The following is a 56,211-nucleotide window of genomic DNA, read 5'->3' on the forward strand; positions in this document are numbered from 1 at the left end:
GACCGATGCCTCGTCCTTCGACGGCGTGAAGTTCCGCGCCTACAACCCCTCGACCGCGCGTCTGGCCGAACTGCTGGGCGCGGTGCCCGCGACCATCGCCACGGCCGAGATCTCTCAGGCGTTCTCGACCGGGGTGATCGACGGGATGATCACCTCGCCCTCGACCGGGGTGGACAGCCAGGCCTGGGATTTCGTGTCCCATTACTATGACGTGCAGGCCTTCATCCCCAAGAACATGGTGATCGTGAACAAGGGTTCCTTCGACGGCCTGAACGAAGGCGTGCAGGACGCACTGCGCGAGGCGGCCGATCTGGCCGAAACCCGCGGATGGGACATGGCCGAGACCGCGACGACCGAGGCCACGCAGACCATGGCCGACAACGGCATGCAGGTCCTGCCCACGCCGGACGGTCTTGCCGCCGATTTCGAGGAGATCGCCGCCACCATGCGCGCCGAATGGCTGGAGCAGGCGGGCGAGGATGGCCAGACCATCACCGACGCCCTGAACTGATCGCGCGGCCCGGTTCCCCTGGCGGGGGCCGGGCCTTTTCCTGCGGGCCGCCGCCCGCGCGACGGAACACGACACAAGGAACATGCCGCGATGGTCCTCACCCGACATCTGTTCAATTTCTGCGGGGCGCTTGCGGCCCTTTCGCTCGTGGGGATCGCGGTGCTGATCCTTGCCCAGATCGTCCTGCGCCTGATGGGCAGCCAGATCCCCTCGGCCGACGATTTCGCGGCATGGGGGCTTTCGGCATCCATCTTCCTGGCGCTGCCGGCGGCGCTGACCCATGGCGACCACATCCGGGTGACATCGCTGCGCAACCTGATGCCCGCCGGACCGGGGCGCGTCGCCGACATCCTGGCCTCGGGTTTCGCCACGGTCCTGATGGCATGGGCCGCATGGGCGATCTTCGCCTATGTCCATGAAAGCTGGGCCTATGACGACGTCAGCCAGGGGATCGTGGCGGTGCCGCTGTGGATCCCGCAATCGGCCATGGCCTTCGGCGCGATCCTGTTCGCGCTGGCCTTCGCGGAACGCACCCTGCGCCTGATCATGGGTCTGCCGGTCGAACGCGACGATGTCGCCGAACAAGCACGGGGGGAATGAGATGGAGATCCTGTCGCAATCCGCCGTCCTCGTCGTCACGCTTCTGGTGCTGCTGGGTCTGGGCGTCTGGGTGGGCGTGGCCCTTCTGGCATCCGCCGTCGTCATCTTCCTGACCTTCACCTCCAGCCCCGTGGATGCGGTGCTGGCCACCACCATGTGGGCGCATTCCGCCAGCTGGACCCTGACCGCGCTGCCGCTGTTCATCTGGATGGGGGAAATCCTCTATCGCACCCGCCTGGCCGAGGATCTGTTTTCCGGCCTTGCCCCTTGGGTCGGGCGGCTGCCGGGGGGTCTTGCACATGTGAATGTCGTGGGTTGCGGCATCTTCGCCGCCGTTTCGGGATCGTCGGCGGCGACCACGGCGACCGTGGGCCGCATTTCCCTGCCCGAGCTGAAATCGCGCGGCTATGACGACAGGCTGGCGATCGGGTCGCTGGCAGGGTCGGGCACGCTCGGGCTGCTGATCCCGCCATCGGTCGTGATGATCGTCTATGGCGTCGCGGCGCAGGTCTCGATCAACCGGCTGTTCATCGCGGGCGTCGTGCCGGGGCTGATGCTGATGGCGCTGTTCTCGGGCTATATCGCGATCTGGTCACGCCTGAACCCCGCCGCCATGCCCGCCCCCGAAACCCGCATCGGCTGGTCCGAGCGCCTGTTGCGCCTGCGCCTTCTGGTGCCGGTCGTGGGTCTGATCATCGGGGTCATCGGGTCGATCTATGCCGGTTTCGCCACCGCGACCGAGGCCGCGGCCATCGGCGTGGCGGGTGCGCTGCTGATCGCCGCGCTCGGGGGGTCGCTGACGCGCGACAGCTTCACGCAGGCGCTGTTCGGCGCGACGCGCACCTCGGCCATGATCGGGCTGATCCTGCTGGGCGCGGCCTTCCTGACATCCGCCATGAGCTTCTCGGGCCTGCCCGCCGACCTGGCCGAGGTGATCTCGAACAGCGGTCTGGGCAAGGCGGGGCTGATCGCCGTGCTGACGGTGTTCTTCGTGCTGCTGGGCTGTTTCCTCGACGGGATCTCGATCGTGGTGCTGACCACTTCGGTGGTGATGCCCGCCATCGCGGCGGTTGGGATCGACCCGGTCTGGTTCGGGGTCTACCTGATCATCGTGGTCGAGATGGCGCAGATCACGCCCCCCCTTGGCTTCAACCTGTTCGTGATCCAGAACCTGACCGGGCGGGGCATCTTCGAGATCACGCGGATGGTCCTGCCCTATTTCCTGATCCTCGTGCTGGCGGTGATCCTGCTGACGGCATTCCCCGGCATCGCCACATGGCTTGTCCAACAAACGATCTGAGAGCGACCATGACCCAAGACCTGCTGAACGCCGCCCGCGCCCAGGCCACCGCCCCCGACTTCACGCGCGTGTTCGACGATCCGGTGACGACCGAGGGGCCCCTGTCGGGGCTGACGGTCGCGGTCAAGGACCTGTTCGACGTGAAGGGATATCCGACCGGCGCCGGCACCGCGCCGGATCCCTTGCGCGCCCCGGCGCAGGCCGACGCGGTCGCCGTCGCGCGGCTTCGCGCGGCAGGGGCGGGGCTGATCGGGCATGCGAACATGACCGAATACGCCTATAGCGGGCTGGGTCTGAACCCCCATCACGGCACGCCGCTGACGCCGCTGATCCAGGGCGCGATCGCGGGCGGCTCGACCTCGGGGGGGGCATCGGCGGTGGCGCGCGGCGTGGCCGACATCGCGCTTGGGACCGATACGGGCGGGTCGGCGCGCATCCCGGCGGCCTTCTGCGGCATCTTCGGCTTCAAGCCGACGGCCGGCACCATCCCCCGCGACGGCGCCGTGCCGCTGTCCCATTCGCTGGACAGCGTGGGCGTGCTGACGCGCGACTCCGCGCTGCTGCGCCCCACGCTGAACGTGCTGCGCGGCACCACGCTGCAGGCCGCCGACATTCCGGGCAGCGTGATCGTGCCGCAGAATTTCGGGCTGGACGGTGCCGACCCCCAGGTGATCGACGCCTTCGAGGACGCGCTGGAGACCCTGGCCGAGGGCGGGATCACCATCCGCCGCCTTTCGATGCAGGTCTTCGAGGATTACCGCGCCCTGCCCGTCTGGCAGTTCAGCGCGGTCGAATCCCGCTGCCATCACGGCGCGGTCTTTGCCGATCACCGCGACCGACTGGACCCGCGCGTCGCCTCGCGCATGGCGCGGGCCGGGGAAACGGACGCCCCCGGCTATGCCCGCACGCTGGTCGCACGGGCGGCGCTGGCGGATCAGGCCGCACGCATCTTCGCCGAGACGCCGATCCTGCTGCCCACCGTCGCGATCATGCCGCCGAAGCTGGCGGATCTGGCAGACGATGCGACCTATGACCGGGTGAACCTTCTGGCGCTGCGCAACACGAGCCTTGCCAACGTGATCGACGGCTGCTCGGTCAGCATCCCGCTGAGCGGGCTTCCGGGCGCCGGGCTGATGCTGACGGCGCCCCGCGGCTGCGATGCCATGGTTCTGGGCATGGCCGAAGTACTGGCATCCGAGCTGTGATCGCGTCCCGCCCGCAGGCCTTCGTCGCGTTGGGCGATCAGCGCTATGCGGTCGGTCATGTCGGTGGACCCCGGTTCGCGGGCATTACCGATCTGGCCGTGGCGGGCGGGCGCATCGCGATCCTGCGCAGGCAGGCCCCCGAACTGCGTTTTCTGTCGTTCGACGGCGGACCGGGCGGCTATGACGTCAACCTGCCGCAATTCACCTGCGGTCACGGTCTGCGCAGGCTGACGCCCGACCTGATGGCGGCGCTGGACATGGACGGGCACAAGCTGGTGTTGCTGGACCCCACGGGCCGGGAATGCGGGCGCATCCATTGCGACGAACGCCCAGGCCTGGGGCGGCCGTTCAACCATCCGACCGATTGCGCGCAGGGTGCGGATGGGCGGATCTATGTCACCGACGGATACGGCAACAGCATGGTCCATGTCTTCGGCCCGGATCACGCCCATCTGTTCAGCTTCGGCGGACCGGGGCGGGCTGCGGGCGAATTCTCGACCCCGCACAGCGTGGTGATCGACGCCGAAGGTCGCGTCTGCGTGGCCGACCGCGAGAACGACCGCATCCAGCGCTTCGATGCGGATGGCCGGGTGATCGACCTGATCGAGGGGTTGCACCGCCCCATGGCGCTGGCGCTGCGGGCGGACGGCGTGCTGCTGGTGACGGACCAGACCCCGCGCCTGTCGGCCTATGCCCCGGACGGACGCCTGGTCGGACGCTGCCGCACCTTCGCGACCTATGCCCACGGAATGGACGTGGCCCCCGACGGCACCATCGCCCTGGCCGAGATGGCTCCGGATCGCGTCACGCTGCTTCGGCCCGTGCCGAACTGATCTTGCGCAAGCGTGAAGCTTGCATTTGCCGCATGCATCGGTATACCGCGGCATACCTCTAGCTTTCCCGGTGCGGCTGCACACCTGCCTTCGGGACAAGTGCCACTCGAAACGCAGACCTCCGGGGCATCGCCATGAGCTTGTATACCGACTATCTCGACGAAATCGAAACGCGCAAGGCGCAGGGGCTGGGCCCCAAGCCGGTCGACGGCGCGGATCTTGCGGGCGAGATCATCGCGCAGATCAAGGACAAGGGCCACGAGCACCGGTCGGATTCGCTGCAGTTCCTGATCTACAACACGCTGCCCGGCACCACGAGCGCCGCACGCGAGAAGGCCTTCTTCCTCAAGGAGATCATCCTGGGGCAGGTCGAGGTCCCCGAGATCACGCCCGCCTTCGCATTCGAGCTGCTGTCCCACATGAAGGGCGGCCCCTCGGTCGAGGTGCTGCTGGACCTGGCACTGGGCGATGACGCGGCCATCGCCAAGGATGCGGGCGACGTGCTGAAGACGCAGGTCTTCCTCTACGAGGCCGATACCGAACGCCTGGCCGCCGCCTTCAAGGCGGGCAACCCGGTCGCGAAGGACATCCTCGAGAGCTATTCCGACGCCGAGTTCTTCACCAAGCTTCCCGAGATCGACGAGCAGATCAAGGTCGTCACCTATATCGCCGCGGAAGGCGACATCTCGACCGACCTGCTGTCGCCGGGCAACCAGGCGCATTCGCGTTCGGACCGCGAACTGCACGGCAAGTGCATGATCTCGGAACAGGCGCAGAAGGAAATCGAGGCGCTGAAGCTGCAGCACCCCGACAAGCGCGTGATGCTGATCGCCGAAAAGGGCACGATGGGCGTCGGCTCGTCGCGGATGTCGGGCGTGAACAACGTCGCGCTCTGGACCGGCAAGAAGGCCAGCCCCTATGTGCCCTATGTCAACTTCGCCCCGATCGTCGCGGGCACGAACGGCATCTCGCCCATCTTCCTGACCACCGTGGGCGTCACCGGCGGCATCGGCATCGACCTGAAGAACTGGGTGCGCAAGACCGGCCCGGACGGCAAGCCGATCCTGAACAACGACGGCAACCCGATCCTCGAACAGAAATACTCGGTCGAGACCGGCACCGTGCTGACCATCGACACCAAGACCCACAAGCTGCTGAACGAGGATGGCAGCGAAGAGCTGACCGATCTGGCCGCGTCCTTCACCCCCCAGAAGGTCGAGTTCATGAAGGCCGGCAGCTCCTATGCCATCGTCTTCGGCAAGCAGCTGCAGACCTTCGCCTGCGAAACCCTGGGCATCCCGCTGAAATCGGCCTTCGCGCCCTCCAAGGAAGTGTCGCACGAAGGCCAGGGCCTGACCGCGGTCGAGAAGATCTTCAACGCCAATGCCGTGGGCAGCACGCCCGGCAAGGTGCTGCATGCCGGGTCCGACGTGCGGGTGCAGGTCAATATCGTGGGGTCGCAGGACACCACCGGCCTGATGACCTCGCAAGAGCTGGAGGCGATGGCCGCCACGGTCATCTCGCCCAAGGTCGACGGCGCCTATCAGTCGGGCTGCCACACGGCATCGGTCTGGGACCTGAAGGCGCAGGCCAACACGCCGCGCCTGATGAAGTTCATGCATGATTTCGGCCTGATCACCGCGCGCGACCCCAAGGGCGTCTATCACTCGATGACCGATGTGATCCACAAGGTGCTGAACGACATCACCGTGGACGACTGGGCGATCATCATTGGCGGCGACAGCCACACCCGCATGTCCAAGGGCGTGGCCTTCGGCGCGGATTCGGGCACCGTCGCGCTGGCGCTGGCCACGGGCGAGGCGACCATGCCGATCCCGGAATCGGTCAAGGTCACGTTCAAGGGCAAGATGGCCCCGCATATGGACTTCCGCGACGTGGTCCATGCGACGCAGGCGCAGATGCTGGAACAGTGTGGCGACAACGTCTTCCAGGGCCGCATCATCGAAGTTCACATCGGGACGCTGCTGGCCGACCAGGCCTTCACCTTCACCGACTGGACGGCCGAGATGAAGGCGAAGGCGTCGATCTGCATCTCGGAGGACGAGACCCTGATCAAGTCGCTGGAGATCGCCAAGAGCCGCATCCAGATCATGATCGACAAGGGCATGGACAACGACGCGCAGGTCCTGGCAGGCCTGATCGCCAAGGCCGACGCGCGCATCGCCCAGATCCGCTCGGGCGAGAAGCCCGCGCTGAAGCCCGACGACAACGCGAAATATTTCGCCGAGGTCGTGGTCGATCTGGACGCCATCAACGAGCCGATGATCGCGGATCCCGACGTCTCGAACTCGGACGTGTCCAAGCGCTATACCCATGACACGATCCGCCCGATTTCGTATTACGGTGCCGAAAAGAAGGTCGATCTGGGCTTCGTGGGGTCGTGCATGGTCCACAAGGGCGACGTCAAGATCGTGGCGCAGATGCTGCGGAACCTTGAAAAGGAACAGGGCCGCGTGACCTTCAAGGCACCGCTGGTCGTGGCCGCGCCGACCTACAACATCATCGACGAGCTGAAGGCCGAAGGCGACTGGGAAGTGCTGCAGAAATATTCGGGCTTCGAGTTCGACGACAGCGCCCCTAAGCAGACCGCGCGCACCGAATACGAGAACATCCTGTACCTGGAGCGTCCGGGCTGCAACCTGTGCATGGGCAACCAGGAAAAGGCCGGCAAGGGCGATACCGTGCTTGCGACCTCGACCCGTCTGTTCAAGGGCCGCGTGGTCGAGGATTCCGGCGAGAAGCTGGGTGAATCGCTGCTGGCCTCGACCCCCGTCGTCGTGCTGTCGGCCATCCTGGGGCGCACGCCGAATATCGACGAATACAAGACCGCCGTCGAAGGCATCGACCTGACCAAGTTCGCGCCGCCCAAGGCGACCCCTCTGGACAGCCTGTCTGTCCATTTCTGATCCGGGCGGACCCGGCCCATCGAACCGGCCCCCGGCATCGCAGGATGCCGGGGGCCTTTTCCTGAAGGGGCTTGCCGAAGTTTAGGCATTTCCCCGTTTCACCGCCGCACGCGGGGTGGCATGACAGGGACTGACATCCCCGTTGCCGAAGATGGCTTCGATCCCGCCCATAGCCTTGCAGGCCGCCATGCCCCTTCGTTTCATCCACAGCTCGGACCTGCATATCGGCAGGAAATTCGCCAGCATCCCCCAGCCCGCCGACGGCAATATCCGCGGCAGGCTGATGGAGGCCCGCCACGGTGCGATCGCGCGGCTGGCGCAGGTCGCGCGGGACAAGGGCGCCGCCCATATCCTGCTGGCGGGCGACATCTTCGACACGCCGACCCCCTCGCCCGGCATCGCGCATCAGGCGGCGGCGGCGATGGCCGAGGCCGGGCACGTCACATGGTGGCTGCTGCCGGGGAACCACGACAACCTGCGCGATGCCGAACCGCTCTGGGACATGATCCGGGGGCTGGCGGTGCCGAACATCCGCGTCCTGTCCGAAGCAGTCCCGGTCGTCATGCAGGATGGCGCGACCTTGCTGCCCTGCCCCGTCCGCTATCGCGCGGGGGCCACAGACCCGTCGGCGCCGATGGTCGCCATGGCAAGCGGCGAAGGCGATCTGCGGATCGGGCTGGCCCATGGCGGCGTCACCGACTTCACCGAGAGCGGCGACGTCATCGCGCCCGATCGCGACCGCAGCGCGCGGCTCGATTACCTGGCCCTTGGCGATTGGCACGGGCGGATGCGGGTTTCGGCGCGCGTGCATTATTCTGGCAGCCCCGAACAGGATCGCTTCAAGCACGGGACGCGGGGCACATGCCTTTGCGTGACGCTGGACGGTCCCGGCGCCGAACCGCAGGTCGAAGAGATCGAGACCGGGCATTTCCACTGGCTGCCGCTGGATCTGCCCCTGCATCCGGGACAGGACGCCGCCGCCGCGTTGCTGGATGCACTGCCCCGGGGCGGACGTCGCGACATCCTGATCCGCGTGGCGCTGTCTGGCTGGGCCCGGCTTGGCGATCGCGCGGCCCTGATCGAGGCTGCGGAACGCGTGGGCCCGGAATTCGCGCATTTCGAGATGCGGCTCGACGCGCTCGGGACGGAATACGATCAGGCTGATCTGGACCGGATCGACCGCAAGGGCGGCGCGCTGCGCATCGCCGCCGAGGATCTGGCGACCGAGGCCGAAAGCGACGCCCCCGCCCCGCAGCGAGAGGCCGCGAAGGATGCGCTGGCCCGGCTCTATGCCTATGTGAGGGAGAGTGCGGAATGAAACTGCGTGCCATCGCACTGACCAATATTCGCCAGTTCACGGCGACCATGCGGATCGACGGGATCGGCGACGGGTTGAACGTGCTGAGCGAGCCGAACGAGTTCGGCAAATCGACCATCTTCGATGCGCTGCAGGCAGTGTTCTTCAAGCCGCATGGCAGCGGCGACAAGGAGATCAAGGCCCTGCGTCCCCATTCCGGCGGCGCCCCCGAGATCACGGTCGAGGTCGAGACTGCGGATGGCCGCTTCACCATCACCAAACGCTGGCTGCAAAAGCCCACGGCCAGCGTCAGCCGGGACGGGCGTCCCATTGCGCAATCGGATCAGGCCGAGGACTGGATCGCACGCGCCCTGGGCCAGGACGGGGGCGGACCGGCCGGGCTGATCTGGGTCAGGCAGGGCATGACCTCGTTGACCGATGGCAGCAACAAGGAAAAGGCGGCGGCGCTGGATGCGCGGCGCGACCTGCTTTCGTCCGTGGGCGAAGAGGTCGAGGCGATGACCGGCGGGCGGCGCATGGACGCGGCCCTGCAGCGCTGCCGCGACGAACTGGGCGTGCTTGCGACGGCAACCGGGCGCCCGAAGATGGGCGGTCCATGGAAGGCCGCGCAGGACCAGGTGGCGGCCCTGACCGCCGAACGCGACGATCTGCAGCGCCTGACACAAGAGCTGCATGCCGCGCTGGATGCGCGACGCAAGGCGCGACGCACATCGGCGGAACTGACCGATGCCGACGAGGTCGCCCTGCGCAACAGGCGGCTTGAGACGGCAAGGGCCGAACATGCCACCGCCGAGCGCCACGGCGCCGAGGTCGAGCGCCTTGCCCGCGAGGTCGAGACCCGCCGCCTTCGGGCCACTGCCGCGCAGGCCCGGCTGGACGAGATGCGCAAGGTTTTGGGCGAGCAGGCCGAATGCGACGACCTGATCGCGCGGGCCGAGGGCGAGGCAGGGGATGCACGTGCGGCGCATGGCGCGGCGCTCGATGCGCTGTCCCTGGCGCAGAAGGACCAGATCGACGCGGCCGCGCGGCTTGAAGGGGCCGAAACCGAACGCGCACGGGTCGAAAGGGCGCAGGCTGCACGCGACAATGCCGACCGGCGCCGCGACCTCGAGCGCCGGATCGCCCAGGCCGAGGAGGCTCGTCAGGCGATGGAGGCCGCGAAGGCGCGCATCCACGGCCTGACCCGCGATGCACTGTCCCGGATCGAGACGCTTGCCGCCGATCTTGCCGCAGCGACCGCCGCCCGCAATGCCGCGGCCACGCAGATCACCGCACGTTACGACGCCGCGGCGCGGCTGACGCTGAATGGCGACCCGCTGCCCGACGGATCGCCCGTGCCGCTTGCCGGCTTGGCCATGCTGGACCTTCCCGGGATCGGCACGCTTGAAATCCGCCCCGCCGAGGCCGCCGCCGACGATCATCACGGCAAGGCCCAAGCGACCCTGCGCGATGCGCTGGACATGGCGGGCGTCCGCGACCTTGCAGAGGCCCGTCATTCCGCGACCCTGCGGGCCAATGCCGAACGCGATCACGCCGAAGCCCGCGCGCTGCTCAGCGGCATCGCCCCCGAGGGGATGGAGGTGCTGCGCGCGCAGCTGGCCCGCCTGCCCGTGGCCGAGGATGCCGCGGATGACACGGACCCGTCGGCAGCCATCGCCGCGCACGAAAAGGCCCGCGAGGTCGAGAAGACCGCGCGGGATGCGCTGGCCCTCTGCGCCGAGGCTGCCAACGAAGCGCGCGTCCGGATGGTTCGCGCCGACGCCATGCTGGATCAGGCCCGGGATCGGCATGCCCGCGCGACGCAGGCCCTTGCGGGTTTCGATGGCGACATTCCGACCCTTTCGACCGCTGCCGACGATACCCGCGACGCGCTGAAGCTGGCAGAGGCGGAACATGACGCGGCCTTGAAATCCGCGCCCGATCTGGCCGCAGCCGCGGCCGCGCTGCGCCGCGCGCAATCCATCGACGAGGGTGCGCGAACGCAGATTGGCGATCTGAGGCAGCAGCTTGCCGCGCTCGAGGAACGTATCCGCCGCGCGGCGGGCGACGCGGTCGAGGAACGGCTGGCTGCCGCGTCCGAGACCCTGGCCGCAGCCACCCGCGACCTGGATCGCCTGAACCACGAGGTTGCCGTGCTGACCCGGCTTGAATCGGCGCTGGTCTCGGCGCGCAGCGCGGCGCGGGACCGGTATTTCGAACCGGTCGCCCGCGAACTGCGCCCGCTTCTGGGGCTTCTGTGGCCGGATGCCGAACTGACCTGGGCCGAGGATTCGCTGCTGCCCGACTGCCTGATCCGCGACGGCATGACCGAGCCGTTGGACATCCTGTCGGGCGGGACGCAGGAGCAGATCGCCCTGCTGGTCAGGCTGGCCTTCGCGCGGATGCTGGGGGCCGCGGGCCGCACCGCCCCCGTCATCCTCGATGACGCGCTGGTCTTTACCGACGATGCCCGGATCGAACGGATGTTCGACGCGCTGCACCGTCAGGCCGCCGACCTGCAGATCATCGTGCTGACCTGTCGCCAGCGGGCCTTCCGCGATCTTGGCGGGCATGCCCTGCGATTGACGGCGGCCTGAGGTGCCGGCCCCTCAGCGGGCCAGCCAGCCCCCGTCCACGTTCAGCACGGCGCCGTTCACGTAATCCGAGGCCGGGGCCGCAAGGAATACCGCAGTCTGCGCGATATCCTCGGGGCGGCCCCACCGCCCGGCCGGAATCCGGTCGAGAATGGCCTTGGACCTCTCGGGATCGGCACGCAGCGCCTCGGTGTTGTTCGTCTCGATATAGCCCGGCGCGATCGCGTTCACGTTCAGGCCCCGGGCGGCCCATTCATTGGCCATCAGCTTGGTCAGGCCTGCCACGCCATGCTTGCTGGCGGTATAGGACGGCACGCGGATACCGCCCTGGAACGACAGAAGGCTTGCGATGTTAACGATCTTGCCCGCGCCGCGCGGCAGGGCCGCCCTTGCGAAGGCCTGGCATGTGAAGAACAGCGCCTTCTGGTTGATGTCGATCACATCGTCCCAATCGGCTTCGGAAAAATCGACCGCGTCGTCGCGACGGATGATCCCCGCATTGTTCACCAGGATATCGATCCGCTCGGCGGCGAAGACGTCCCGCGCTGCCATGGGGTTGCTGAAATCCAGCCGCATCTGGCGACCTCGGCCCATCATCTCCAGCGTCTCGTCGCAGTCGCGACGGCCCGAGGCGATGACTTCGGCCCCGGCACCCGCCATCGCCACCGCGATCGCCTGTCCGATGCCCGTATTCGCGCCGGTCACCAACGCGGTCTTTCCCTGCAGCGAAAAGGCGTTCAACGCATATCCTCCGGCTGGATGAAGTCCATGTCGGTGTAGTCGACATTGTCCCCCGCCATCGCCCAGATGAAAGTGTATTCACCGATCCCCGCCCCGGAATGGATCGACCATGGGGGCGACAGGACCGCCTGTTCGTTCGCAACGAACAGGTGCCGCGTTTCCTGCGGTTCGCCCATCAGATGAAGCACCCGCGCCTCGGGTGCCATCCCGTGATAGAGATAGGCCTCCATCCGGCGATCGTGCACATGGCTGGGGATGGTGTTCCAGACGGATCCCTCCTCGAGCGAGGTATAGCCCATGACGAGCTGGCAGCTCTCCATCACCAGGGGGTGGATGAACTGCCGGATCGTGCGCTTGTTCGAGGTCTCGGACGCGCCCATCTGGACCTCTTTCGCCTGATCCACGGTAATCAGGCGGCAAGGCAGCGCGCGATGCGCAGGCGCCGAGGTGATATAGAACCGCCCCGCCCCGCCGAAGGTGACGGCACCCGATCCCATCCCCAGATACAGCACGTCCCCGCGCGCCATCTGCCATTCCTGTCCGGCGGCCGCGATGGTGCCGGTATCGCCGATATTGACGATGCCCATCTCGCGCCGTTCGAGGAAGGTCGCGGTGCGGGTCTCGGCGATGGCATCAAGGACCAGTTCCTTGCCCGCAGGCACGGCACCGCCGACGACGAAACGGTCGTAATGGCTGTAGGTCAGGCGGATCTGATCATCCTGGAACAGCCCTTCGACCAGGAAATTCCGGCGCAGGGCCGCGGTATCCATCGTCCTGGCATGATCGGGGTGGATCGCGTGGCGCGTCTCGACATGGGTCATCTTCGGTCCCTCCTCCAAGGCATCGCGGGCCTGCCGGGTCTCACGGCATTGCCCTCATTCCAGCATACTAATATGCTAGCCGATCAGCAGGGTCAAACGGAGTTCGTGAATGGCGCAGATGAACGAAGCGGCGGAACCGGTCATCCCCCTGCTGCAACCCGGTTCGACACGTTCGGTCACCGATCAGGTCTTCGACGCCCTGCATGAACGGATCGTCGATCTGGGACTGCCCCCCGGCACCCGGATCTCCGAGGCCGAGGTCGCGTCGCGCATGGGCGTGTCGCGCCAGCCGGTGCGGGACGCCTTCTTTCGGCTGTCGCAGATCGGGTTCGTCCTGATCCGCCCGCAACGTTCGACCACCGTCACGCCCATCTCGGCCACGGCCATCCGCGAGGCCTGCTTCATCCGCAACGCCTTGGAGGTTGCCTGCATGAGGGTGGCTGCGGGCGTGCTTTCGACGCCGCATCATGACGAACTGCAAGCGATCCTTGACGACCAGAAGGACGCCGTGGAACAGGATGATCGGCGTCGGTTCCACATGCTGGACGACCGCTTCCACCAGCGGATCTGCGATCTGTCGGGGCATGGATTCGTCTGGGAGCTGGTCCGCGAGAACAAGGGCCATATGGACAGGCTGCGCTGGTTGTCGCTGTCCTACAATGCGGGGAACGCGCTGTCGGAACATGGCGACATCCTGCAGGCGTTGCGCGCCCGTGATGCGGATGCCGCAGCCGGGGCGCTGACCGGGCATCTGGGCCGGATCGACCGGATGCTGGATCAGCTGCGCCGCGAACGCCCCGACATGGTCGGCGACTGATCGCGCTCAGCCCTGTGGCGTCATCGCCCGCCGTTGCCGCGTCCGCTGCAGCCCCAGCCTGCGTTCGCGCCAGATGATCAGCAGCCCCGCAAGGATGACAAGCGACGTGCCCAGAAGCACCACGGCGGTCGGGGCCTCGCCGAAGGCGAACCAGCCGATGACGATCGCCAGCACCATCGAAGTATAGTCGAACGGCGCGATGAGCGAGGCGTCGGCAAAGCGATAGGCCGAGGTCAGAAGGATCTGACCCAACCCGCCCAGAAGTCCCATCGACACCAGCAGCGCCAGCGACGTGGCATCGGGCATCACCCATCCGAAGGGCAGCGTCGTCAGGCTGAGAACCGTCGAGGTGATCGAGAACCAGAAGACAATTGCCGAGGTCCGCTCCTCCTCGACCAGCTTGCGGACGAAAATCTGCGCCAGCGCCGCGCAGCTTGCCCCGCCAAGCGTGACCACCGCCCCGAGCGTCCGCGCGGTGTCGGGATTGCCGATCCGCAGCTGCGGCGACAGGACGATCATCACCCCCGCCAGACCCAGCCCGACCATGCCGAGCCGGAAGAGCCGCACCTCCTCGTTCAGGAACATGGCCGCGAAGATCACGACCAGAAGCGGCGCGGCATAACCGATGGCCGTCACCTCGGGGAAGGTCAGCAGCGACAGCGCCCAGAAGTTCAGCCCCATCGCCATGGTGCCGACCACGCCACGATAGAAATGCCCCATCGGACGGAAGGTCCGCAGACCTATCGACAATTCGCCCCGCGCGATCAGCCAGCCCAAAATGACGGGAATGGCAAAGAAGGACCGGAAGAAGACCTGCTCGCCGGCGGGGACGGACATGTTCCCCTGCGATGTCGCCTTCACCAGCGCGGCCATGCAGGTGAAGACCGAGACGCTGAGACATTTCAACGCGATGCCGCGGAGGGGATAATCACTAGGGGGCATGGTGCCTGATGGCTGGATGCGGGTTCCGACAGGACTAGCGCAGTTGTCCGGCATGGGAAAGCGCCATCGCCGCCATTGCCCGGAAGATCGGCAGCGCGCCGACATGTGGCGCCGAACCCGGTGGCCTGCCCCGCCCGATACGGCCCGGGGTCAGCCCTGCCGAAGACAGGCCCCGAGCGATTTCGCCGCCTTCAACGCGTAAGCACCGTGCAGCGACCAGGATTGGGTCAGCCCCTCGACGATCAGCGTCAGGGCGATTTCATGCCCGACCAGGCCCGTGGCGGCGGCGGCACGTTCCGCCAGCTCCGCCTTGTGGCGCGTCAACAGATCGTGCAGCGCCGGATCGTCCGGGGCGGCGGCCACGGCGGCATGGAACAGGCAGCCATGCGACGCCTCGTCCCGCATCCAGCCGGCAACGCGGTCCAGCAGCACATCCAGCGCAGCCGCCCCCTCGGGCAGGTCGTCCAGCACGCGCGCCATGTATCGCCGGTGACGATTCTCCATCGCGGCATGCACCATGTCCCGGCGCGAGGGGGTGTACTTGTAGAGCGTGCGCAGGCTGACCTCGGCAGCCGCGCGCAGATCCTCGACGCTTGGTTCGGCAAAGCCGCGCGCGGCAAAGCAACGCTCCAGCCCCGCCGCAATTCTGATCATCGTCTCGTTCATCCTTGACCATGTAGAACGAACGCTCTACCCACGCAAGTAGAACGAACACTCTACCGAAGGGGAACGACATGACCAGGACGATGAAGGGCATGGTGCTGACGGGGCATGGCGGGCCCGAACGCATGGAATGGCACGAGGATCTGGCGGTCCCGCAGCCCGCGGCGGGCGAGGTGCAGGTCCGGGTGCTGGCGGCCGCCGTAAACAATACCGACATCAACACCCGGATCGGCTGGTATTCGAAGGCCGTGCGGGGCGACACCGCCCAAGGCGCGGCCTCGGGCTATGACGGGCAGGCCGACGCGGATGGCGGCTGGGACGGTGCGCTGCAATTCCCGCGCATTCAGGGCGCGGATTGCTGCGGGATCGTCACCGCCGTGGGCGAGGGCGTTTCCCCAGACCGCATCGGTGAACGCGTCCTGCTGCGCCCGATGTTCGCACCCGCGGGCGATACGAGCGACCTGCCCCTGGCAACGCTTGGATCCGAACGCGACGGCGCATTCGCGGAATACACCACCGCCGAGGCGCGGCACGCGATCAGGGTCACCTCGGATCTGAGCGATGTGGAGCTGGCAAGCTTTCCCTGCGCCTTCTCGACCGCCGAGGGGATGATCCAGCGCGGCGGGCTGGGCGCCGAACGGGTGCTGATCACCGGCGCCTCGGGCGGGGTCGGGTCCGCGGCGATCCAGCTGGCCAGGCGGCGGGGCGCGCATGTCACGGCGCTGAGCAGCCCGTCCAAGGCCGATGCGCTGCGCGAACTGGGCGCGAACGAGGTTCTGGACCGCGACGCCCCCCTGCCCGACGCGGCGTTCGACGTGGTGCTGGACCTGGTCGGCGGTCCGCGATGGGGCGATGTCCTGGCAGCGCTGCGCAAGGGCGGACGCTATGTCACCTCGGGCGCGATCGCGGGGCCCATCGTCGAGCTGGACCTGCGCACGCTGTATCTGCGCGACCTGACGCTGATCGGAAGCACGTTCCAGCCGGACAGCGTCTTCACCGATCTCGTCGGCTATATCGAGGCGGGCGAGATCCGTCCGACCCTGGCGCGGACCTTCCCCCTGCGCGAACTGCATGCCGCGCAGGAGATGTTCCTGGACAAGCGCCATGTCGGCAAGATCGGCATCACCGTCGCCGAATGACGCGGGTCCCGGTCAGTTGCGGGGGATCGCCCCGTGATGGCCGATCACCTGCCCCGAGGTGCTGATGGCGGCGCGCGCCGCGGCCTCGGGGTCGGTGCCCGACAGGCGTTCGGCCAGGTATCGGCCGTTGAAGCTGTCGCCTGCCCCCGTCGCATCGACCACCGATGTGACGGGCGGCACCTCGACCAGGACGTCGCGACCCTCGGCCCGGACATGCGCGGGCTTCGGGCCGTCCTTGACGACGATCTCGGCGGCGGGGTTGGCCGCTGCATAGCGTGCGACGGTCGCCTGCGGATCGGCATCGCCGAAATGCACGGCCTCGTCGTCGAAGCTGGGCAGCACGATGTCGGACAGGGCGGCGGCGCGCATGATCACGTCGCGCATCACCTCGGGGCTTTCCCACAGGACGGGTCGGATATTGGGGTCGAAGGCCACGCGCACGTCGCGCAGCGCATCCAGCAGCCGGTCGCGCGCATCGGGCGACAGGATCGCCAGCGTGATCCCCGACAGATAGACGAGATCGCGCCCCTGCACGACGCGGCGCAGGTGATCGGCATCCTCGGCCAGCAACCGTGCCGCCGAATTCTCGCGCCAATAGGTGAAGTGGCGATCCCCGTCGCGCTGCTCGATCATGTAGAGACCGGGGCGGCGATCTGCGATCCGGCGCACGTCCGACGTGTCGATATCGGCGGATCCAAAGAAATCCAGCATCCGGTCGGACATGCGATCCGTGCCGACGGCGGTGTAGTAGGCGACCGGGATTCCCGCCAGATGGGCGCGCGCATGCCAGGCCGTGTTCAGCGTGTCACCCGCAAAGCCCCCCCGATAGAGATCGTCCTGACCGCCCGACAGTTCGATCATGCATTCGCCGATACACAGAAGTCCGCTCAAATTACCGCTCCAATCTTCCGGGGGCCGGCGAACTGGCCGCCACGCCCGGTTTCCCTCGATGCGGATTTCTGCCCCGAAGCGGTGGCCGGAAGCAAGGCGAAGATCGGCAGCATGCGCAATGAGGACCGCCCGCCGCCCCGGAATCGCGGGGGCCGCGGGCGGTCCGGTCGCATCACCCGCCCGCGTGGGCGCGGTTGTGACGGACCGAGGCCCAGAGCGACAGGCCGATCAGCGCGGCACCGCCAAGCCCGGTGATCACCTCGGGGATATGCACCAGCGCCTGCGCATACATGATGAAGGACAGCGCGATGATCGCCCAGAACGCCCCATGTTCGAGATAGCGGTATTCGGCCAGAGTTCCCTTCTCGACCAGCATGATGGTCATGGACCGCACATACATCGCCCCGATCCCCAGCCCGATCGCGATGATGAACAGGTTCTGCGACAGGGCGAAGGCCCCGATCACGCCGTCGAAGCTGAAGGAGGCGTCCAGCACCTCGAGATAGAGGAACGCGCCGACGCCGCCCTGCGCCCCGGCCTTGAGGGTTTCCTGGCTGCGGTCCAGCAGCCCGCCCAAAACCTCGACCAGAAGGAAGGTCAGAAGACCCCAGATCGCGGAATGCAGGAAGACCTCGCGCTGGATCGGGTCCAGAAGCCGCGAGAAGCCCAGCATCACGACCAAGACGAAGGCCACCTCGACCCCGCGAACGGTGGCGTATTCCTGCATGCGGCGTTCCAGCCAGCTGACCCAGTGGACGTCCTTTTCATGGTCGAAGAAGAAGCTGAGCCCGACCATCATCAGGAAGGTGCCGCCGAAGGCCGCGATGGGCAGATGGGCGTCATGCATGATGCGCGCATATTCGGCGGGCTGCGATGCCGCCATCACCAGCGCCTGCCACGGCCCAATGCCTGCCGCGATCACCACGATCAGCAGCGGAAAGACGATCCGCATCCCGAAGACCGCGATCAGGATGCCCCAGGTCAGGAAGCGCCGCTGCCAGACCGGGGTCATGGTCTTCAGCTTGTTCGCGTTGACGATCGCGTTGTCGAAGGACAGCGATATCTCCAGCACGGCAAGGACCGCGCAGATGAAGAAGATGCCCGCCATGCCGCCGATCGTGCCGGTCATCTGCCAGCCCAGCACGGCGCCCATGACCAGCCCGATCGCGGTGACGATGAATGCCCATCTGAAATATCCGGCCATGGACCGGCCGGGGGCGTCGATTGTTCCCTGTGTCATTTTCGGAATATGTCCGTGCGGCGTGTCTCGTATCGGTGCCGACATCACGAATGCGCCGCCACATCCGCCAGAGGGGCCCGGTCACCCAAGATCGGTCGCGGGGGACACCGCGACGTGGGGCCACTATGCCCGCGGTCGCGCCCGCGGACAAGATGTCGCATCAGGTCACGATCCCGCCCCGCTTCAGGCTGTCGATCTCGACCTGGACCTCGGCGGCGAAGGCCTGGGCCGCGATGCCGGGCGGGCGGTTACGGGGGGCGAATTCCGCGATCTCCCAGGTGATGGCGGGGATCAGGCGATGGCAGGTGACCTTGGCCGGATCGATCAGCTTCTGCGCGACCGGATCGACGATGGCCACGCCCACGCCGCGTTCGACCAGGCTGACGATGCCGTGCAGGGTGCGAAGTTCGGCCGCGATGTCGCGATGGACGTCGATGGTCTGCATCATGTTGTCGATGCGCTGGCGCAGCGGACTGCCCTGGGCCAGATCGATGAAGCGTTCATGCCGCAATCGCGGCAGCGGGATTTCCTGCTGGTCGCCCTGTGGATGCCCGACGGGCAGGATGCACCTCGCCTCGCAATTGGCCAGCGCGCGGGACGTGCCGCCGAAGGCCTCGGCATTCAGCGTGATCCCGAAGGCCAGGTCGCAGCGTCCCTCGCTGATCATGCGCAGCAGCTCGGCCATCCCGACATCGACGATCTGGACGGTCACCTCGGGATGGGTCAGACGGAATCGCCCAAGCGCATCAAGAAGGAAGGTGTCGCAGAAGATCGGCTGCGCGGCGATGACCAGATGGCCGATCTGGCCGCTGGCGATGGCCGACGCCTCCTGCTGCATCGATCGCATCCCCGCAAGGTGACGCGCCACCGTCGGGTGAAATCGGAACGCCTCGGGGGTGGGGGACAGCCGGTTGCGCTTGCGCAGGAACAGCTCGAACCCAAGGTTTTCCTCCAGCGATATCAGAAGCCTGCTGATCATGGGCTGGCTGGCGCCCAGATGTTCGGCGGCCAGCTTGACCCCGCCAAGCCGCATGAAGGCATCGAAGGCTTCCAGTTCGCGGATCTTCATGGCGTTCCCTCGGTATGCTGGTTTTGCATACTGATGCCACGTTCTTGCCTTGCTTGGAATACTGTGAATGGTGGCCCCGTCCAACAAGATCGAAAACGGATCAACACGAAGGCGAGGTCACCCCATGAAGAAACTGCTCGGAACCGTCACGCTGGCCGCACTGGCCGCAGCCAGCCCCGCATTCGCCGAAGGCTATCCCGATCAGGCGGTCACGCTGGTCGTGCCCTACGGTCCGGGCGGCGCATCGGATCTGGCGGGCCGCGCCCTGGCCGAGGTCGCGCCCGAATATCTGGGTGAGCCCGTCACGGTGATGAACCGTCCGGGCGCGGGCGGCATGAACGGCGCGCGTTCGGTGACCGAGGCAGATGCCGACGGCTATACCCTGCTGCTGGCCCGTGTGGGCATGGCGCTGTCGCCCGCAGTCACGCCGGGCAACGCGGTGCCGCATGACGCCTATACCTTCCTGGGCGCGCTGGAGGCGACGCCGATGATCCTGGCGGTGCGCGCGGACGCGCCCTATGACAGCGCCGAGGATCTGATCGCCGCTATCCGCGACAGCCAGGGCGCGATGACCTATGCGGCATCGGGTGCGACGGCCATCGACGGCTTCACCACGCAGGCGCTTCTGTCCGACAGCGATCTCGATCCGCTGACGGCCGCCACGCTGGTGCCCTACAAGGGCGGCGGCGCGCTGGCGACCGCGCTTCTGGGCGGGCATGTCGATTTCGTGGCGATGGCGGCCGGGTCGCTGATGCCCCATATCGCCAGCGGCGACCTGAAGGCCCTGATGGTCTTCGCGCCGCAGCGGATGGAGGCCCTGCCCGACGTCGCCACCGCCGCGGAACTGGGCTTCGAGAAGGCGGGTCAGATCGCGGGCTGGAGCGCGCTTTACGGTCCCAAGGACCTGCCGGCCGAGGTGGTCGAGAAATGGGACGGCGTTCTGGGGCAGGTCGCCCAGAACGACCAATGGCTGGAACTTGCCAGCCGCCGCGGGTCGATCTCGACCATCGGCAGCGTGGACATGGCCGAATATGCGCAGTCGCAATACGACCTGTTCCACGGCATGGCCGTCGATTTCGGCTATCTTCCCCAGTAACGGCAGGCGCGCGGCCACCCATGGCCGCGCCCCACCGCACCCCCGAGGCACCCCATGACCAAGCCCGTCCTGCGGGGGCTGGTGATTACCGCCTTCTTTGCGGTCGTCGCAGCCCTGCTGATCCCCGTCTTTGTTCCGCGCCCGGCCTTCATTCCGGGCTTCGCGCCGCCCCCCGACATGTGGCCCCGCACCGTGGCGATCGCGGGCACCGCGCTTGGCGTTCTGGCGCTGATCGCCGCACGCCTGCGCCCCGAGCCGCCCGAACCCGTCGAACATGACGGCAGCAGCCCCACGCGCATGACCCTGCGCTTTGCGGGCGTCGTCGCGGCATTCGCGGCCTTCCTGGCCCTCGTCCCGGTTCTGGGTTTCCTGGTGGCGGGCATGGCCCTGACCGCGGTCATGGTCCTGATGACCGGCGAACGCGACCGCCGGTTCTGGATCGTGGCGCTGTCCATCGGGGGGCCGGTGCTGCTGCTGGTGTTCTTCCACTCGGCGCTCGGCACGCAATTCCCGCGCGGCATCTTCAAGCCCTTCGGCTTCTGACAAAGGTATCCCATGCTGAACGACATCCTGACGGCGATCCAGGCCGTCGCCACCATCCAGAACCTGCTGATCATGGCGGCGGGCATCTGGGGCGGCGTCATCGTGGGGGCCATTCCGGGCATGACCGGAACCATGGCCGTGACGCTGGCCCTGCCCTTCACCTTCTACATGGACCCGGTGCCGTCGATCCTGCTGCTCGTCGCGCTCTACAAGGGGTCCACCTATGGCGGGTCGGTCTCGGCCATCCTGATCAAGACGCCCGGCACTGCATCGGCCGCCTGCACGGCGCTGGACGGATACCCGCTGGCGCGTCAGGGCAAGGCCGGCAAGGCGCTGAACATGGCGCTCTATTCCTCGGTCATCGGGGATTTCATCTCGAACCTGTCGCTGATCTTCTTCGCGGCGCCGCTGGCCATGCTGGCGCTGAAGATCGGCCCCCCCGAATTCTTCATGCTGATGCTGTTCGCGCTGACCACGGTGGCGGGGGTTTCGGGCAATTCGCTGCTGCTGGGCCTCGTCTCGGCCGCGCTCGGCCTGCTGCTGGCCACGGTGGGCGAGGACATGTACGGATCCTTCCGCTTCGCCTTCACGCCGGACATGCAGGCGGGGCTGGCCATCGCGCCCGTGCTGATCGGCCTTTTCGCGCTGCCCGAACTGATCAAGCTGATCGTGCTGCGGGCCGACAACCGCGAGGAAGCCGCGGCGCTTGGCGCGCAGCATGTCACCCGGGCCGAGTTCATGGGCTCGCTCCGTTCGATCCTGAAGGGGTCGGCCATCGGTTCGGTGCTGGGTGCCATTCCGGGCATCGGCCCGTCGGCCGCGGCCTTCTTCTCCTATGGCGAGGCGCAGCGCAGCAGCCGCAACGGCGCGAATTTCGGCAAGGGCGAGCTGGAAGGCATCGCCGCATCGGAATCCGCCAATAACGGCGCCTGCGGGGCGACGATGATCCCGCTTCTGGCGCTTGGCGTGCCGGGCGACGTGATCACCGGGGTGATGCTGGGCGCGTTCATGATCCAGGGGCTGACGCCCGGGCCCATGCTGTTCCAGACGAACCTGCACGAGATCTACATGCTGCTGATCGGGATGCTGGTATCGTCGGTCCTGCTGTTCTTCGCGGGCAAGGCCACGATGCGCATGTTCTCGCATGTGTCGCATATCCCGCAGACCCTGCTGACGCCGCTGGTGCTGCTTCTGTGCATCTTCGGGATCTATTCGATCTCGTCCAGCATGTTCGACGTGGCGGTGCTGCTGGTGATGGGTATCGTGGGCTTCGGCATGTTCCTTCTGAACATCCCCACCGCACCCTTCCTGATCGCCTTCATCCTGGGCCCGACGCTGGAGGAGAACATGCGCCGTGCCATCGCCATATCGCGCGGGGACCCGATGGTCCTGATCTCGACCCCGATCACCTGGGGCTTCGCCGCCCTGATCGTCTTCGTGATCGCCGTGACGATCCGCCGTGAAATCCGCAAGAACAACGACAGAAAGGCCCTCGCGTCATGAGCGCCACATCCGACCACCGATCCGAGGATCTGGACCTGACGATCCGCCACCTGGCCGATCTGATCGGCTTCGACACGGTGTCCCGCAACGGCAATCGTGCCCTGATCGACCACATGGCGGCCCATCTTGGCGGCCTGGGCGCACGGATCGTGATCCTCCCCGACGACAGCGGATCCAAGGCCAACCTGATCGCCAGCTTCGGCCCCGAGGATGCGCCCGGCATCGTCTGGTCGGGCCATACCGACGTGGTTCCCGCGAACGAGCCCGAATGGAAGGGCGATCCCTTTTCGGCCCGCGTGGCCGACGGGCGGCTCTATGGCCGCGGCGCCTGCGACATGAAGGGCTTTGCGGCCTGCGCCATGACCGTGGCCCCGCGTCTGGCCCGCGCCGCGCTGACCCGTCCGGTCCATCTGTGCTTCAGCCATGACGAAGAGGTCGGCTGCCTCGGCGCCCCCGCCATCGCGCGGCACCTGGCGGCCCTGCCCTGCCCGCCCGAACTGGCGATCATCGGCGAACCGTCGATGATGCGGCTGATCACGGGGCAGAAGGGCAAGATCGCGATGCGCGCCCGCGTCACGGGAACCTCGGGGCATTCGTCCTTCGCCCCCCAGCATGTGAACGCCATCGAACATGCCGCGCTCGCGATCGACCTGATCGCCGAACACGCCCGTGGATACGCCGCGAACGGCCCCTTCGATCCCGATTTCACCGTGCCCCATGCCACGATGCTGGTCACCATGATCGAGGGCGGCGTCGCCACCAACATCACGCCGGAGGCCTGCAGCTTCACCTTCGAGCTGCGTTCGATCAGCGGAATGGACGCGGAAGGCGACATGGCCGCGCTGCTGACCCGGATCACCGACGAGGTGGGCGGCCCGATGGCCGCCAGGGCCGAGGGCGCCGGCATCGCCTTCGAACGCATCTTCGCCTATCCGCCGATGGGCGAGGCACGCGGCACGCAGGGCTTCGGGCGCTATGCCGATCTGTTCCCGGACTGGGGCGGCAAGGTGTCCTTCGGGTCCGAAGGCGGGGTCTTCGAGACGCTCGGCGGGATCCCGTCGGTGATCGTCGGCCCCGGCTCGATCGAGCAGGCGCACAAGCCGAACGAATACGTGGCGCTTGATCAATTGCAGGAATGCGTCGACTTTCTCGACACGATCATCGACAGGCTGGCCGCGCCCGCCTGAGCGGTTCCGTGATCCCACTCACGGATGGGCCGGCGCCATCGCGGCGCCGGTCCCTTCATTTCCGTGCGACCGCCCGCAGGCAGCGCTCCAGCGCCTCGAGAAATCGCGACCGGTCCGCCTTGGAAAAGCTGCGCCCGCGCCCCTGCATGAACGGATCGGCCGAACGCAGATCGGTCATCAGGTCGCGCATCGCCAGCACGCTGCCGATATTGTTGGGGCCCAATTCCTCGCCATCGTGGCGCAGGACCCGCGCGCCCGCCTCGACGCAGCGGGCGGCCAGGGGGATGTCGGCGGTGATCACCACGTCGCCCGGTCCGGCCTGTTCGGCGATCCACTTGTCGGCCTCGTCCGGGCCGTCGGGCACCACCACCATCCGCATCAGCGGGTTCGGCGACGGCCTGATCCCGCCATTCGACACGATGACCATGTCCACCCGGTGGCGCGTGCCGACACGCTCGACCTCGGATTTGACGGGACAGGCGTCGGCATCGACATAGATGGTCATGGGCAGCGCTTCCTTGGGGTTACTGATCCGCCTTCTGCAACGCGGGACGCTTCGGGGCAAGCATCCGCCTGACCGCCCCGAAGATCGCCAGCCCCCAGATCAGCAGCACCGCCGCCCCGAGGATCGCGGCGATGGGCCGGTCGAAGAAGGCACCCAGATCGCCGCCCGACTTGATCATCGAGGTCATGAACATCCTTTCGAACATGCCGCCCAGCACCAGCCCCAGGATGATGGGCGCGACGGGAAAGCCGTTCTCCTCCAGCACCCAACCAAGCACCCCGAGCGCCAGCATCACCACGATCCCGAAGACCGAGTTGGTCATCGCGAACGCGCCCACGATGCAGAAGCTGAGCACGATCGGCAGCAGCACGCGCGGGGGCACGCGCAGGACCTGACGTGCCGCCTTGACCGCCACCCATCCAAGCGGGACCATCATCAGCGTCGTCAGGATGAAGATCATGAACACGGCATAGATCAGCTGCGGGTTCTGGATGAACACGGTCGGGCCGGGGTTCATCCCCTTCATGTACAGGACGCCGATGACGATGGCCGTGACGCTGTCGCCCGGAATGCCGAAGACCAGCGCCGGGATCCACGCCCCGCCCACCGCCGAATTGTTGGCGGCCGAGGCATCGACCAACCCCTCGACATGGCCGGTTCCATAGGCCTCCGGGGTCTTCGAGAAGCGCTTCGAGACGGCATAGGACATCCAGGCCGCGATATCGGCCCCCGCCCCCGGCAGCGCCCCGATGACCGCGCCCAGCAGCGACCCGCGCACGATATTGCCGGGATGGCGGCGGATCACGCCGCCGACGCCCCGGAACAGCGCGCCATCGCTCTTGGGCATCGCGGGCGGCGGGGTTCCATAGTTCAGGCGGACGACGCCGCGCATCACCTCGGCCAGCGCGAACAAACCGATCATCGCGGGGATGAATTCGACCCCCGCCATCAAGTCCACCTGCCCGAAGGTAAAGCGCGGAACGCCGGTCGTGGGATCCAGCCCCACCGTGGCCATCGCAAGACCGATCAGCAGCGCGATCCCCGCCTTGAGCGGATCGGCCGACGCGATGAAGATCGCGCAGGACAGGCCCAGGGCCGCCAGCCAGAAATATTCGTAGGAGGTGAAGCGCAGGGCGAACTCCGCCAGCATGGGCGCCGCGGCGATCAGCACGAAGACGCCGAACAGCCCGCCGATGCAGCTGACCAGCAGGTTCGTCCCAAGTGCGAGGTTCAGCTGGCCCTTCATCGCCAGCCGGTAGCTGTCCTCGACATAGGCCGCCGATGCGGGCGTGCCCGGGATGCGCAGCAGCGCCCCCGGAATGTCGCCCGCGAAGATCGCCATCCCGCTGGCCGCGACGATGGCCGCAAGGGCGGGGATCGGGTCCATGAAGAAGGTCATCGGCACCAGAAGCGCCGTGGCCATCGTCGCCGTCAGCCCGGGCATGGCCCCCACGAACATCCCGAACGCACCCGCAAGGAAGGCGGTGATCAGGACGCGCGGGTCGGCGACCAGCATCAGCGCCTGCAGAAGAACATCGGTCACGGGCATCTCAGATGATCCCTTCCAGCAGGCCGCGCGGCAGCGGCACGCGCAGCAGCACCGCGAACAGCCACCAGCAAAGCGCCGTCGCCCCGATCGCCAGCAGCGTCGCCTGCCAGACCGGCAGGCGCAGCACCAGGAACAGGACCAGAAGGCCCAGGACCGATACCAGCGGATATCCAAGCTGCGGCCCCAGCAGGATCTGCGCCGCCACGTTGCCCAGCACGGCGGCCATCGCGGCGATCCCCTGGACGCGGCGCAGTTCGGGCGCGAAGATCACGAAGGGGCCGCCCGCATGTCTGCGCGCCATGATATCGCGCAGGACCAGCAGCGCGCCACCGATCACGAAGCCTAGGGCCAGAAGGCGCGGCAGCATCGCCGCGCCATAGGCCGTGCCCGCGAAGCTGGGGAATTGCGCGGACTGCCACAGCATGAACAGACCCAGCAGGATCAGTGCGGCACCCGACAATGCGTCGGTCAGTTTCATGGCGCTCTCCCCCTTTTTCGGGAAGTCTCAGCTGCGGATCAGGCCCGCTGCGGTCATCGCGTCGGCCATCTGCGCATCGGCATCCTTCATCATCTGCGCATGTGCCTCCGGGTCCAGATAGGCGACGTTGAAGCCGCGACTGTCCATGAACTCGGTGAATTCGGGATCCACTGCGATCTCGGCCACGGCGGTGCTGATCATCTGGGCGACGTCCTGCGGCAGATCGCGCGGACCGCCGATCCCGCGCCAGGTGGCCAGGGCGAAATCGCTGGCCCCGCCTTCGGCAAGGGTCGGCAGGTCGGGATGGCTGGCGGCACGTTCGGTGCTCATCAGGGCCAGGTTCACGGCGCGGCCGGCATCGACCATCGCCTTGGTTTCCGCCAACGAGACGGTGATGATATCGACACCACCCGCGATCAGGTCCTGCATGGCAGGGGCCGATCCTTCGGACGGGACCCAGGTGACATGGTTCGCCTCCAGCCCGAGGCTCTTGAGCCAACCGACCAGGGCAAGGTGCCAGATGCCCCCCTGCCCGGTGCCGGACGCCTTGAAGGTGCCGGGCTCGGACGCCTTGATCGCCTCGATCAAGGCACCGATATCGGCATAGCCCGCATTGGCAGAAACGGTGACGGCAGGGCTGTCGGCATTCATCAGGCCAAGCGGGGTGTAATCCTCGGAGGTCAGCTGCGTCAGGCCCATATGGTGCATCATCGCGATCTCGACCGTGACGACGCCCAGGGTATAGCCGTCGGCAGGGGCGGTCGCGATGGCCGAATGGCCGACGACGCCCGCGCCACCGGTCCGGTTCACCACGTTCACGGGTTGGCCCAGCTTGCGTTCCAGCAGCGCCGAGATCATGCGTGCCGTGGCATCGGTGCCGCCACCCGCGCCCCAGGGCACGATCATGGTCAGCGGACGCGAGGGATAATCGGCAGCCCATGCGAAGCCGGGCAGCAGCCCCGCACCGGCAAGTGCTGCCGCGCCCTTCAACAGGCCGCGGCGGCTCGAATTCGCGAAGTCGGTCATCGTTTCCTCCCAGATGATGACGCCCGGTGACGGGCATGATCGAAGGCGGACGGCCTCCGACTCTCCTCTTCCTCGACACTTCTAGACCTGTCGCGCCAGATTGGTCAATAATTGTAAAACCGGCCCGAATGTGCCATGCACTCGCAGCCAGCCGCCGCAGCCGAGGACAGACAGGTGACCGACGCCCCTTCCCTTGCCGATCAGGTCTATGACCGGCTTCTGAATCGGATCGTGAAGGACGAATACCCGCTGAACGGGCGCCTGCCGGCCGAACCGGCGCTGGCGCGGTCCTTCGGCGTGTCGCGCCCGGTCCTGCGCACGGCCCTCGCGCGGCTGCGCGAGGACGGCATCGTCACGGCCCGTCGCGGTTCGGGAAATTACGTCACCCGCCGTCCCGACCGACGCGTGGGCAATCTGGTGCCGCTCGGGTCGATCACGGACATCCAGCGCTGCTATGAATTCCGGGTCGATCTGGAGGGCGCGGCCGCCGGATGGGCCGCGCAGCGCCGCACCGATGCCGACATGGTTGCCATCGACGCGGCCTTCGACCTGCTGGATCACCCCCACGACCAGGGGATGGGCGTGGATGCCGACCTGCTGCTGCATCTGTCCATGGCGCGGGCGACGAAGAACCCATTCTTCGCGTCGGTGCTGGAATCCCTGTCGGTGCAGATCCAGTTCGGCGTTCAGCTGTCACGCTCGCTGACGCTGATGGACGCCCCCGAACGGCGCGCGCTGGTGCAGGCCGAACATCGCGCCATCGTCGAGGCGATCCGCGCACGGGATCAGGGTGCCGCCACCCGCGCCATGCGCCACCACATCACCGCAGCGCGCAACCGCATGTTCGAGGGCCAGCCCTAGCGCGTCGTCACGTCCACCGGCAGGGCGGTGGTGTGGTGCACCCGCTCCAACCCGAAGGTCGAGCTGAAGCCCGCGACCGGAACCGCATCGGTCAGCGCGACATAGAAGGCGTCATAGGCCGCCATGTCCGGCAGTGCCAGGCGCAGCATCCAGTCCTGATCGCCCGCCACGCGCCAGATTTCCATCACCCAGGGCTGCGCGTTCAGATGCGCCAGAAACCGCGCCTTCCATTCGGGCCCGTGATCCGCGGCCTTGATCCCCACGAAGACCGACAGCCCCAGCCCCAGCTTCTGCGGATCGCCAAGCGAGACCCGGCGCGTCAGCACGCCGCTGGCCTCGAGCCGCTGCACGCGCTTCCAGCAGGGCGTCTGCGAAAGGCCGACCTTGTCGGCGATCCGCGCGATGGGCTGCGTCGCGTCCATCATCAGTTCGGCGGCGATCTTGCGATCGATCAGATCCAGCATGTCGTGACCCCTCTCAAGGTATGGCGCGATGATGCCACCATCGGAGTTAAAGTCTAGTGGATTTGTCGTGTATGAACGAGGAATCTCGACCTTGCCTGTCGGGTTTGCACCGCGTAGCGTGGCATGGATGATCACGCAGAAGATGAAATACGCGCTCAAGGCGCTTCTGGTGCTGGGCGATGCCGCCGCGGGCCCCGCGCCCGAACCGCTGACGATCGAAGCCGTGGCCAAGCGGTCGGCCACGCCCAAGCGGTTTCTGGAACAGATCCTGCTGGAACTGCGCAATGCCGGGATGGTGTCGTCCATCCGGGGGCGTTCGGGCGGCTATGTGCTGACCCGCAAACCCGAAGAGGTCCCGATCGCGGCGCTTCTGCGCCTGATCGACGGTCCGATCGCACCGCTGCAATGCCTGTCGCAAGGGGCCTATCAGCGCTGCGAGGACTGCACGGACGAAGCCGCCTGCCGCATCCGCAAGGTCTTTGCCGAAGTCTACTGGTCCTATCTGATCCTGATCGAATCGCTGACACTGGCCGACCTGCTGGCGTCCGACGACGTCGCGCGGCGCGTCACCGCGGACTGACCCCCAAAAGCGCGATTTCTTCCCCGCGGAGAAGATGCTTCCAAAAACACGACCAATTTAGGCGTGTTTTTTCCTTTGCCAATCACGACCAGTCAGGTCGATATTAAACGCATCGGAAGCAAAGGAGCACGACATGACACGACCTCTTCGCGACAGCATGGCGGACCCGATGCGTCAGCCTGCCCTGCCCCGCGTCCCCGGGAACCGCCCGGACCTTGCAGCGCGCCATCGTCGCGATGCCCGCGTGATGCTGGGCCGGGACGAAGCCGCCTGGGAATCCCGCATCGAACTGTTCATGGGGGGAATGTAGGATGACCCGCCGCATCACCATCCTGACCGGCGGTCGCAGCAGCGCACAGGGCGACGTTGCCCATGTCGCCCGCGACGGGCGCGTCACCATCGAAACCGGCCGGGGGCTGCTGACGGGCTGGCCGGTCACCCGGGGCACCCTGACCGCGCTGGCGATGATCGCCGCGATGCTGGGCACGCCCCTGGCCCGGTCCGCCCATGCGGACGAACTGCTGAATGTCAGCTACGATCCGACCCGAGAGCTGTACCGCGACATCAACGCGGCCTTTGCCCGCCACCGCGAGGCCGAAGGCCACACCGCCCCCAGGATCGAGACGAGCCATGGCGGGTCGGGGGCGCAGGCCCGCGCCGTGATCGACGGGCTGGATGCGCAGGTCGTGACCCTGGCGCTGGCCTCGGATATCGACCGGATCGCCCAGGATACGGGCAAGCTGCCGGCCGATTGGCAATCCCGCCTGCCCCATGATTCCAGCCCCTATACCTCGACGATCGTCTTTCTGGTGCGCAAGGGGAACCCCAAGGCGATCGAGGATTGGGACGACCTGACCGCCGAGGGGGTCGAGGTGATCACCCCCAATCCCAAGACCAGCGGCGGCGCGCGCTGGAACTATCTTGCCGCATGGGCCTGGGCCGAACGGGCAGGCCGCGATCCGCGCGCCTACATGACCGAACTCTTTGCCCATGTCCCGGTGCTGGATACGGGTGCACGCGGTGCCACCACCACCTTCACGCAGCGCGGCATCGGCGACGTGCTGCTGGCCTGGGAAAACGAGGCGTTCCTTGCGCTGAACGAGATGGGCACCGACCAGTTCGAGATCGTCGTCCCCTCGGTCAGCATCCGGGCCGAACCCCCGGTGGCGATGGTCGATGGCAACCTGCATGACGATGCGCAGCGCGAACTGGCGCGGGACTATCTCGACTTCCTCTATGCCCCCCAGGCGCAGGCGATCGCCTTCGCGCATTACTTCCGGGCCTGGGACACCTCGGCGGCCGATGCCAGGGACGTCGCGCGCTTTCCCGAACTGGAACTGGTCGACATCGACGATTTCGGCGGCTGGCAGAAGGCGCAGTCGGTCCATTTCGGCGATGGCGGGATCTTCGATCAGCTCTACGGGGGGCTCTAGGTCATGGCTGTCCTGTCGGGCCGCCTGATCCGGCGTTCGGCGATGCCGGGCCTGGGGCTGTCGGGGGGCATCACGCTGGCCATGGTATCCATGGTCGTGCTGCTGCCCATCGGTGCGCTTCTGGCGCGCGGGTGGCAGTTCGGCCCCGCGAATCTATGGGAGGTGATCCACCATCCCCGCGTCTGGGCGGCGCTGTTCCTGTCCTTCCGGCTGGCATTCCTGGCCGGGGTCGCGAACCTGATCTTCGGCGTGCTGCTGGCCTGGGTCCTGGTCCGATACCGGTTCCCGGGACGGCGCATCCTGGATGCGGCGGTCGATCTGCCCTTCGCATTGCCCACGGCGGTGGCGGGGATCGCGCTGACGGCCCTCTATGCGCCCAACGGCGCGATCGGCAGCATCGCGGCGCAGGCAGGGTTGCGCATCGCCTATACCCAGTGGGGCATCCTGATCGCACTGATCTTCGTGGGCCTGCCCTTCGTCACCCGCACCGTCCAACCCGTCATCGAAGAGATCGACCGCGAGGTCGAGGAAGCCAGCGCCACCCTGGGCGCCTCGCGCCTGCAGACCTTGCGCCGGGTCATCCTGCCGATGCTGGCACCTGCCGCGCTGACGGGCTTTGCATTGGCGATGGCCCGCGCGGTGGGCGAATACGGATCGGTCATCTTCATCGCAGGCAACATCCCCATGAAGACCGAGATCGCGCCCCTGCTGATCGTGATCCAGCTGGAACAGTTCAACCACGATGCCGCGGCCTCGATCGGGATCGCCATGCTGGCCATCAGCTTCGCGGCCCTTCTGTCCATCAACCTGATCCAGATCGTCACGCGCGCGAGGATGGGACATGTCTGATATCGCCCTTGCCCCCCGCCGCGCCTGCACGACCGAGGCGCGACCCCTGCGCGCGGCGCTGATCGCGCTGGCCTTCGCGGGCCTCGGGCTTCTGGTCTTCGCGCCGCTCGCCCTCGTCTTCGGTCATGCCCTGTCCGATGGCTGGGCCGCATCGGTCGCGGCCCTGCGCCAGCCCGACGCGCTGTCGGCGATCCGGCTGACCCTGCTGATCACCGCGTTGACCATTCCGCTGAACGCGGGCTTCGGGATCGCGGCGGCCTGGTTCGTCACCCGGTTCGAGTTTCGCGGCAAGGCGCTGCTGATCACGCTGATCGACCTGCCCTTCAGCGTCAGCCCGGTGGTCGCGGGGCTTTGCATCGTGCTGCTGTTCGGAGCGAACAGCGCGATGGGCGGCTGGCTGGTGGCCCATGACATGACCGTGGTCTTCGCGCTGCCGGGCATCCTGCTGGCCACCGTCTTCGTGACCTTCCCCTTCGTCGCCCGCGAACTGATCCCCGTGATGATCGAACAGGGCCGCGCCGAGGAAGAGGCCGCCCTGACCCTGGGCGCCGGCGGATGGCGCGTGTTCCGGACCGTCACCCTGCCCAACATCCGATGGGCGCTGATCTATGGCGTGCTGCTGTGCACCGCCCGGGCGATGGGCGAATTCGGGGCGGTCGCGGTCGTCTCGGGCAAGATCCGCGGCCAGACCGCCACGATGCCGATCACGATCGAGATGCTCTACAACGAATACCTGTCGACGGCGGCCTTCTCGATGGCGGCGCTGCTGACGGTCTTCGCCCTTCTCACCCTTCTCGTGAAGACCCTGCTGGAGATCCGCCATTCGGATCAGCTGGCCGCCATGCGGCGACATTGAGGGAACTGCCATGAATATCGACATCGACGGCATCGCCAAGGAATTCGGCACAACCACGGCGCTGTCGCCCGTATCCCTGCAGATCCCGTCGGGCGCGCTTGTCGCCCTTCTGGGTCCGTCTGGATCGGGCAAGACCACGCTTCTGCGCATCCTGGGGGGCCTCGAATTTCCCGACCGGGGGCGGGTTCTGTTCGATGGCAGCGACGCCACGCATCTGTCGGTGCAGGATCGCCGCGCGGGCTTCGTCTTCCAGAGCTATGCGCTGTTCCGGCACATGACGGTCGCGCAGAACATCGCCTATGGCCTGCAGGCACGTCCGCGCCGGCAGCGCCCGTCCGCGCCGCAGATCGAGGCGCGGGTATCCGACCTGCTGCACATGATCCGGTTGCCGGATATCGGCGGCCGCTATCCCTCGCAGCTGTCGGGGGGGCAGCGACAGCGGGTGGCCCTGGCCCGTGCGCTGGCCATCGATCCGCGGATGCTGCTGCTGGACGAACCCTTCGGCGCGCTGGACGCCAAGGTCCGCAAGGAACTGCGCCAGAACCTGCGCACGATCCACGACGACACCGGCCTGACGACCGTCTTCGTGACCCATGACCAGGACGAGGCGATGGCCCTTGCGGACATGGTGGTCGTGATGTCGATGGGCCGGATCGAGCAGGTCGGGCACCCGCAGGAGATCCGCGCCGCCCCAAGCAGCGATTTCGTCCGCGAATTCATCGCCGTCTGACCCTGGGGCGTTGCGGCACAGGGACCCCTGCGCTTAACCTTCGCCGCGAATGCAAGAAGGGGGAGCATCATGACCCAGACCAACCAGGGCTTCGACACGCTGGCCGTCCATGCGGGGACCGAACCCGATCCGGCCACCGGCGCGCGCCAGGTGCCGATATATCAATCGACATCCTACGTCTTTCGCGATGCCGATCACGCCGCGCGGCTCTTCAACCTCGAAGAGGTCGGCTACATCTACTCTCGGCTGACGAACCCGACGGTCGGCGCGCTGGCGGCGCGCGTCGCGGCGCTGGAAGGTGCGGTGGGCGGGATCGGCTGTTCGTCCGGGCATGCGGCGCAGATCATGGCGCTGTTCCCGCTGATGGGGCCGGGCTGCAACGTCGTCGCGTCGTCGCGGCTCTATGGCGGGACGATCACGCAGTTCAGCCAGACGATCCGCCGCTTCGGCTGGTCGGCCAAGTTCGTCGATACCGACGATCTGGACGCCGTGCGCGCCGCCATCGACGACGATACCCGCGCATTGTTCTGCGAAACCATCGCCAATCCGGGTGGCTATGTCACCGATCTGGACGCGATGGCCCGGATTGCCGAGGATGCGGGCATCCCGCTGATCGTCGACAACACCACGGCGACCCCCTATCTGTGCCGCCCCATCGATCACGGTGCCACGCTGGTGGTGCATTCGGCCACGAAATACCTGACGGGCAACGGCACCGTCACCGGCGGCATCGTGGTGGACAGCGGGAAATTCGACTGGTCGGCCTCGGACAGGTTCCCGTCGCTGTCCCAGCCCGAACCCGCCTATCACGGGCTGAACTTCCACGGGGCCCTGGGGCCGATGGCCTTCACCTTCCATTCGATCGCGGTGGGGCTGCGGGATCTGGGCATGACGATGAACCCGCAGGGCGCGCATTACACCCTGATGGGGATCGAGACGCTTGGCCTGCGGATGGAACGCCATGTGGCCAATGCCAAGGCCGTGGCCGAATGGCTGGAAAAGGACCCGCGCGTCGAGGCTGTGACCTTCGCGGGCCTTCCCTCGTCGCCCTGGGCCGAACGCGCGCAGCGGATCGTTCCGAAAGGCGCGGGCGCATTGTTCACGGTGGCGGTCAAGGGCGGCTATGACGCCTGCGTCAAGCTGGTCGACAGCCTGGAACTGCTGAGCCATGTCGCGAACCTGGGCGATACGCGCAGCCTGATCATCCATCCGGCCTCGACGACCCATCGCCAGCTGGACGAGGCGCAACAGATCGCGGCGGGCGCGGCACCGAACGTGGTCCGCATCTCCATCGGGATCGAGAATGTCGAGGATATCATCGCGGATCTGGACCAGGCCCTGACCAAGGCCACCGCCTGATCCGACAAAGAAAAACGCCCCCGGTCACCTGACCGGGGGCGTTCATGTTCACGCAGCCTTGCCGGGCAGGAAGACCGCCTTGGCATTCACGAATTCATGCATGCCGAAGCCGCCATGTTCGCGGCCATAGCCCGAATTCTTGACGCCGCCGAAGGGCATGTTGGGGTCCGCCGCACCGAAGGAATTGATGCGTACCATGCCGGTGTCGAAATGCTTGCGCGCCAGACGCACGGCCTTTTCCTCGTCGCGCGAGAAGATGCCCCCGCCAAGGCCATAGCGGCTGTCATTGGCGATGCGCATCGCATCCTCGTCGTCCTTGGCGCGGATCACCGCGGCGATGGGGCCGAAGATCTCGTCGTCATAGGCGGGCATGCCGGGCTTCACGTCGCCCAGAACCGTCGCCGGATAGAATGCGCCCGGACCCTCGGGCTTGTCGCCGCCGCAAAGGATCTTCGCGCCGTTCTTCACGCTCTCCTGCAGCTGATCGTGGATCGTGTCGCGCTGCTCGACGCTGCTCAGCGGCCCAAGCTGGGTGTCGTCGTCGCTCGGGTCGCCGACCTTGATCTTGTTCATCTGCTCGACGAATGCCTCGACGAACTGGTCATAGACCTTGTCCGTCACGATGAAACGCTTGGCGTTCACGCAGGTCTGCCCGTTGTTGTAGAGGCGCCCCATGACCGAGGTCTTTACCGCCAGCTCGATATCGGCATCCTCCAGCACGAGGTAGGCGTCGTTCGAACCCAATTCGAGCACGGATTTCTTCAGCGCCGAGGCCGCCTTTTCACCGATATGCTGACCGGCCTTGTCCGAACCGGTCATGGTGACGCCGCGCACCTTGTCATGGGCGATGATCTTGTCGGACACGTCATGGCCGATCAGCACGACGCCGAACAGACCCTTGGGAAGACCTGCTTCCTCGCACAGCTCGCGCAGGCGCAGGCCGCTGCCCGTGCAGATCGAGGCATGCTTCAGGACGCAGCCGTTGCCGGCCATCAATGCCGCCGCCAGAACGCGGACCGGCTGATACAGCGGGAAGTTCCAAGGCTGCACCGAATAGATGACGCCGATCGGCTGATAGGTGACGATGCCGCGCTGCCCCTCGCCATAGGTGCGTTCCTCGTCCGCCAGCGCCTTGGGGCCCTGCTCGGCGGTGTATTCGAAGATCGAGGCGCAGATCTCGACCTCCTGGCGCGCATCGTTCAGCAGCTTGCCGACCTCGGTGGTCATCAGCTGGGCCAGCTCTTCCTTGTTCTCGCGCAGTTTCGCCGCGATGTCCTTCAGGACGGGGGCGCGGTCTTCGTGGGACTTCTGCGACCAGTCCAGGAATGCCTTGTGGCTCGTCTCGACGATATCGAAGGCCTGGGCCTCGGACATCTTGTCATAGGACGTGATTTCCTTGCCGGTGGTCGGATTGACGGTGGTGATCGTAGACATGAATGTCTCCTTTCGTTCTGGGCTTTGAACGGGTGCGGGGCACCCTTCGTTCCTGCCCCGGCTCCGCACGATTTGTTGACGGACCGGCAGGGATCCGAAGGTCGGCCCGCTGCACGACGTGCAAATCCGGCTTTACCGTCGCGGTGTCATGCGTCATTCATGCACCAGTTCTACAGACCACGAGGTTCCCATGACCAAGCAGCGCATTGCCCTGATCCCCGGCGACGGGATCGGCGTTCCCGTCACCGAAGCCGCCATGCGCGTGGTCGCGGCCAGCGGCGCCTCGGTCGAGACGCACAGCTTTCCGTGGTCCTGCGACTACTATCTCGAACATGGGCGGATGATGCCCGAGGACGGGATCGAGACGCTGCGCGGTTTCGATGCAATCTTCCTGGGGGCCGTGGGCTGGCCGCAGCGCGTGCCCGACAGCGTGTCGCTGCACGGGCTGCTGCTGCCGATCCGCAAGGCCTTCGTGCAATATGCCAATATCCGTCCCCATCGCCTGCTGCCCGGCGTCGAGGGCCCCCTGCGCAAGACCGATTTCGACATCCTCTGCATCCGCGAGAATACCGAAGGCGAATATTCCGGTGCAGGCGGGCGCGTCCATCAGGGCACGAATGACGAGGTCGCGGTCGAAACCTCGATCTTCACACGGACCGGGGTGGAACGCATCCTGCGCTTCGCCTTCGAACAGGCAATGACCCGCAACCGCAAGCTGGCATCCGTCACGAAATCGAACGCGCAGCGCCATTCGATGGTCTTCTGGGACGAAATGACCGACAGGCTGTCCGCCGAATATCCCGAGGTCGAGGTCAGCCGCTATCACATCGACGCCATGTGCGCGCGGATGGTGATGGCCCCCGAAAGCCTGGACGTCGTGGTCGCATCGAACCTGTTCGGGGACATCCTGACGGATCTGGGCGCGGCGATCCAGGGCGGCCTGGGCTTTGCCGCATCCGCGAACATCAACCCCGACCGCAGCGCGCCCTCGATGTTCGAACCGGTTCACGGATCGGCCCCCGACATCGCGGATCGCGGCATCGCGAACCCGATGGCCGCCTTCTGGTCGGCCGCGATGATGCTGGATCACCTGGATCAGCCCGAAGCCGCCGCACGCATCATGGCCGCGATGGAGGCAGTCTGTGCCAAGGGCATCGGCGTGGTTCCCGGTCAGGACGGCACCGATGCGATCACCCAAGCGGTCCTGGCCGAGCTGGCGTGATACTGTCGCGGGACCTTCACGGTCCCGCAACCCTCCTGTCATGCGTTGAATTTACGACCTGCGGTCAGATACTTGACCGGAGGTTTCCATGACCCGCACGATCCTGGCCGCATTGCTGGCCACCACCGCAGCCGCCCATGCCGACGCCCCCCGCTTCGAGGCGGTGCTGAAGGGCCACGCGGTCCTGCCCGCCGACACGCTGCTGCCCGCGCCCGAAGATGCGCCCGCCTTCCTGCAAAGCTCGGGCAAGTTCACCGGCGAGGGCAATCGCCGGTCCCTGGCCGAGCCCGGCCCCGGGCCCGAGATGCCGCTGGCAGGACAGCCGCTGCAGGGCTTTTCCGGGATCAAGGCCATGGGCGATGGCAGCTATGTGGTGCTGACCGATAACGGCTTCGGATCGAAGAAGAACTCGCCCGACGCGATGCTGTTTTTCTCGGTCGTGACGCCGGATTTCGATGCGGGCAGCGTGACGGTCGACCGGACGGTGTTTCTCAATGACCCCGACCGCGTGATCCCCTTTCCCATCGTGACCGAGGCCACCGACACGCGTTATCTGACCGGTGCGGATCTGGACCTGGAAGGGTTCCAGCTGGTCGGCGATCACATCGTCATCGGCGAGGAATTCGGCCCCTTCGTCATCGTGGCCGACCGCGAGACCGGCCGCATCGTCGAGTTCCACGAGACCGTGGTGGACGGGCGCACCGTGATGTCCCCCGACAACCCCTTCCTGCAGATGGCCGACCCGGCATCGGAAGCCGCCGAACATGACGCCAAGCGATCGCGCGGCTTCGAGGGGTTCGCAGGCTCGGTCGATGGGCAGACGCTCTATCCGCTGCTCGAAGGTCCGCTGTGGCGCGACGGCGAATGGGAAACGGTCGCGGACGGCCGCACCGCGCTGCGCATCCTGGAGATGAAGGCCCAAAGCCGCGAATGGACCGGCAATTCCTGGCTCTATCCGCTGGAAGGTGCCGACCATGCCATCGGCGATTTCAATATGATCGACGAGACCCGCGGCCTGATCATCGAACGCGATGGCGGTCAGGGCGACGCGGAACTGGCCTGCGAGGGGGACGCGACCGAGGGCTGCTTCGAGAACCCCGCGCGGTTCAAGCGCATCTACCTGATCGACATGGCGGGCGTCGAACCCGGTCAGCCCGTCCACAAGGTCGGCCATATCGACCTGCTGGACATGGCCGATCCGGATGGCATCGCGCGACAGGGAGCACGCGAGGACGGGCGCTTCACCTTCCCCTTCGTCACGATCGAGGACGTGGATATCGTCGATGACAGCCACATCATCGTGGGCAACGACAACAACTATCCCTTCTCGATGGGGCGGAGCGCAGACACGCAGGACGACAACGAACTGATCCTGCTGGAAGTGGGCGAATTCCTGAAGGCCCGCGCCGAGTAGGCTTCGGGGCCGCGGGATCGCCAGGCCCCTGTCGGTTGTCGACGGTGCCCGGCCATGCGGGTATATATGGGAAAGACGAAGGGCCACCGGATCGCCGGTGGCCCTTGCATGAACAGTGCTTCAGACCAGTTCGGACTTCAGCACTTTCTCGATCTGATCGAGAGGGTGGTTCGTCAGGGTCTTGGGAACCTCGCCCACGACCTTGTCCGACACCTCCTTGTGCAGCTGCTCTCGCAGCTCGGCCAGAACCTTGGGCGCGGCGACCAGCACGATGCGGTCGAACTGACCCTTGTGGGCACGCTCGTACAGCAGTTCCGCCAGGTGATCGGCGAAACGCTCCTTGGCCAGCTGGTGCCAGTCCGTATCCTCATAGGCCGAGCGCCCCGATCCCACGCTTTGATGCTGGCGGCCGGGGCGATTGGCGGATTGTTCGTAATCCGACGGATTGTCCTGCTTTTCGGAATCGAAGACGCGCAGGTCCAGCAGATCCTGATCGCCATGGTTCACCAGAAACAGCGCCTTTTCACCATCGGCCACCAGGACCCAGGTCTTGTTGGTCAGCTTCTCGACGGACATCAGCGGTTCTCCTCGCCCAGATTGGACGTGCCGGGCTTGTGTTCATCGGCCTTGCGGGGGCGGGTGGTGCCCGCGGGCTTCTCGCCCGCGCGCTTCATCTCGTCCTCGCTGCCGATGGCACGCGCCAGGCTGCCGCCTTCGCGCCCGCCATGTCCGGGCGTCTCGGGCGTGTCCTTGCCCAGGATCCGGTCGGTATCGCGGCTGCCGTCCTTCGACTGAATTCGCTCTGCCATGATGTCCTCCGCTTATGGTCTTGCAGGGGATCAACACGTCGCTTCGAATGACAGTTCCGTAGGCAATCAGGACAAGTAGTTGCGAGCGACCGCGATCGCCACCGCCTGGGTCCGCGTCTTGGCCCCCAGTTTGGCGCAGGCCTTCAGCGCCCGCTGCTTGACCGTCGATTCCGCGATACCCAGGTTTTCGGCAGTGTCCGATTGGCCAAGCCCGTCGCGGAAACAGCGCAGGACCTGCAGCTCTCCGTCGGTCAGCGCCGCCCGGTTCGTCACCAGATCGGTCCAGAGCTGGAACCGCGTCTGGGCAAGCGAGATCTCGTCATCGGTGAATTCGCGCTCGGGGTGCGACAGGGTCAGGAAGGACCGCTTGCCCGACACCTTGCGCGAGATCGCGACCCCGTAGTTCAGCCGATAGGCCCGCGCCGCATTCATCACGCCGCGCAGGTCGGGAATCCGCACCGCCGACCAGCGCGCCGCGCCGTCATGGGTCATCGTCCACATCGCGATCGGATCGCCGAAGAAGTAGTTGCGGTCCTCGTAGATGCGCCGCCACGCATCGGGATAGGCGTTGAACAGATGCTCGGGGCCCCGATAGGTCAGGTTGAAGCCCATGATCCAGCCCGTCGGCGCAAGCTCGTGCATGCGGGCGATCTCTTCGTCGAAATTCGGAATCAGGTCGTGGAGCATCTGGCCTCTCGCATGGTCGGGGCGATCATATGTCTTTTCGGACATACTGAAAAGGCAGCCTATTCGGTTTTCACGCGACATTCACGACTGGTGCTACCATCGTTCCCGGACCTTCCATCCAATCAAGGAGACATCGAATGGATACCGGAACCCGTGAACCCAAGCTGGCGACGGCCGAGTTCAGTCGAGACATGGTCGAGACCATGCTCACCTATTTCGACGCCTATGCCGAAGAAGGCGTGCTGAAGATCGAAGTGACGTCCTGGGGGCTGTGGCTGCCCAACAAGGTAACCGGCGGACGCCAGTTCCTGGGCCTGGCCAAGCTGCCCGATTGCATCAAGCAGTAAAGGAGGGAAAACCCATGCAAGACGCACCCATCACCGTCGAACTGATCTGCCTGCCCCGCGACATGCACCGTTTCGACCTGGTCACCAGCTTCTTCAAGCTGCGCAAGCAGATCTTCGTGGACCGCATGTCCTGGCCCCTGCACCATGCCGAGGGGATCGAGTTCGAGCAGTACGACACCTTCGACACGGTCTATGTCATCGCCCATCGCAACGGTCAGGCCGTGGGCGGGGCGCGGCTGAAACGGACCGATTGCAGCTTCGGCGGCGGTCGGGTCGTCTATTCCTACATGATCCGCGACGCGCATCTGGGACTGCTTCCGGGGATGCCCACCAATCTGTGCCACGAGGAACCGCCGGTCGATGCGCAGGCATGGGAACTGACGCGCTTTGCCGCGCTGCCGGTCCCGGGGTTGGCCGAACGCATCCTCGACGCATCGAACGACTATCTGCACGGGATCGGGGCCAGCGACTGCCTGTTCCTCGGGCCGCCGGCCTTCCTGCGGATGGCCAAGCGCCTTGGCTGGACGCCGCAGCCGCTCGGGGACCTGGTGTCGAACGACGACGGCAAGTTCCTCGCCTTCTCCTGTGCCGTCCGTCAGCCGATCGAACAGCAGATGGCGGCCTAGCAGTTCGCCGCCGTCCGCGAAGGGGCCTCGCCCACCGTCAGCCTGCCCGCGCCCAACCGCGCGCGCAGGCTGCGCGACGTTCGGTCGATCAGAACCGTCACCAGCGCCGTCGCGATCAGGATCACGACGGCGCGGTCCATGCGCAGTTCCGCGATGGCATCGTCCAGATAGAACCCGAGCGTGGCGATCCCCAGTATCCCCATGATCGCGGATTCGCGGATGATGATCTCCCACCGATACAGGCACAGCGCCACGAAGCTGCCGAACAGGCGGGGGGCGATTTCCCAGCCCCACAGCGTCAGGCCGCGTGGCGCATCGGCCCGCAGGGTCAGGCCCTGCGCCTGCCGTCCCAGAAGATGCGCGATGATCGCCCCGTTATGCAGCGCCAGCGCCAGGATGGCGGGCAGCATGGACGGACCCCAGATCTGCAGGAACAGGAAGGCCAGCATGTATTCGGGAAAGGACCGCAGCACGACAAGGATCAGGTTGCCGATCCACGCGCCGATACGGCCGGCCACGCGCGGGATGACCAGTGCCTGGCCCGCAAAGGCCACGATCCCGGTCAGGACCAGCGCGATCTGCGCGACGATCATCGTCGCGGCCAGCCCCGGCAGGATCGCGCCCGTCAGCATGTCCCACAGCCAGGGCCACAGGCCCGCGGGGACGCCCTGCCGCAGGGGTGCGGGCACGATGTCGCTGGTCAGGAACCGCCAGAACGCGCCCTGCCCCATCGGCGGCGCGTCGATCCGGGTCAGCAGCACCATCGCCGCCGCGATCCAGAAGATCAGCAGCCGGGGCCGCATCCACCACCTGACCGTGCCGATCAGCGCGATATAGATGATCATCACGGCACCCGCCGCACCGTAATGCCCCTGCCGGAAGAAGGTATCCAGCTGGAACCCAAGGGTCGGCAGGCCCACGAAGCCCAGCACCGCCGATGACCGCAGCCCGCATTCCAGACGATAGAGCGCGTAGCTGGCCATCTCGGCCCGCGCGAGGGGCACCCGCGCCCACAGGAACCGGCTGAGCGGATCGACCTTGGGCCCCAACCAGTCCGAGGGGCGGCGGTCGGCCTCGTCCAAAATCTCGGACATGACCTTGGCGAAGATCCCCGCATAGGGCAGCGCGATGGCCAGGACGCCCGTCCAGGCACCGATCCCCAGCACCTGCAGCAGCAGCAGCGCCCAGAACAGCTCGTGCACGGATCGCAGGGCGATCGCTGTCCAGCGCACGGGACGCATCCCGTAGAAGGGCGACATCAGCAGCCCGGTCACCCCGCCAAGCGCGACGCCCGCGATGGCAAAGCCCACGGTCAGCGCGACGGCCCAGAGGATCTGTTCGATCCCGCCGAAATCGGGCGACAGGAACCCCCGTGCCATGCGCGACAGCGCGGCCCAGGGGTCGTGACCCGCCACGGTCAGGTCGGCAAAGGGCAGCAGGATCGCGGCCAGCGCCGCGAAACCCGCCACCACCGACAGGCGCGAGATCCTAGCGGGCATAGAGTTCCTCGACCGTGGCGGCGTCCAGATCCGCGATGGGCGCGTCGATCAGGATGCGCCCGTGGCGCAGTCCGATCACGCGGGTCGCGAAGGCGTGCGCCAGACCCACATCGTGCAGCGCAAGGATCGCGGTGGGAAAGGCCGCGCGGATCTCCTGCGCCAACACCTCGGCCTGGATGGGATCCACGGCGGACATCGGCTCGTCGCCCAGGATGATCTCGCCCCCGCGAAAGATGGCGCGGGCCAGGCCCACCCGCTGCTGCTGACCGCCCGACAGCCCCTCGACCGCGCGATCGGCCTCGGGGGTCAGGCCGACGCGGGCCAGAACCGCCAGCGCGGCGTCGCGGTCGGCACGGCGCGGACGGATCAGCGTGGCAAGGTTGCGGATCGCCCCGTGATCGTCCAGCCGCCCCATCAGCACGTTGCGCAGCGCGCTCAGCTGCGGGACCAGCGCGGTATCCTGCGGCACCAGCGCCACGCGACGGTCGCCCATCGCGCGGTGAAGCGCCCCCAGCAGGGTCGATTTCCCAGATCCGCTGCGACCCAGCAGGGCCACGCGTTCGCCGGGGCGGACGGACAGGCGGACATCCGACAGCACCGGCGCGCCGCCATGACCGATATCCTGACCGTCCAGCTTCAGCATCAGTCCAGCAGCTCCAGCTGACGGGCCACGTCCTCGATCGGGGCATAGTCGTCATTGGTGGCCGGGATGAAGCCCGTGCGCGGGAAGGCCGCCAGCAGATCCTCGTCCTCCATCCCGATCAGCGCGGCCTGCACGCGATCGGCGAAACCTTCGCCCCAACGCGCATCGACATCGCCGCGGATCGTCCAGTTGTAGTCGGGATAGGGCGGCGTCTTCCAGATGATCTTGGCGGTCTCGATCTCGGGGGCGTTGTCGGCCACGGCCTGATCATAGACGGCGAAGTTCAGCGCGCCGACGTCCCACGCACCCGAGGCGACAAGCCGCAGGGTCTGGCTGTGATCGCCCGAGAAGCCGACGCGCCCGAAGAATTCCTCGGGCGCCTGGCCCGTCGCCTCGCGGATATGGTAATCCGGCATCAGCCGCCCCGAGGTCGAGGTCTTGGCGCCGAAGGTGAAGGACATGCCCTTCGCGGCTTCGGGGAATTCCTCGGATTCGGTCAGGCCGGTTTCGGTATTCGCGATGAAATAGGTGACGAATTCCGCATCCTCGGCCCCTTGGGCGATGGCGCGGGCATCCTCGACCAGCAGGCGGGCCTGCACGCCCGACAACCCGCCGAACCACGCCAGCTGCACCTGGTCGTTGCGGAAGGCCGTGACGGCCGCCGGATAGGATTTGACCGGCACGAACTGGACCGGAACGCCCAGTTCCCCGGTCAGGTATTCGGCCACGGCGTCGAAACGCTCGGCCAGGCGGGTCTCGTCCTCGTCGGGGATGGCCGAGAAATAGAGCGTGTCCTGCGCCTGGGCGGCACCGGCAAGCAGCATGAGAAGGGCAGTGATGCGGGCGATCATCCGGGGAACCTTTCGCTGAATGTCATGGCCCCCATTACCAACCACCGCCCCCGCCCGCTAGAGCGTCGCGCCGTTTTCCTCGACCACCGCCTCCATCGCGACATGGCTGGACGTTCCCAGCACGAATGGCAGGGTCGAGATGCGTTCGGCCATGATCTGGCGGTAATGGGCCATGTCGCGCGACCGGACCTTGATCAGGTAATCGAACCCCCCCGCGATCATGTAGCATTCCTCGACCTCGGGGATGGCACGCACCGCCTCGTTGAAGGCATCGAGCGCCTTCTGCCGCGTGTCGCTGACGCGCACCTCGACATAGGTGACATGGGTCAGGCCCAGCCGCACGGGCGACAGGATGGCGCGGTATCCGGTGATCAGGCCCGCATCCTCCAGCTGCTTGATGCGGATCGCGACGGGGGTCTTCGACAGCCCCACCTTGCGCGCCAGTTCCGTCACGGGGATGCGCGCATTGGCGGTCAGTTCCGTCAGGATGCGCCTGTTGATCGGGTCAAGGATGTCTGTCATGGCTGAAAAATGGCCCTTTTTCGGTCGGAACGACCATCGCATGGCGCATCATTGGTCACAATGCCCATCGGCGCCGGTGTATCCTGCTCCAAAGTTCAAGGATTGCGCCATGAGTTTCGATTCCGCCGCCAAGTTCCAGCCCGAAGCCCCCCTTCTGGCCCGCCTGATCGCCGAGGCCGATCTGGACGCGCCCATGCGCGCGCGCATCTCGGACCGCGCGGCCGACCTGGTCCGCGCCATCCGCGCGCAGTCGCGCCCCACCATGATGGAGGCGATGCTGGCCGAATACGGGCTGTCCACCGGCGAGGGGATCGCCCTGATGTGCCTGGCCGAGGCGATGCTGCGCGTCCCCGACCGCGCCACCATCGACGCGCTGATCGAGGACAAGATCGCGCCCTCCGACTGGGGCCGCCACCTGGGCGAAAGCTCGTCCAGCATGGTCAATGCCTCGACCTGGGCGCTGATGCTGACGGGCCGCGTCCTGGCCGAGGAAAGCCCCGGCCTTGCGGGCACGCTGCGCGGGGCGATCCGTCGCGTGGGCGAACCCGTCATCCGCACCGCCGTCACCCGCGTCATGCGCGAGATGGGCCGCCAGTTCGTGCTGGGCCAGACCATCGAGGACGCGCTGGACCGCGCCCGTGCCCAGCAGGCCAAGGGATACACCTACAGCTACGACATGCTGGGCGAGGCCGCGATGACCGCCGAGGATGCCGCCCGCTATGCCGCCGAATACCGCGCGGCCATCGCGGCCATCGCGAAATCCTGCGACAAGGGCTCGGTCGCGAAGAACCCCGGCATCTCGATCAAGCTGTCCGCGCTGCATCCCCGCTACGAGGTCGCGCAGGAGGCCCGCGTGATGGCGGAACTGGTCCCCGTGGTGCGCGACCTGGCCCGCCAGGCCCGCGCCGCGAACATGGGCCTGAACATCGACGCCGAGGAACAGGACCGGCTGGCCCTGTCGCTGAAGGTGATCGAGGCCGTGCTGCCCGATCCCGAACTGGCGGGCTGGGACGGTTTCGGCGTCGTGGTCCAGGCCTATGGCAAGCGCGCGGGCGCGGCCATCGACAGGCTCTATGCGCTGGCCCAGGCATCCGACCGACGCATCATGCTGCGCCTGGTCAAGGGCGCGTATTGGGATACCGAGATGAAGCGCGCCCAGGTCGAGGGGTTGCAGGACTTCCCGCTGTTCACCGCCAAGACCGCGACCGACGTGTCCTATGTCGCGCTGGCGCGCAAGCTTCTGGGCATGACCGACCGCATCTATCCGCAATTCGCGACGCATAACGCCCATTCGGTCGCCGCTGTGTTGGAAATGGCCGACGGCCAGCCCTTCGAGTTCCAGCGCCTGCACGGCATGGGCGAACGCCTGCACGACATCGTGCTGAAGAACGAGGGCACCGCCTGCCGCATCTATGCCCCCGTGGGCAAGCACCAGGACCTGCTGGCCTATCTGGTGCGCCGCCTGCTGGAGAACGGCGCGAATTCCAGCTTCGTGAACCAGATCGTCGACGAAGAGGTCACCCCCGAGGAGATCGCCCAGGATCCCTTCGACGCGCTGGAAACCGCGCAGGCGCCCGCATCGCTGGTCGCGCCCGACGCGATCTATGGCGAGGGGCGCGTGAACTCGATGGGGTTCGACCTGACCGCGGACGACGTACTGGCCCGGATCGATCAGGCCCGCCGCGTCGACTTTGCGGATGCCGGCCCGATCACCGTTTGCGAGGCCGGCGGCCCGCAGGTGCAGGTGCTGAACCCCGCGACCGGTGCGCGCGTCGCGATGGCCGGTCATGCCGATGCCGCGACCGTCGACGCGGCCATCGCAGCCGCCACGCCCTGGGATGCCGCGCCCGCCGAACGCGCCCGCATCCTGCGCCATGCCGCCGATCTCTACGAGGCCGATTTCGGGCCGATCTTCGCCCTGCTGGCCGCCGAGGCCGGCAAGACGTTGAACGACGCCGTGGCCGAGCTGCGCGAGGCGGTCGATTTCCTCCGCTACTATGCCGCGCAGGGCGAGGGGCGCACGGATGCCCCGCGCGGGCGCATCGCCGCGATCAGCCCCTGGAACTTTCCGCTGGCGATCTTCACCGGCCAGGTCACGGCCGCGCTGATGGCCGGGAACGCGGTGCTGGCCAAACCCGCCGAGCAGACGACCCTGATCGCCGCCCATGCCGTGCGCCTGCTGCACAAGGCGGGCGTCCCCGCGACCGCGCTGCAGCTGCTGCCGGGCGACGGTGGCGTGGCGGGCGCCGCCCTGACCGCCGATCCGCGCATCGACGGCGTGGTCTTTACCGGCGGCACCGACACCGCGCAGCTGATCGCGCGCAGCGTGGCCCGCAACATGGCCCCCGGCACGCCCATGGTCGCCGAAACAGGCGGCCTGAACGCCATGATCGTGGACAGCACCGCACTGCCGGAACAGGCCGTGCGCGACATCGTGGCCTCCAGCTTCCGCAGCGCGGGCCAGCGCTGTTCGGCGCTGCGCTGCCTTTACGTGCAGGAAGACGTGGCCCCGCACCTGATCCGCATGATCAAGGGCGCGATGGACGAACTGCGCCTGGGCGATCCATGGCACATCTCGACCGATGTGGGCCCGGTGATCGACGACGAGGCACGCCAGGGCATCGCGGATTACCTTGACGCCCATCGCGACCGCATCCTGCATTCGATCCCCGTGCCGCAGGGCGGGCATTTCATCGCGCCGACGCTGATCCGGGTGGACGGCATCCAGCAGATGGAGCGCGAGATCTTCGGCCCCGTCCTGCATGTCGCGACCTACAAGGCCCGCGATCTGGACCGCGTGATCGAGGCGATCAACGCGCGCGGCTATGGCCTGACCTTCGGCCTGCACACCCGCATCGACACCCGCGTGCAGGAGGTGACGGACGCGGTGCATGCGGGCAACCTCTATGTGAACCGCAACCAGGTCGGCGCGACGGTGGGCAGCCAGCCCTTCGGCGGCGAGGGGCTGTCGGGCACCGGTCCCAAGGCGGGGGGGCCGAGCTATCTGCCGCGCTTCTATGCCCCCGAACCCGGCCAGCCCGGCACCGCATGGGACCGCGCCGACGTCCCCGCGCGCGTCGCCCGCGCCCTGCGCGACGCCCCCGCAGGCGCCCCGCGCGACGAGACGCTGATGCCCGGCCCCACCGGCGAACTGAACCGCCTGGCATCCCTGCCCCGCGGTCCGGTGCTGTGCATCGGTCCGGGAACCGCTGCCGTCGCCGCGCAGATCGAAGCGGTCGCATCGCTTGGCGGCCAGCCGGTCGGGGCGCAGGGCAGCCTCGATCCGCAGGCCCTGCGCGACCTGCCCGATCTGGCGGCGGTGCTGTGGTGGGGCGACGAGGCCACGGGCCGCAGGATGGCGCAGGCGCTGGCTGACCGCGACGGCGCGCTGGTGCCCCTGATCACGGCCAGGCCCGACCGCGCGCATCTGCGCCACGAACGGCATCTGTGCGTGGACACGACCGCAGCGGGCGGGAATGCCACGCTGCTGGCGGGCTAGGACGGTTTCCGCTGTATTTCCCCCCATCCCGATCGGCATGGGGAAATGCGCGCAGGGGGGCGCGGCATCACGGCCCCCTGCGCGCCGGAATGCGACGGATGCTTGACCTGCGCCGCATTTCGTTCCACCCTGCCCGGACGTCAGGGGAGTCCCGCCAAGGGGACTGAGAGGCAGACGGGGGGAAACCCCGGTGACGCGACCCTTAGAACCTGAACCAGTTGATGCTGGCGTAGGAAGACCGAAGGGCAATTCCGCGAACCTCTGAAACAGGGTGCGGTCCTTTCGGGCCGCTGATGGCCCATGCGCGGGCCGGACCGGTCCGCTTTCTGCCAAGGCTTTCACACTGGCTTTCCGCGACGAGGAGACCCGGAATGAAAGACACGATCCCCGCAATCACCACCGGCCCGCTGCCGGCCTCGACCAAGATCCACATAAGGGGCAGCCTGCACGACATCCGCGTGCCGATGCGCCGGATCGACCTGTCCACCGGCGAGGCGCTGACCGTCTATGACAGCTCGGGGCCCTATACCGACCCCGACATCGCCATCGACATCGCGCGCGGCCTGCCATCCGTGCGCGGCGCATGGCAGCGCGATCGCGGCGATGTCGCCCCCTATGAAGGGCGTGCGGTCACGGATGCCGATAACGGCTTTGCCAAGGGGGCCCGGCTGGTCGCGCCTTTCCCGCAGGCCCGCCCGCCGCTGGCGGCCACGGGCGATCGCGCGATCACCCAGCTGGCCTATGCCCGCGCGGGTATCGTGACCCCGGAAATGGAATTCGCCGCCATCCGCGAGAACGAGGGCCGCATCGCCGGCCATACCCGCGACGGCGACCCGATGGGGGCCGCCCTGCCCGATCTGGTGACCCCGGAATTCGTCCGGGACGAGATCGCGGCCGGCCGCGCCATCATTCCTGCCAACATCAACCACCCCGAACTGGAACCCGTGGTCCTGGGGCGCAACTTCAAGGTCAAGATCAACGCCAATATCGGCAATTCCGCCGTCACCTCGTCGATGGAGGAAGAGGTCGAGAAGATGGTCTGGGCCATCCGTTGGGGGGCAGACACGGTCATGGACCTGTCCACCGGTCGAAACATCCACAACATCCGCGACTGGATCCTGCGCAACGCGCCCGTGCCCATCGGCACCGTCCCGCTGTACCAGGCGCTGGAAAAGGTCGGCGGCGTGGCCGAGGATCTGACCTGGGAGGTGTTCCGCGACACCCTGATCGAACAGGCCGAACAGGGGGTGGACTACTTCACCATCCATGCGGGCGTGCGGCTGCACATGATCCCCATGACCGTGGACCGCGTGACCGGCATCGTCAGCCGGGGCGGATCGATCATGGCCAAATGGTGCCTGCACCATCACCGCGAAAGCTTCCTCTACGAACATTTCGACGAGATCTGCGACATCTGCCGCCGCTACGATGTCAGCTTCAGCCTGGGCGACGGGCTGCGCCCCGGCTCCATCGCCGATGCCAACGACCAGGCGCAATTCGCCGAACTGCACACCCTGGGCGAGCTGACGAAGATCGCCTGGGCCAAGGATTGCCAGGTCATGATCGAGGGGCCGGGCCATGTGCCCATGCACAAGATCAAGGCCAACATGGACGAGCAGCTGAAGCATTGCCACGAGGCGCCCTTCTACACCCTCGGGCCGCTGACGACCGATATCGCGCCGGGCTACGACCACATCACCAGCGCCATCGGCGCGGCCATGATCGGTTGGTTCGGCACGGCGATGCTGTGCTATGTCACGCCCAAGGAACATCTGGGCCTGCCCGACCGCGACGACGTGAAGACCGGCGTCATCACCTACAAGATCGCGGCCCATGCGGCGGATCTGGCCAAGGGGCATCCGGGCGCGCAGCTTCGCGACGACGCGCTGTCCAGGGCCCGGTTCGAGTTCCGCTGGATCGACCAGTTCAACATCGGGCTCGACCCCGATACCGCGCGCGAGATGCATGACGAGACCATGCCCGCCGAGGCCCACAAGGTCGCCCATTTCTGTTCCATGTGCGGGCCGAAATTCTGTTCCATGCGGATCAGCCACGACATCCGCGCCGAGGCCGAGAAATCGCGCGGCATGGACGAGATGGCCGAGAAGTTCCGCGAGGGCGGCAAGCTGTATCTGCCCGTCGAAGGGTGACGCCCGTATCCCCCGTGACAGTCATGTCGCGGGGGATACACCCGGCATCGCGCGCCGGAGAGGTTGCATCCTGCCCGATCAGGTATCGCGCAAGGTCGAAGCGGTAGCCAAGTATCGCGCAAGGTCGAAGCAGTAGCATGACTGCCTTTTCCTTGCCGGTCGGTCGCCAGATGCTTCATCGACGACCCATGCCGGGCATCGCGTTCTTCCATCACGGTTGATCAGCCCTGACGCGAACCGCGCGTCTTGCGGCATGGGCGATTACGTCATGCGCCGGGCTGCAGGCGGGCGCGGTCGGCAAAGCGCCGGAAACCGTCGTTCCATCCGCGGATCTGCTGCGGCACCTGACGATGGTACATGCCCAGTTTTCCGGCGTGCGCATCGGCAGCGGCATCCATCTGACGGCGAACCAGAACCCGAGCGTCGGCGGCAGCAAGACCGCGACCCTGCAAAATGGCCTCGACGGGAAGGCGCCCGGCCATTTGGCCACGGAAATCGACATCACCATGCCCGAGGATATAGATGCCTGGAACGATTGCGATGGCAGTTTTAGCTTCGTGCAGGCGGGCTACGACATATCGATGATGGTCGAGGACTGCGGTGCGGCTGTGCCGACGCCGATCGGACCGCTATTTGACGGCCTATGCGGCCTTAGGGACAATCCCCGGCACCGAGGTCGCCGAGGGCATGCGCGGAGGGTAGCGCATGGGTCGAACATACGACCCCGGATGGCGACCGGGGAATACCTGATCGACACCGCATTCGCATTCCCGGACACGATCGCCGTGTCGGCCAATACCGGCGCGCAGTATCATAACCTTGCCGCCGCGATCGCGTCGCCCGAGGGCGATTCCGCCCGCTCTGCCGACGACTTGGCGCGGAATGTGCCCATGGCCGGGCAATCGGCCGGGTCGTCCCAGACCATGGTGATCGGCACCTTCTTTCATGAAGTAATCTGGGGCGGCGTGAGCGACGACCTTCTGATGAGCGGGGGTGATAACGACGACATCGTCCTGGATATCACGGGCGCCACCTGCCACCACATCATGCTGCCCCACCCCGAGATCGTCCGCGCCAATGGCGCCGAGGCCGAGACCTTCTATGTCGGCGCGCAGGACATAGCCTCGCTCAACAACGCGCAGTCGGCCACGACCCCGCCCATCCTGCACTAACCGAACGTTGCCCCGATAACGGGTGCGCGCAGGCTGTCCTTAGGACCGGATGGGCGCCAGCCGCCCCCCGACACAGTAAGAACGCCCGCCGGTCGGCATGATGAACTGACCCCCTGCCCTGTCATCATGGCGCGGCTGCCATTAGATGATCCCCGAAGCACATTTCGGCCAAGGATCACCAGGATGACCCGGATCACCCTTCTGGACGGCGGCATGAGCCGCGAACTTCAGCGTCAGGGCGCAACGCTGCGCCAGCCCGAATGGTCGGCCCTGGCGCTCATGAACGAACCGGACACGGTGCGCGCGGCGCATGCGGCCTTCATCGCGGCGGGCGCGCGCGTCATCATCGCCAACAGCTATGCGGTGGTGCCCTTCCATCTTGGGGATGCGCGGTTTCGGGATCAGGGCGCGGCGCTGGCTGACCTTGCCGGACGCCTTGCACGCGAAGCTGCGGATGAGCGTCCGGGCGTCAGGGTCGCGGGCGCCCTGCCCCCGGCCTGCGGATCCTACATCCCCCACAAGTTCGACCCCGAGGCCGCATCCGGCATTCTGGCGGTGCTGGTGCGGGGGATGGAGCCCCATGTCGATCTGTGGATCGCCGAGACGATGAGCAGCATCGAAGAGGCCACCGTCACGGCCGCGGCGGTGCGTGGCTCGGCCCGGCCGCTCTGGATCTCCTACACGCTGCGCGACGACGCGCGCGCCCGGCAGTCGGACATGCCAGTCCTGCGTTCGGGCGAAAGGGTCGCCGATGCCGTCCGCGCGGCCATCGATGCGGGCGCCGAGGCCGTTCTCTTCAACTGCTCCCAGCCCGAGGTAATGGAGGCCGCGACCCGCATCGCCGCCGAGGTGATCGGGGACCGCGCCATCCCCGTCGGCGTCTATGCCAATGCCTTCGACGATCGCCATGACGAGGATGGCGCAAACGCGGTGCTTGCAGGAACGCGGGCGGATCTCGACCCCGAGGGATATGGCCTTTGGGCGGAACGCTGGATCGACGCGGGGGCGACCCTGATCGGCGGTTGCTGCGGCATCAATGCGCCGCATATCAAGCGATTGGACGACCATCTGCGCCAACGGCACGATCTGGACGGCGATTGATCCAGGGACGACAAGGAAAATGGCGGGGAATTCCCGCCATTTTCGTTTATCATCAATTACTTAACTGACTTCCCCGCGGGGAAGGTCACTCGATCTGGTCCAGCATGGAGGCCACCGCAGCCTCCAGCTTGCGCCGATCCACGGTCGAGAAGTCCCGCGGCAGCCGGATTTCCAGGCGCCCATTCGCGGCGACGCATTTGGCCTGCCCCTGCGGCCTGCGCAGCTGGAAGGTGGTCTTGGCCTTGCCCGCGGGCAGCTTCTCTGCGGCAGGCTTGGACGCCTTGCCGCCCGAGGGCGCTGACGCCCCCTGCCCGGCATAGCGGCGCAGCACCTCCAGCTCGTCGGTGATCGACCGCGTATCCCAGTTCTTGAACTCGGCCTTGATCGCGGCTGCGGTGCCGGGCACCTCGTCCAGCCGCTGTGCCAGCGACAGACCAAGCGCGCGCGGCACTTCCTGGGCATACATCAGCGTCTCGCCCAGCTTCTCGACCAGCGGGATGAAGTTCCGGATATAGCTGCGCTTCTGATAGCCGGCCGACTTGAACAGGATGGCGACCGCCTTCTCGGGGTCGTTCTCGGGGGTCATCGGGTCCATGGCGTAATGCAGGGCCAGCTGCGCCATTTCGGCAAAGGAAATGTCCTTGCGCACAAGGTTCTCGTCCACCATCCGGCGATAAAGATCGTCGAGCGCCTCGCCCTTGGCCGAGATGCCGGCAGGAATGCGGCCCCATTTCTCCGCGTCGCCGGTCTCTTCCAGCAGCCTGCGGAAGGCCGACAGCCGACGCCAGCCCTGGATCAGTTCGTAACGCCCCTCGCCCACCGGCTCGACCCGGATCGGGTTCGACAGGCCGATGTCGCGGATCGAACCGACAAGCTCCTCCAGCTCGAAATCGGCCACGGGGCGGCGGTCGCGGATCAGCTTCTTCGTCTCGATCGCATCAAGCGGGATCATGTCGGTGATCAGCCCTGCCCGCTTCAGCCTGACATGTTCCTGCGCCAGGGCATCGTTCTCGGCCCGGATCTGGGCCTCCAGCTTGGCGCGGTCGCGGCTGCTTTCGGCAGTCTCGACGATGGCTGCGGCCATCGGACCGCGACGGCTTTCCTTTTCCTCCTTCCCCGCGGGGAAGGTCTCCTCGTCATCGACGGGAATGTCGATGTCGAACATGCGGCGCTTGCGGCTCATGCGGCATCCTCCAGCTTGTCCCATGCGGTCAGGACGTGACCGCGAAATTCCTCGTAGGCCTGATCGAAGGTGGCCCGCGCCCGACGCCAGGTCCCGCGCGTCATCTCGCGATAGTCGATCTCGTAGATCGAGGACAGGAACCGTCCCGACTGCTCGACTGCGCGGGTCAGTTCGATCGGATGTTCGGCCATGCGATCGCCGAAGACCTGGGTGAAGGCGTGCAGCATCGCCTGGTGCAGCTCGTTCGAGGGTTCGTAGCGCGTCATCAGGAAGCGCACATCGGTGAACTGCTTGGGCAGCGTGATCTTCCCCGTGGGGAAGGATTCGAAACCATGCGACAGATCCTCGAGCGCCTCGGAGAGCTGGCCGATGAAGCTGGTGGTGGAATCGTATTCCCAGTAGCCCGGACCCGAGGGGATATAGAGCATGTCCGCTGCAAAGACCGCGTTCATCGACTGATAGCCGATCGCGGGCGGGCAATCGAAGAGGATCAGGTCGTAGGCGTCATCCGGCAGCCCGTCGAGAAAGCGCGACACCGCCCCAAAGAACGTCCATTCCGGGTTCAGGTGCCTGTACTGGGCGCTTGCGAATTCGACGAAGGCGGCATTGGCGCAGCTGGGAACGATGTCGATGGTCGGCCAGGCGGTGGACTTGATGAAATCCGCCGGGCGCAACGAACCGAGGCCCATGTCGCGGATCGAGGAGGGCAGCTTGCGTTGGGGCAGGGCGGTCCCGCTCTCGGCGCCCTGCGCGGCGGCGTTCATGCGGTCGGTCTCTCGTTCCAGATCGCGCGCCATGATCCCCCAGACGGTGTGATCCTCACCCACATCCGACAGCCCCATGCTGTGCGATAGCGTGGCCTGCGGGTCGAAATCGACGACCAGGACCCGGTAGCCGTCTAGGGCGGCCGCATGGGCGAAATGCAGCGCCACGGTCGACTTGCCCGCGCCGCCCTTGAAGTTGGCGATGGCCGCGCGGAAGGCGCGCTTGCCTTCGGGCCGCGGCGGCATGAGCGACTTGCGATTGATCCTGATCCTGCGGCGCAGCTCGTTGACCTCGTCCAGGCTGAACCAACGCTGGCGGCCATCCTCCTCGACTTCCCCGAGGGGAAGGTTCGGGTCGGCGGCAAGCTTGCCCCGGAATGTGGACTGGTTGATGCGGAAGATCAGCTCGGACACTTCCCAGCTGGAGAACCGTCGCAGCGTCTTCTCGTTCGACGGGCTGAATGTCTGCCTGCGGATCCAGCCCTGCATCTTGAGTGATTGTGCCTGCAGCTTGGCGAGGTCTTCGTGCGTATACATGGTTTGCCTGTATTTGTAGGACGCAGATTATTTACCGTCTCGCTTTTACGCGGGATTTGCCTTTTTGGCAAAAGGGAAGTTTAGTGTATCAGGCGGAAAGCAGGATCTGCCCAAGCCTCAAGCTGTGCTGGTCGAATCGCCCGAATACCGATGAGCCCGGTCATTGCCCCCGAAAGAGGGACAGGGATCCGCCTGAAACCGATGATTGGGGGACATCAACCGCTTATAAGGTGACATGCTGAATGTCCCCCTATACCAGTTAATACCTATTCTTCATTCTTGATTGGCCATCTGAAGCAACGTTCGCTCACGCTCCCTTGACAGAATCGGCAAACAGGACGCTAATGCCTGCATTGAGGCGAAAGACGTTTGAGGGACGCCAAGATCCCCAGGTCTTCGAAGACAGTGCCGGGCAGACCGGCGGCAGGAGCGGTGATGCAGGTGATCAGGCCCGTCGGCCGGGAATCGGCGGCGAAGAAATATGATATCCTGTCGGCATTGACGGCGCATGGTCTTTCGCGGGACCAGCATCGGCAGCGGTTGGTGCTGCGGCTGATCGCGCTGATCACGACCCGGTACAACTGGCAGCGCGACGAGCTGACGATGGGCCAGAAGGAGATCGCGCGTCTGTGGTGCGTCGACGAACGCACCGTCAAGCGCGACATGGCCAAGCTGCGGGATCTTGGCTGGGTCACGGTCAAGCGGCAGGGTGCGCGGGGCAGGGTGTCCGTGCTGGGGTTGGACCTGGAACGCATCCTGCTGGATACGCGGCCTGCCTGGGACAATATCGGCACCGATTACGTCCAGCGCATGTCGGATCAGACGCAGATCCCCGAACCATCCGCCAATGTCGTTCCGTTCCGAAGGGATGTGCCCGCGCCGGAAGGGCAGGGGGAATGGCCCCGGATCTTTGCCCTTCTGGCCGCCGAGGATCGGGCGCTTGCCGATATCTGGCTGTCGCCCCTGACCGAGATCGGGCGCGACGATGCGGGACGGCTGGTGATGGCCGCGCCTTCGCGATTCCATGCCAGTTACCTGCGGACGCATCTGTCGGTCAGGTTGCAGACGGCGGCCCGGCGGGTCGATCCCAGTCTTGCGGGCATCGTGATCGAGGTCGCGCAGGGCTAATGTTCAACGGTTTT

General features: G+C 66.7%; 53 protein-coding genes and 1 riboswitch (1 of these 54 running past the window's edge). Of the genes, 31 read left to right on the forward strand and 22 right to left on the reverse strand.

The window, feature by feature from the left end; all coding sequences use genetic code 11:
- From KO490_RS08590 to KO490_RS08625, 8 genes are all read left to right on the forward strand, one after another.
- Positions 1-511, forward strand: partial view of a TRAP transporter substrate-binding protein gene (locus KO490_RS08590; RefSeq protein ID WP_216019002.1) — the 3' portion only. Its footprint begins 449 nt before the window's first position; the window shows 511 of its 960 coding nt (coding positions 450-960); the start codon falls outside the window, past its left edge; the stop codon is at positions 509-511.
- Positions 512-601: 90 nt separating this feature from the next.
- Complete coding sequence (locus KO490_RS08595; protein WP_216019003.1) at positions 602-1,111, forward strand: TRAP transporter small permease; 510 nt, start codon at positions 602-604, stop codon at positions 1,109-1,111.
- Between the two features lies 1 nt (position 1,112).
- A complete protein-coding gene (locus KO490_RS08600) occupies positions 1,113-2,411 on the forward strand; it encodes a TRAP transporter large permease (protein ID WP_216019004.1) in 1,299 nt (432 codons plus the stop codon).
- A gap of 8 nt (positions 2,412-2,419) precedes the next feature.
- Entirely contained in the window at positions 2,420-3,616 is a 1,197-nt protein-coding gene (locus KO490_RS08605; RefSeq protein ID WP_216019005.1) for an amidase family protein, read from the forward strand.
- Positions 3,613-4,449, forward strand: a complete 837-nt coding sequence (locus tag KO490_RS16655; RefSeq protein ID WP_216019006.1) for a hypothetical protein — start codon at positions 3,613-3,615, stop codon at positions 4,447-4,449. Before KO490_RS08605 ends, KO490_RS16655 begins: the two co-directional genes overlap by 4 nt.
- 134 nt (positions 4,450-4,583) lie before the next feature.
- Positions 4,584-7,376 (forward strand): bifunctional aconitate hydratase 2/2-methylisocitrate dehydratase, encoded by a 2,793-nt coding sequence (locus tag KO490_RS08615; RefSeq protein ID WP_216019007.1) that lies wholly within the window; start codon positions 4,584-4,586, stop codon positions 7,374-7,376.
- A gap of 187 nt (positions 7,377-7,563) precedes the next feature.
- On the forward strand, positions 7,564-8,694 hold the full coding sequence (locus KO490_RS08620) for a metallophosphoesterase (protein ID WP_216019008.1): 1,131 nt from the start codon (positions 7,564-7,566) through the stop codon (positions 8,692-8,694).
- Positions 8,691-11,270, forward strand: coding sequence for an AAA family ATPase (locus KO490_RS08625; RefSeq protein ID WP_216019009.1), 2,580 nt, complete (start codon positions 8,691-8,693; stop codon positions 11,268-11,270). Before KO490_RS08620 ends, KO490_RS08625 begins: the two co-directional genes overlap by 4 nt.
- A gap of 12 nt (positions 11,271-11,282) precedes the next feature.
- Here the strand turns inward: KO490_RS08625 and kduD are convergent, their stop codons facing one another.
- Both kduD and kduI read right to left on the reverse strand, forming a co-directional pair.
- On the reverse strand, positions 11,283-12,008 hold the full coding sequence (gene kduD, locus KO490_RS08630) for a 2-dehydro-3-deoxy-D-gluconate 5-dehydrogenase KduD (RefSeq protein WP_216019010.1): 726 nt from the start codon (positions 12,006-12,008) through the stop codon (positions 11,283-11,285).
- Entirely contained in the window at positions 12,005-12,829 is an 825-nt protein-coding gene (kduI, locus tag KO490_RS08635) for a 5-dehydro-4-deoxy-D-glucuronate isomerase (protein WP_216019011.1), read from the reverse strand. The genes kduD and kduI overlap by 4 nt, the downstream gene beginning before the upstream one ends.
- A 109-nt stretch (positions 12,830-12,938) precedes the next feature.
- On the opposite strand from kduI, the gene KO490_RS08640 reads away from it, so the two are divergent.
- A complete protein-coding gene (locus KO490_RS08640) occupies positions 12,939-13,646 on the forward strand; it encodes a GntR family transcriptional regulator (protein ID WP_252727082.1) in 708 nt (235 codons plus the stop codon).
- Positions 13,647-13,652: 6 nt separating this feature from the next.
- On the opposite strand, the gene KO490_RS08645 is transcribed toward KO490_RS08640, so the two are convergent.
- Positions 13,653-14,588 carry a DMT family transporter gene (locus KO490_RS08645; RefSeq protein WP_216019012.1) on the reverse strand — a complete coding sequence of 312 codons (936 nt, stop codon included), beginning with the start codon at positions 14,586-14,588 and terminating at the stop codon, positions 13,653-13,655.
- A 150-nt stretch (positions 14,589-14,738) separates the two neighbouring features.
- Entirely contained in the window at positions 14,739-15,242 is a 504-nt protein-coding gene (locus tag KO490_RS08650) for a TetR/AcrR family transcriptional regulator (protein WP_252727083.1), read from the reverse strand.
- Positions 15,243-15,322: 80 nt separating this feature from the next.
- On the opposite strand from KO490_RS08650, the gene KO490_RS08655 reads away from it, so the two are divergent.
- Positions 15,323-16,390: an alcohol dehydrogenase family protein gene (locus KO490_RS08655; RefSeq protein WP_216019014.1), complete on the forward strand. Its 1,068-nt coding sequence runs from the start codon at positions 15,323-15,325 to the stop codon at positions 16,388-16,390.
- 12 nt (positions 16,391-16,402) lie between these two features.
- Here the strand turns inward: KO490_RS08655 and KO490_RS08660 are convergent, their stop codons facing one another.
- The 3 genes from KO490_RS08660 to KO490_RS08670 form a co-directional block, all read right to left on the reverse strand.
- Complete coding sequence (locus KO490_RS08660; protein ID WP_216019015.1) at positions 16,403-17,281, reverse strand: sugar kinase; 879 nt, start codon at positions 17,279-17,281, stop codon at positions 16,403-16,405.
- 172 nt (positions 17,282-17,453) lie between these two features.
- Complete coding sequence (locus KO490_RS08665) at positions 17,454-18,521, reverse strand: DUF475 domain-containing protein (protein ID WP_252727084.1); 1,068 nt, start codon at positions 18,519-18,521, stop codon at positions 17,454-17,456.
- Between the two features lie 160 nt (positions 18,522-18,681).
- Positions 18,682-19,590: a LysR family transcriptional regulator gene (locus KO490_RS08670; RefSeq protein ID WP_216019016.1), complete on the reverse strand. Its 909-nt coding sequence runs from the start codon at positions 19,588-19,590 to the stop codon at positions 18,682-18,684.
- Positions 19,591-19,714: 124 nt separating this feature from the next.
- On the opposite strand from KO490_RS08670, the gene KO490_RS08675 reads away from it, so the two are divergent.
- The 4 genes from KO490_RS08675 to argE are packed head-to-tail and all read left to right on the forward strand — an operon-like array spanning position 19,715 to position 23,919.
- A complete protein-coding gene (locus KO490_RS08675) occupies positions 19,715-20,686 on the forward strand; it encodes a tripartite tricarboxylate transporter substrate binding protein (protein ID WP_216019017.1) in 972 nt (323 codons plus the stop codon).
- 54 nt (positions 20,687-20,740) lie between these two features.
- Positions 20,741-21,229: a tripartite tricarboxylate transporter TctB family protein gene (locus KO490_RS08680; protein ID WP_216019018.1), complete on the forward strand. Its 489-nt coding sequence runs from the start codon at positions 20,741-20,743 to the stop codon at positions 21,227-21,229.
- 12 nt (positions 21,230-21,241) lie between these two features.
- Positions 21,242-22,732 (forward strand): tripartite tricarboxylate transporter permease, encoded by a 1,491-nt coding sequence (locus tag KO490_RS08685; protein WP_216019019.1) that lies wholly within the window; start codon positions 21,242-21,244, stop codon positions 22,730-22,732.
- Positions 22,729-23,919: an acetylornithine deacetylase gene (gene argE, locus KO490_RS08690; protein ID WP_216019020.1), complete on the forward strand. Its 1,191-nt coding sequence runs from the start codon at positions 22,729-22,731 to the stop codon at positions 23,917-23,919. Before KO490_RS08685 ends, argE begins: the two co-directional genes overlap by 4 nt.
- Before the next feature lie 55 nt (positions 23,920-23,974).
- Here argE and KO490_RS08695 read toward each other — a convergent pair whose 3' ends face one another.
- The 4 genes from KO490_RS08695 to KO490_RS08710 are packed head-to-tail and all read right to left on the reverse strand — an operon-like array spanning position 23,975 to position 27,477.
- Positions 23,975-24,424, reverse strand: a complete 450-nt coding sequence (locus tag KO490_RS08695; RefSeq protein WP_216019021.1) for a YaiI/YqxD family protein — start codon at positions 24,422-24,424, stop codon at positions 23,975-23,977.
- Positions 24,425-24,443: 19 nt separating this feature from the next.
- Positions 24,444-25,973, reverse strand: a complete 1,530-nt coding sequence (locus tag KO490_RS08700; protein WP_216019022.1) for a tripartite tricarboxylate transporter permease — start codon at positions 25,971-25,973, stop codon at positions 24,444-24,446.
- Position 25,974: 1 nt separating this feature from the next.
- Complete coding sequence (locus KO490_RS08705; RefSeq protein ID WP_216019023.1) at positions 25,975-26,451, reverse strand: tripartite tricarboxylate transporter TctB family protein; 477 nt, start codon at positions 26,449-26,451, stop codon at positions 25,975-25,977.
- 27 nt (positions 26,452-26,478) lie between these two features.
- Positions 26,479-27,477 carry a tripartite tricarboxylate transporter substrate binding protein gene (locus tag KO490_RS08710; RefSeq protein ID WP_216019024.1) on the reverse strand — a complete coding sequence of 333 codons (999 nt, stop codon included), beginning with the start codon at positions 27,475-27,477 and terminating at the stop codon, positions 26,479-26,481.
- A 174-nt stretch (positions 27,478-27,651) separates the two neighbouring features.
- Here KO490_RS08710 and KO490_RS08715 point away from each other — a divergent pair, with 174 nt between their 5' ends.
- The gene (locus KO490_RS08715; protein ID WP_303462145.1) at positions 27,652-28,338 is read left to right on the forward strand and encodes a FadR/GntR family transcriptional regulator; all 687 of its coding nucleotides are present in this window, start codon (positions 27,652-27,654) and stop codon (positions 28,336-28,338) included.
- Here the strand turns inward: KO490_RS08715 and KO490_RS08720 are convergent.
- Entirely contained in the window at positions 28,335-28,802 is a 468-nt protein-coding gene (locus tag KO490_RS08720) for an Lrp/AsnC family transcriptional regulator (protein WP_216019026.1), read from the reverse strand. The genes KO490_RS08715 and KO490_RS08720 overlap by 4 nt on opposite strands.
- A gap of 127 nt (positions 28,803-28,929) precedes the next feature.
- On the opposite strand from KO490_RS08720, the gene KO490_RS08725 reads away from it, so the two are divergent.
- The 7 genes from KO490_RS08725 (at position 28,930) to KO490_RS08755 (ending at position 34,609) form a co-directional block, all read left to right on the forward strand.
- A complete protein-coding gene (locus tag KO490_RS08725) occupies positions 28,930-29,382 on the forward strand; it encodes an Rrf2 family transcriptional regulator (RefSeq protein ID WP_216019027.1) in 453 nt (150 codons plus the stop codon).
- 133 nt (positions 29,383-29,515) lie between these two features.
- Complete coding sequence (locus tag KO490_RS08730) at positions 29,516-29,692, forward strand: hypothetical protein (protein ID WP_216019028.1); 177 nt, start codon at positions 29,516-29,518, stop codon at positions 29,690-29,692.
- A 154-nt stretch (positions 29,693-29,846) separates the two neighbouring features.
- A complete protein-coding gene (locus KO490_RS08735; RefSeq protein WP_216019151.1) occupies positions 29,847-30,815 on the forward strand; it encodes a sulfate ABC transporter substrate-binding protein in 969 nt (322 codons plus the stop codon).
- A gap of 3 nt (positions 30,816-30,818) precedes the next feature.
- Positions 30,819-31,664: a sulfate ABC transporter permease subunit CysT gene (gene cysT, locus KO490_RS08740; RefSeq protein WP_216019029.1), complete on the forward strand. Its 846-nt coding sequence runs from the start codon at positions 30,819-30,821 to the stop codon at positions 31,662-31,664.
- Positions 31,657-32,520 (forward strand): sulfate ABC transporter permease subunit CysW, encoded by an 864-nt coding sequence (gene cysW / locus KO490_RS08745; RefSeq protein WP_216019030.1) that lies wholly within the window; start codon positions 31,657-31,659, stop codon positions 32,518-32,520. The genes cysT and cysW overlap by 8 nt, the downstream gene beginning before the upstream one ends.
- A 10-nt stretch (positions 32,521-32,530) precedes the next feature.
- A complete protein-coding gene (locus KO490_RS08750; RefSeq protein WP_216019031.1) occupies positions 32,531-33,250 on the forward strand; it encodes a sulfate/molybdate ABC transporter ATP-binding protein in 720 nt (239 codons plus the stop codon).
- A gap of 69 nt (positions 33,251-33,319) precedes the next feature.
- Positions 33,320-34,609, forward strand: coding sequence for an O-acetylhomoserine aminocarboxypropyltransferase/cysteine synthase family protein (locus KO490_RS08755; RefSeq protein ID WP_216019032.1), 1,290 nt, complete (start codon positions 33,320-33,322; stop codon positions 34,607-34,609).
- Positions 34,610-34,657: 48 nt separating this feature from the next.
- Here the strand turns inward: KO490_RS08755 and KO490_RS08760 are convergent, their stop codons facing one another.
- Entirely contained in the window at positions 34,658-36,043 is a 1,386-nt protein-coding gene (locus tag KO490_RS08760) for an NAD-dependent succinate-semialdehyde dehydrogenase (protein WP_216019033.1), read from the reverse strand.
- A gap of 190 nt (positions 36,044-36,233) precedes the next feature.
- On the opposite strand from KO490_RS08760, the gene KO490_RS08765 reads away from it, so the two are divergent.
- Together KO490_RS08765 and KO490_RS08770 are read left to right on the forward strand one after the other, a co-directional pair.
- Positions 36,234-37,265: a tartrate dehydrogenase gene (locus tag KO490_RS08765; RefSeq protein WP_216019034.1), complete on the forward strand. Its 1,032-nt coding sequence runs from the start codon at positions 36,234-36,236 to the stop codon at positions 37,263-37,265.
- Between the two features lie 88 nt (positions 37,266-37,353).
- Positions 37,354-38,679 (forward strand): esterase-like activity of phytase family protein, encoded by a 1,326-nt coding sequence (locus KO490_RS08770; protein WP_216019035.1) that lies wholly within the window; start codon positions 37,354-37,356, stop codon positions 38,677-38,679.
- A 120-nt stretch (positions 38,680-38,799) separates the two neighbouring features.
- Here the strand turns inward: KO490_RS08770 and KO490_RS08775 are convergent, their stop codons facing one another.
- From KO490_RS08775 to KO490_RS08785, 3 genes are all read right to left on the reverse strand, one after another.
- Positions 38,800-39,255: a host attachment family protein gene (locus KO490_RS08775; protein WP_216019036.1), complete on the reverse strand. Its 456-nt coding sequence runs from the start codon at positions 39,253-39,255 to the stop codon at positions 38,800-38,802.
- Entirely contained in the window at positions 39,255-39,488 is a 234-nt protein-coding gene (locus KO490_RS08780; protein WP_216019037.1) for a hypothetical protein, read from the reverse strand. Before KO490_RS08780 ends, KO490_RS08775 begins: the two co-directional genes overlap by 1 nt.
- Before the next feature lie 66 nt (positions 39,489-39,554).
- A complete protein-coding gene (locus tag KO490_RS08785) occupies positions 39,555-40,175 on the reverse strand; it encodes a LuxR family transcriptional regulator (protein WP_216019038.1) in 621 nt (206 codons plus the stop codon).
- Positions 40,176-40,312: 137 nt separating this feature from the next.
- Between KO490_RS08785 and KO490_RS08790 the strand changes: the two genes are divergently transcribed.
- Both KO490_RS08790 and KO490_RS08795 read left to right on the forward strand, forming a co-directional pair.
- Positions 40,313-40,522 (forward strand): hypothetical protein, encoded by a 210-nt coding sequence (locus tag KO490_RS08790; RefSeq protein ID WP_216019039.1) that lies wholly within the window; start codon positions 40,313-40,315, stop codon positions 40,520-40,522.
- A 14-nt stretch (positions 40,523-40,536) separates the two neighbouring features.
- Entirely contained in the window at positions 40,537-41,148 is a 612-nt protein-coding gene (locus KO490_RS08795; protein WP_216019040.1) for an acyl-homoserine-lactone synthase, read from the forward strand.
- On the opposite strand, the gene KO490_RS08800 is transcribed toward KO490_RS08795, so the two are convergent.
- The 4 genes from KO490_RS08800 to KO490_RS08815 are packed head-to-tail and all read right to left on the reverse strand — an operon-like array spanning position 41,145 to position 44,663.
- Entirely contained in the window at positions 41,145-42,647 is a 1,503-nt protein-coding gene (locus KO490_RS08800) for an ABC transporter permease (protein WP_216019041.1), read from the reverse strand. The two genes, KO490_RS08795 and KO490_RS08800, sit on opposite strands and share 4 nt — an antisense overlap.
- A complete protein-coding gene (locus tag KO490_RS08805) occupies positions 42,637-43,290 on the reverse strand; it encodes an ATP-binding cassette domain-containing protein (RefSeq protein WP_216019042.1) in 654 nt (217 codons plus the stop codon). The genes KO490_RS08800 and KO490_RS08805 overlap by 11 nt, the downstream gene beginning before the upstream one ends.
- The gene (locus tag KO490_RS08810) at positions 43,290-44,141 is read right to left on the reverse strand and encodes a putative selenate ABC transporter substrate-binding protein (protein WP_216019043.1); all 852 of its coding nucleotides are present in this window, start codon (positions 44,139-44,141) and stop codon (positions 43,290-43,292) included. The genes KO490_RS08805 and KO490_RS08810 overlap by 1 nt, the downstream gene beginning before the upstream one ends.
- A gap of 57 nt (positions 44,142-44,198) precedes the next feature.
- Complete coding sequence (locus KO490_RS08815; protein ID WP_216019044.1) at positions 44,199-44,663, reverse strand: Lrp/AsnC family transcriptional regulator; 465 nt, start codon at positions 44,661-44,663, stop codon at positions 44,199-44,201.
- 109 nt (positions 44,664-44,772) lie between these two features.
- Between KO490_RS08815 and putA the strand changes: the two genes are divergently transcribed.
- The 4 genes from putA to KO490_RS08835 all read left to right on the forward strand — a co-directional run bounded on the left by putA (position 44,773) and on the right by KO490_RS08835 (position 52,585).
- Entirely contained in the window at positions 44,773-48,162 is a 3,390-nt protein-coding gene (gene putA, locus KO490_RS08820; protein WP_216019045.1) for a bifunctional proline dehydrogenase/L-glutamate gamma-semialdehyde dehydrogenase PutA, read from the forward strand.
- A gap of 132 nt (positions 48,163-48,294) precedes the next feature.
- Positions 48,295-48,415: riboswitch (TPP riboswitch) on the forward strand.
- A gap of 118 nt (positions 48,416-48,533) precedes the next feature.
- Positions 48,534-50,312 carry a phosphomethylpyrimidine synthase ThiC gene (gene thiC, locus KO490_RS08825; RefSeq protein WP_216019046.1) on the forward strand — a complete coding sequence of 593 codons (1,779 nt, stop codon included), beginning with the start codon at positions 48,534-48,536 and terminating at the stop codon, positions 50,310-50,312.
- A 350-nt stretch (positions 50,313-50,662) separates the two neighbouring features.
- Positions 50,663-51,484, forward strand: coding sequence for a Hint domain-containing protein (locus KO490_RS08830; protein WP_216019047.1), 822 nt, complete (start codon positions 50,663-50,665; stop codon positions 51,482-51,484).
- 183 nt (positions 51,485-51,667) lie between these two features.
- Positions 51,668-52,585 (forward strand): homocysteine S-methyltransferase family protein, encoded by a 918-nt coding sequence (locus KO490_RS08835; protein ID WP_216019048.1) that lies wholly within the window; start codon positions 51,668-51,670, stop codon positions 52,583-52,585.
- Between the two features lie 85 nt (positions 52,586-52,670).
- Here KO490_RS08835 and KO490_RS08840 read toward each other — a convergent pair whose 3' ends face one another.
- A complete protein-coding gene (locus tag KO490_RS08840) occupies positions 52,671-53,768 on the reverse strand; it encodes a ParB N-terminal domain-containing protein (protein WP_216019049.1) in 1,098 nt (365 codons plus the stop codon).
- Entirely contained in the window at positions 53,765-55,069 is a 1,305-nt protein-coding gene (locus KO490_RS08845; RefSeq protein ID WP_216019050.1) for an AAA family ATPase, read from the reverse strand. The genes KO490_RS08840 and KO490_RS08845 overlap by 4 nt, the downstream gene beginning before the upstream one ends.
- A gap of 435 nt (positions 55,070-55,504) precedes the next feature.
- Between KO490_RS08845 and KO490_RS08850 the strand changes: the two genes are divergently transcribed.
- Complete coding sequence (locus KO490_RS08850) at positions 55,505-56,197, forward strand: hypothetical protein (protein WP_216019051.1); 693 nt, start codon at positions 55,505-55,507, stop codon at positions 56,195-56,197.
- Positions 56,198-56,211: the final 14 nt, after the last annotated feature.

It is taken from the genome of Paracoccus sp. C2R09 (assembly GCF_018860625.1).
GTDB lineage: Bacteria > Pseudomonadota > Alphaproteobacteria > Rhodobacterales > Rhodobacteraceae > Paracoccus.

What these genes read in the sequence shown, in the direction of transcription:
- KO490_RS08730 (WP_216019028.1), top strand. Translation starts at nt 29,516, where the DNA reads ATGACACGACCTCTTCGCGACAGCATGGCGGACCCGATGCGTCAGCCT.
- cysW (WP_216019030.1), top strand. Translation starts at nt 31,657, where the DNA reads ATGTCTGATATCGCCCTTGCCCCCCGCCGCGCCTGCACGACCGAGGCG.
- KO490_RS08735 (WP_216019151.1), top strand. Translation starts at nt 29,847, where the DNA reads ATGATCGCCGCGATGCTGGGCACGCCCCTGGCCCGGTCCGCCCATGCG.
- KO490_RS08840 (WP_216019049.1), bottom strand. Translation starts at nt 53,768, where the DNA reads ATGAGCCGCAAGCGCCGCATGTTCGACATCGACATTCCCGTCGATGAC.
- KO490_RS08835 (WP_216019048.1), top strand. Translation starts at nt 51,668, where the DNA reads ATGACCCGGATCACCCTTCTGGACGGCGGCATGAGCCGCGAACTTCAG.
- KO490_RS08645 (WP_216019012.1), bottom strand. Translation starts at nt 14,588, where the DNA reads ATGCCCCCTAGTGATTATCCCCTCCGCGGCATCGCGTTGAAATGTCTC.
- KO490_RS08815 (WP_216019044.1), bottom strand. Translation starts at nt 44,663, where the DNA reads ATGACAGACATCCTTGACCCGATCAACAGGCGCATCCTGACGGAACTG.
- KO490_RS08600 (WP_216019004.1), top strand. Translation starts at nt 1,113, where the DNA reads ATGGAGATCCTGTCGCAATCCGCCGTCCTCGTCGTCACGCTTCTGGTG.
- thiC (WP_216019046.1), top strand. Translation starts at nt 48,534, where the DNA reads ATGAAAGACACGATCCCCGCAATCACCACCGGCCCGCTGCCGGCCTCG.
- cysT (WP_216019029.1), top strand. Translation starts at nt 30,819, where the DNA reads ATGGCTGTCCTGTCGGGCCGCCTGATCCGGCGTTCGGCGATGCCGGGC.
- KO490_RS08795 (WP_216019040.1), top strand. Translation starts at nt 40,537, where the DNA reads ATGCAAGACGCACCCATCACCGTCGAACTGATCTGCCTGCCCCGCGAC.
- KO490_RS08810 (WP_216019043.1), bottom strand. Translation starts at nt 44,141, where the DNA reads ATGATCGCCCGCATCACTGCCCTTCTCATGCTGCTTGCCGGTGCCGCC.
- KO490_RS08775 (WP_216019036.1), bottom strand. Translation starts at nt 39,255, where the DNA reads ATGTCCGTCGAGAAGCTGACCAACAAGACCTGGGTCCTGGTGGCCGAT.
- KO490_RS08665 (WP_252727084.1), bottom strand. Translation starts at nt 18,521, where the DNA reads ATGACACAGGGAACAATCGACGCCCCCGGCCGGTCCATGGCCGGATAT.
- KO490_RS08675 (WP_216019017.1), top strand. Translation starts at nt 19,715, where the DNA reads ATGAAGAAACTGCTCGGAACCGTCACGCTGGCCGCACTGGCCGCAGCC.
- KO490_RS08770 (WP_216019035.1), top strand. Translation starts at nt 37,354, where the DNA reads ATGACCCGCACGATCCTGGCCGCATTGCTGGCCACCACCGCAGCCGCC.
- KO490_RS08800 (WP_216019041.1), bottom strand. Translation starts at nt 42,647, where the DNA reads ATGCCCGCTAGGATCTCGCGCCTGTCGGTGGTGGCGGGTTTCGCGGCG.
- KO490_RS08725 (WP_216019027.1), top strand. Translation starts at nt 28,930, where the DNA reads ATGATCACGCAGAAGATGAAATACGCGCTCAAGGCGCTTCTGGTGCTG.
- KO490_RS08705 (WP_216019023.1), bottom strand. Translation starts at nt 26,451, where the DNA reads ATGAAACTGACCGACGCATTGTCGGGTGCCGCACTGATCCTGCTGGGT.
- KO490_RS08685 (WP_216019019.1), top strand. Translation starts at nt 21,242, where the DNA reads ATGCTGAACGACATCCTGACGGCGATCCAGGCCGTCGCCACCATCCAG.
- KO490_RS08710 (WP_216019024.1), bottom strand. Translation starts at nt 27,477, where the DNA reads ATGACCGACTTCGCGAATTCGAGCCGCCGCGGCCTGTTGAAGGGCGCG.
- KO490_RS08615 (WP_216019007.1), top strand. Translation starts at nt 4,584, where the DNA reads ATGAGCTTGTATACCGACTATCTCGACGAAATCGAAACGCGCAAGGCG.
- KO490_RS08620 (WP_216019008.1), top strand. Translation starts at nt 7,564, where the DNA reads ATGCCCCTTCGTTTCATCCACAGCTCGGACCTGCATATCGGCAGGAAA.
- KO490_RS08595 (WP_216019003.1), top strand. Translation starts at nt 602, where the DNA reads ATGGTCCTCACCCGACATCTGTTCAATTTCTGCGGGGCGCTTGCGGCC.
- KO490_RS08720 (WP_216019026.1), bottom strand. Translation starts at nt 28,802, where the DNA reads ATGCTGGATCTGATCGATCGCAAGATCGCCGCCGAACTGATGATGGAC.
- KO490_RS08760 (WP_216019033.1), bottom strand. Translation starts at nt 36,043, where the DNA reads ATGTCTACGATCACCACCGTCAATCCGACCACCGGCAAGGAAATCACG.
- KO490_RS08755 (WP_216019032.1), top strand. Translation starts at nt 33,320, where the DNA reads ATGACCCAGACCAACCAGGGCTTCGACACGCTGGCCGTCCATGCGGGG.
- KO490_RS08655 (WP_216019014.1), top strand. Translation starts at nt 15,323, where the DNA reads ATGACCAGGACGATGAAGGGCATGGTGCTGACGGGGCATGGCGGGCCC.
- KO490_RS08700 (WP_216019022.1), bottom strand. Translation starts at nt 25,973, where the DNA reads ATGCCCGTGACCGATGTTCTTCTGCAGGCGCTGATGCTGGTCGCCGAC.
- KO490_RS08650 (WP_252727083.1), bottom strand. Translation starts at nt 15,242, where the DNA reads ATGATCAGAATTGCGGCGGGGCTGGAGCGTTGCTTTGCCGCGCGCGGC.
- KO490_RS08670 (WP_216019016.1), bottom strand. Translation starts at nt 19,590, where the DNA reads ATGAAGATCCGCGAACTGGAAGCCTTCGATGCCTTCATGCGGCTTGGC.
- KO490_RS08785 (WP_216019038.1), bottom strand. Translation starts at nt 40,175, where the DNA reads ATGCTCCACGACCTGATTCCGAATTTCGACGAAGAGATCGCCCGCATG.
- KO490_RS08695 (WP_216019021.1), bottom strand. Translation starts at nt 24,424, where the DNA reads ATGACCATCTATGTCGATGCCGACGCCTGTCCCGTCAAATCCGAGGTC.
- KO490_RS08850 (WP_216019051.1), top strand. Translation starts at nt 55,505, where the DNA reads ATGCAGGTGATCAGGCCCGTCGGCCGGGAATCGGCGGCGAAGAAATAT.
- KO490_RS08830 (WP_216019047.1), top strand. Translation starts at nt 50,663, where the DNA reads ATGGTACATGCCCAGTTTTCCGGCGTGCGCATCGGCAGCGGCATCCAT.
- KO490_RS08790 (WP_216019039.1), top strand. Translation starts at nt 40,313, where the DNA reads ATGGATACCGGAACCCGTGAACCCAAGCTGGCGACGGCCGAGTTCAGT.
- KO490_RS08780 (WP_216019037.1), bottom strand. Translation starts at nt 39,488, where the DNA reads ATGGCAGAGCGAATTCAGTCGAAGGACGGCAGCCGCGATACCGACCGG.
- KO490_RS08750 (WP_216019031.1), top strand. Translation starts at nt 32,531, where the DNA reads ATGAATATCGACATCGACGGCATCGCCAAGGAATTCGGCACAACCACG.
- KO490_RS08625 (WP_216019009.1), top strand. Translation starts at nt 8,691, where the DNA reads ATGAAACTGCGTGCCATCGCACTGACCAATATTCGCCAGTTCACGGCG.
- KO490_RS08640 (WP_252727082.1), top strand. Translation starts at nt 12,939, where the DNA reads ATGGCGCAGATGAACGAAGCGGCGGAACCGGTCATCCCCCTGCTGCAA.
- KO490_RS08845 (WP_216019050.1), bottom strand. Translation starts at nt 55,069, where the DNA reads ATGTATACGCACGAAGACCTCGCCAAGCTGCAGGCACAATCACTCAAG.
- KO490_RS08680 (WP_216019018.1), top strand. Translation starts at nt 20,741, where the DNA reads ATGACCAAGCCCGTCCTGCGGGGGCTGGTGATTACCGCCTTCTTTGCG.
- KO490_RS08605 (WP_216019005.1), top strand. Translation starts at nt 2,420, where the DNA reads ATGACCCAAGACCTGCTGAACGCCGCCCGCGCCCAGGCCACCGCCCCC.
- kduI (WP_216019011.1), bottom strand. Translation starts at nt 12,829, where the DNA reads ATGACCCATGTCGAGACGCGCCACGCGATCCACCCCGATCATGCCAGG.
- putA (WP_216019045.1), top strand. Translation starts at nt 44,773, where the DNA reads ATGAGTTTCGATTCCGCCGCCAAGTTCCAGCCCGAAGCCCCCCTTCTG.
- KO490_RS08805 (WP_216019042.1), bottom strand. Translation starts at nt 43,290, where the DNA reads ATGCTGAAGCTGGACGGTCAGGATATCGGTCATGGCGGCGCGCCGGTG.
- argE (WP_216019020.1), top strand. Translation starts at nt 22,729, where the DNA reads ATGAGCGCCACATCCGACCACCGATCCGAGGATCTGGACCTGACGATC.
- KO490_RS08765 (WP_216019034.1), top strand. Translation starts at nt 36,234, where the DNA reads ATGACCAAGCAGCGCATTGCCCTGATCCCCGGCGACGGGATCGGCGTT.